The 57,671-nt window shown below is 72.5% G+C and carries 46 protein-coding genes and 3 tRNA genes (1 of these 49 running past the window's edge); 18 read left to right on the top strand and 31 right to left on the bottom strand.

The genetic code is table 11. The annotated features are described in order from the left end of the window. Positions 1–96: 96 nt before the first annotated feature. Positions 97–1,422, bottom strand: coding sequence for an ABC transporter substrate-binding protein (locus ACWCSV_RS15580; RefSeq protein WP_451142406.1), 1,326 nt, complete (start codon positions 1,420–1,422; stop codon positions 97–99). A gap of 721 nt (positions 1,423–2,143) precedes the next feature. Here ACWCSV_RS15580 and aspT (ACWCSV_RS15585) point away from each other — a divergent pair. The 3 genes from aspT (ACWCSV_RS15585) to ACWCSV_RS15595 are packed head-to-tail and all read left to right on the top strand — an operon-like array spanning position 2,144 to position 7,200. Further along, positions 2,144–3,820, top strand: coding sequence for an aspartate-alanine antiporter (gene aspT / locus ACWCSV_RS15585; protein ID WP_451013471.1), 1,677 nt, complete (start codon positions 2,144–2,146; stop codon positions 3,818–3,820). Next, a complete protein-coding gene (gene aspT / locus ACWCSV_RS15590; RefSeq protein WP_451142408.1) occupies positions 3,821–5,524 on the top strand; it encodes an aspartate-alanine antiporter in 1,704 nt (567 codons plus the stop codon). It begins immediately after the preceding gene. 20 nt (positions 5,525–5,544) lie between these two features. Continuing rightward, positions 5,545–7,200 (top strand): bifunctional aspartate transaminase/aspartate 4-decarboxylase, encoded by a 1,656-nt coding sequence (locus tag ACWCSV_RS15595; protein ID WP_451142410.1) that lies wholly within the window; start codon positions 5,545–5,547, stop codon positions 7,198–7,200. Positions 7,201–7,207: 7 nt separating this feature from the next. Here the strand turns inward: ACWCSV_RS15595 and ACWCSV_RS15600 are convergent, their stop codons facing one another. Next, complete coding sequence (locus tag ACWCSV_RS15600) at positions 7,208–7,900, bottom strand: FadR/GntR family transcriptional regulator (protein WP_451142412.1); 693 nt, start codon at positions 7,898–7,900, stop codon at positions 7,208–7,210. A gap of 177 nt (positions 7,901–8,077) precedes the next feature. Between ACWCSV_RS15600 and ACWCSV_RS15605 the strand changes: the two genes are divergently transcribed. Further along, entirely contained in the window at positions 8,078–9,847 is a 1,770-nt protein-coding gene (locus tag ACWCSV_RS15605) for a 2-isopropylmalate synthase (protein WP_451142414.1), read from the top strand. Positions 9,848–9,975: 128 nt separating this feature from the next. Here ACWCSV_RS15605 and ACWCSV_RS15610 read toward each other — a convergent pair whose 3' ends face one another. Both ACWCSV_RS15610 and ACWCSV_RS15615 read right to left on the bottom strand, forming a co-directional pair. Beyond that, positions 9,976–10,920: a spermidine synthase gene (locus ACWCSV_RS15610; RefSeq protein WP_451142416.1), complete on the bottom strand. Its 945-nt coding sequence runs from the start codon at positions 10,918–10,920 to the stop codon at positions 9,976–9,978. A gap of 112 nt (positions 10,921–11,032) precedes the next feature. After that, on the bottom strand, positions 11,033–11,500 hold the full coding sequence (locus tag ACWCSV_RS15615; protein ID WP_451142418.1) for a hypothetical protein: 468 nt from the start codon (positions 11,498–11,500) through the stop codon (positions 11,033–11,035). A 242-nt stretch (positions 11,501–11,742) separates the two neighbouring features. On the opposite strand from ACWCSV_RS15615, the gene ACWCSV_RS15620 reads away from it, so the two are divergent. Next, a complete protein-coding gene (locus tag ACWCSV_RS15620) occupies positions 11,743–13,116 on the top strand; it encodes a tetratricopeptide repeat protein (protein WP_451142420.1) in 1,374 nt (457 codons plus the stop codon). Between the two features lie 41 nt (positions 13,117–13,157). On the opposite strand, the gene ACWCSV_RS15625 is transcribed toward ACWCSV_RS15620, so the two are convergent. Beyond that, a complete protein-coding gene (locus tag ACWCSV_RS15625) occupies positions 13,158–13,754 on the bottom strand; it encodes a histidine phosphatase family protein (RefSeq protein WP_451142422.1) in 597 nt (198 codons plus the stop codon). 411 nt (positions 13,755–14,165) lie between these two features. Between ACWCSV_RS15625 and ACWCSV_RS15630 the strand changes: the two genes are divergently transcribed. From ACWCSV_RS15630 to ACWCSV_RS15645, 4 genes are read left to right on the top strand one after another with little or no spacing between them, the layout of a single operon-like run. Beyond that, positions 14,166–15,128 carry a phosphatase PAP2 family protein gene (locus ACWCSV_RS15630; RefSeq protein ID WP_451142424.1) on the top strand — a complete coding sequence of 321 codons (963 nt, stop codon included), beginning with the start codon at positions 14,166–14,168 and terminating at the stop codon, positions 15,126–15,128. Continuing rightward, on the top strand, positions 15,013–16,251 hold the full coding sequence (locus ACWCSV_RS15635; protein WP_451142426.1) for a hypothetical protein: 1,239 nt from the start codon (positions 15,013–15,015) through the stop codon (positions 16,249–16,251). Before ACWCSV_RS15630 ends, ACWCSV_RS15635 begins: the two co-directional genes overlap by 116 nt. Next, positions 16,242–17,873 (top strand): hypothetical protein, encoded by a 1,632-nt coding sequence (locus ACWCSV_RS15640; RefSeq protein WP_451142428.1) that lies wholly within the window; start codon positions 16,242–16,244, stop codon positions 17,871–17,873. Before ACWCSV_RS15635 ends, ACWCSV_RS15640 begins: the two co-directional genes overlap by 10 nt. Positions 17,874–17,884: 11 nt before the next feature. Further along, positions 17,885–19,237: an AAA domain-containing protein gene (locus ACWCSV_RS15645; RefSeq protein ID WP_451142656.1), complete on the top strand. Its 1,353-nt coding sequence runs from the start codon at positions 17,885–17,887 to the stop codon at positions 19,235–19,237. 25 nt (positions 19,238–19,262) lie between these two features. On the opposite strand, the gene ACWCSV_RS15650 is transcribed toward ACWCSV_RS15645, so the two are convergent. Next, the gene (locus tag ACWCSV_RS15650; RefSeq protein WP_451142430.1) at positions 19,263–19,481 is read right to left on the bottom strand and encodes a hypothetical protein; all 219 of its coding nucleotides are present in this window, start codon (positions 19,479–19,481) and stop codon (positions 19,263–19,265) included. A 470-nt stretch (positions 19,482–19,951) separates the two neighbouring features. Here ACWCSV_RS15650 and ACWCSV_RS15655 point away from each other — a divergent pair, with 470 nt between their 5' ends. The 3 genes from ACWCSV_RS15655 to ACWCSV_RS15665 all read left to right on the top strand — a co-directional run bounded on the left by ACWCSV_RS15655 (position 19,952) and on the right by ACWCSV_RS15665 (position 21,317). Next, positions 19,952–20,293: a hypothetical protein gene (locus tag ACWCSV_RS15655; RefSeq protein ID WP_390962117.1), complete on the top strand. Its 342-nt coding sequence runs from the start codon at positions 19,952–19,954 to the stop codon at positions 20,291–20,293. A gap of 279 nt (positions 20,294–20,572) precedes the next feature. After that, a complete protein-coding gene (locus ACWCSV_RS15660; protein WP_451142432.1) occupies positions 20,573–21,253 on the top strand; it encodes a hypothetical protein in 681 nt (226 codons plus the stop codon). Further along, a tRNA-Lys gene (locus tag ACWCSV_RS15665) sits at positions 21,244–21,317 on the top strand. The genes ACWCSV_RS15660 and ACWCSV_RS15665 overlap by 10 nt, the downstream gene beginning before the upstream one ends. 133 nt (positions 21,318–21,450) lie before the next feature. On the opposite strand, the gene ACWCSV_RS15670 is transcribed toward ACWCSV_RS15665, so the two are convergent. After that, positions 21,451–22,692 carry a M6 family metalloprotease domain-containing protein gene (locus ACWCSV_RS15670; RefSeq protein WP_451142434.1) on the bottom strand — a complete coding sequence of 414 codons (1,242 nt, stop codon included), beginning with the start codon at positions 22,690–22,692 and terminating at the stop codon, positions 21,451–21,453. A 529-nt stretch (positions 22,693–23,221) separates the two neighbouring features. Here ACWCSV_RS15670 and ACWCSV_RS15675 point away from each other — a divergent pair. Further along, positions 23,222–25,075: a putative bifunctional diguanylate cyclase/phosphodiesterase gene (locus ACWCSV_RS15675; RefSeq protein ID WP_451142436.1), complete on the top strand. Its 1,854-nt coding sequence runs from the start codon at positions 23,222–23,224 to the stop codon at positions 25,073–25,075. Between the two features lie 24 nt (positions 25,076–25,099). Here ACWCSV_RS15675 and ACWCSV_RS15680 read toward each other — a convergent pair whose 3' ends face one another. Further along, positions 25,100–26,242 carry an LLM class flavin-dependent oxidoreductase gene (locus ACWCSV_RS15680; RefSeq protein WP_451142438.1) on the bottom strand — a complete coding sequence of 381 codons (1,143 nt, stop codon included), beginning with the start codon at positions 26,240–26,242 and terminating at the stop codon, positions 25,100–25,102. Between the two features lie 131 nt (positions 26,243–26,373). Further along, positions 26,374–27,138: a maleate cis-trans isomerase family protein gene (locus ACWCSV_RS15685; RefSeq protein ID WP_451142440.1), complete on the bottom strand. Its 765-nt coding sequence runs from the start codon at positions 27,136–27,138 to the stop codon at positions 26,374–26,376. Positions 27,139–27,642: 504 nt separating this feature from the next. Here ACWCSV_RS15685 and ACWCSV_RS15690 point away from each other — a divergent pair. Beyond that, positions 27,643–28,401, top strand: coding sequence for an IclR family transcriptional regulator (locus tag ACWCSV_RS15690; RefSeq protein ID WP_451142442.1), 759 nt, complete (start codon positions 27,643–27,645; stop codon positions 28,399–28,401). Positions 28,402–28,464: 63 nt separating this feature from the next. Here the strand turns inward: ACWCSV_RS15690 and ACWCSV_RS15695 are convergent, their stop codons facing one another. The 6 genes from ACWCSV_RS15695 to ACWCSV_RS15720 all read right to left on the bottom strand — a co-directional run bounded on the left by ACWCSV_RS15695 (position 28,465) and on the right by ACWCSV_RS15720 (position 37,754). After that, complete coding sequence (locus tag ACWCSV_RS15695) at positions 28,465–30,141, bottom strand: glycoside hydrolase family 13 protein (RefSeq protein ID WP_451142444.1); 1,677 nt, start codon at positions 30,139–30,141, stop codon at positions 28,465–28,467. A 74-nt stretch (positions 30,142–30,215) separates the two neighbouring features. Next, positions 30,216–33,152: a CBM35 domain-containing protein gene (locus ACWCSV_RS15700; RefSeq protein WP_451142446.1), complete on the bottom strand. Its 2,937-nt coding sequence runs from the start codon at positions 33,150–33,152 to the stop codon at positions 30,216–30,218. An 83-nt stretch (positions 33,153–33,235) separates the two neighbouring features. Then, positions 33,236–34,123 (bottom strand): carbohydrate ABC transporter permease, encoded by an 888-nt coding sequence (locus ACWCSV_RS15705; protein WP_451142448.1) that lies wholly within the window; start codon positions 34,121–34,123, stop codon positions 33,236–33,238. 11 nt (positions 34,124–34,134) lie between these two features. Then, positions 34,135–35,181 carry a carbohydrate ABC transporter permease gene (locus ACWCSV_RS15710; RefSeq protein ID WP_451142450.1) on the bottom strand — a complete coding sequence of 349 codons (1,047 nt, stop codon included), beginning with the start codon at positions 35,179–35,181 and terminating at the stop codon, positions 34,135–34,137. 2 nt (positions 35,182–35,183) lie between these two features. After that, on the bottom strand, positions 35,184–36,554 hold the full coding sequence (locus ACWCSV_RS15715; protein WP_451142452.1) for an extracellular solute-binding protein: 1,371 nt from the start codon (positions 36,552–36,554) through the stop codon (positions 35,184–35,186). A gap of 192 nt (positions 36,555–36,746) precedes the next feature. Further along, positions 36,747–37,754 (bottom strand): LacI family DNA-binding transcriptional regulator, encoded by a 1,008-nt coding sequence (locus tag ACWCSV_RS15720; RefSeq protein ID WP_451142658.1) that lies wholly within the window; start codon positions 37,752–37,754, stop codon positions 36,747–36,749. A gap of 260 nt (positions 37,755–38,014) precedes the next feature. Here ACWCSV_RS15720 and ACWCSV_RS15725 point away from each other — a divergent pair. Further along, positions 38,015–38,088: transfer RNA gene (locus ACWCSV_RS15725), tRNA-Lys, on the top strand. A 243-nt stretch (positions 38,089–38,331) separates the two neighbouring features. On the opposite strand, the gene ACWCSV_RS15730 is transcribed toward ACWCSV_RS15725, so the two are convergent. The 3 genes from ACWCSV_RS15730 to ACWCSV_RS15740 form a co-directional block, all read right to left on the bottom strand. Continuing rightward, positions 38,332–38,922: a lytic polysaccharide monooxygenase auxiliary activity family 9 protein gene (locus tag ACWCSV_RS15730; protein WP_451142454.1), complete on the bottom strand. Its 591-nt coding sequence runs from the start codon at positions 38,920–38,922 to the stop codon at positions 38,332–38,334. Positions 38,923–39,095: 173 nt separating this feature from the next. Then, positions 39,096–40,628, bottom strand: coding sequence for an SPFH domain-containing protein (locus tag ACWCSV_RS15735; RefSeq protein WP_451142456.1), 1,533 nt, complete (start codon positions 40,626–40,628; stop codon positions 39,096–39,098). A 167-nt stretch (positions 40,629–40,795) separates the two neighbouring features. Further along, entirely contained in the window at positions 40,796–42,094 is a 1,299-nt protein-coding gene (locus ACWCSV_RS15740) for a peptidoglycan-binding protein (RefSeq protein ID WP_451142458.1), read from the bottom strand. A gap of 188 nt (positions 42,095–42,282) precedes the next feature. Between ACWCSV_RS15740 and ACWCSV_RS15745 the strand changes: the two genes are divergently transcribed. Next, positions 42,283–42,356: transfer RNA gene (locus ACWCSV_RS15745), tRNA-Lys, on the top strand. A gap of 413 nt (positions 42,357–42,769) precedes the next feature. Here ACWCSV_RS15745 and ACWCSV_RS15750 read toward each other — a convergent pair. The 13 genes from ACWCSV_RS15750 to ACWCSV_RS15810 form a co-directional block, all read right to left on the bottom strand. Further along, positions 42,770–43,441 (bottom strand): class F sortase, encoded by a 672-nt coding sequence (locus tag ACWCSV_RS15750; protein ID WP_451142460.1) that lies wholly within the window; start codon positions 43,439–43,441, stop codon positions 42,770–42,772. 1 nt (position 43,442) lies between these two features. Beyond that, entirely contained in the window at positions 43,443–43,991 is a 549-nt protein-coding gene (locus ACWCSV_RS15755) for a hypothetical protein (RefSeq protein WP_451142462.1), read from the bottom strand. A 116-nt stretch (positions 43,992–44,107) separates the two neighbouring features. Next, complete coding sequence (locus ACWCSV_RS15760) at positions 44,108–44,887, bottom strand: HAD-IIA family hydrolase (RefSeq protein ID WP_451142464.1); 780 nt, start codon at positions 44,885–44,887, stop codon at positions 44,108–44,110. Between the two features lie 126 nt (positions 44,888–45,013). After that, positions 45,014–46,507: an alkaline phosphatase family protein gene (locus tag ACWCSV_RS15765; protein WP_451142466.1), complete on the bottom strand. Its 1,494-nt coding sequence runs from the start codon at positions 46,505–46,507 to the stop codon at positions 45,014–45,016. A 174-nt stretch (positions 46,508–46,681) separates the two neighbouring features. Then, complete coding sequence (locus ACWCSV_RS15770) at positions 46,682–47,746, bottom strand: 2-aminoethylphosphonate ABC transporter substrate-binding protein (protein ID WP_451142468.1); 1,065 nt, start codon at positions 47,744–47,746, stop codon at positions 46,682–46,684. Between the two features lie 65 nt (positions 47,747–47,811). Then, a complete protein-coding gene (locus tag ACWCSV_RS15775) occupies positions 47,812–48,609 on the bottom strand; it encodes an ABC transporter permease (protein ID WP_451142470.1) in 798 nt (265 codons plus the stop codon). After that, positions 48,596–49,519: a 2-aminoethylphosphonate ABC transporter permease subunit gene (locus tag ACWCSV_RS15780; RefSeq protein ID WP_451142472.1), complete on the bottom strand. Its 924-nt coding sequence runs from the start codon at positions 49,517–49,519 to the stop codon at positions 48,596–48,598. The genes ACWCSV_RS15775 and ACWCSV_RS15780 overlap by 14 nt, the downstream gene beginning before the upstream one ends. After that, positions 49,512–50,681 carry an ABC transporter ATP-binding protein gene (locus ACWCSV_RS15785; protein WP_451142474.1) on the bottom strand — a complete coding sequence of 390 codons (1,170 nt, stop codon included), beginning with the start codon at positions 50,679–50,681 and terminating at the stop codon, positions 49,512–49,514. Before ACWCSV_RS15785 ends, ACWCSV_RS15780 begins: the two co-directional genes overlap by 8 nt. Then, positions 50,678–51,370: a phosphonatase-like hydrolase gene (locus ACWCSV_RS15790; protein ID WP_451142476.1), complete on the bottom strand. Its 693-nt coding sequence runs from the start codon at positions 51,368–51,370 to the stop codon at positions 50,678–50,680. Before ACWCSV_RS15790 ends, ACWCSV_RS15785 begins: the two co-directional genes overlap by 4 nt. Positions 51,371–51,386: 16 nt before the next feature. Beyond that, on the bottom strand, positions 51,387–52,511 hold the full coding sequence (locus ACWCSV_RS15795; protein WP_451142478.1) for a TIGR03364 family FAD-dependent oxidoreductase: 1,125 nt from the start codon (positions 52,509–52,511) through the stop codon (positions 51,387–51,389). A 162-nt stretch (positions 52,512–52,673) separates the two neighbouring features. Next, positions 52,674–53,438 carry a GntR family transcriptional regulator gene (locus ACWCSV_RS15800; RefSeq protein ID WP_451142480.1) on the bottom strand — a complete coding sequence of 255 codons (765 nt, stop codon included), beginning with the start codon at positions 53,436–53,438 and terminating at the stop codon, positions 52,674–52,676. A 76-nt stretch (positions 53,439–53,514) separates the two neighbouring features. After that, on the bottom strand, positions 53,515–54,795 hold the full coding sequence (locus ACWCSV_RS15805; protein ID WP_451142482.1) for a peptidase: 1,281 nt from the start codon (positions 54,793–54,795) through the stop codon (positions 53,515–53,517). 216 nt (positions 54,796–55,011) lie between these two features. After that, positions 55,012–56,157, bottom strand: a complete 1,146-nt coding sequence (locus ACWCSV_RS15810) for an ROK family transcriptional regulator (RefSeq protein ID WP_451142484.1) — start codon at positions 56,155–56,157, stop codon at positions 55,012–55,014. Positions 56,158–56,213: 56 nt separating this feature from the next. Between ACWCSV_RS15810 and ACWCSV_RS15815 the strand changes: the two genes are divergently transcribed. Continuing rightward, positions 56,214–57,359 carry a Gfo/Idh/MocA family oxidoreductase gene (locus ACWCSV_RS15815; RefSeq protein ID WP_451142486.1) on the top strand — a complete coding sequence of 382 codons (1,146 nt, stop codon included), beginning with the start codon at positions 56,214–56,216 and terminating at the stop codon, positions 57,357–57,359. Further along, on the top strand, positions 57,356–57,671 hold the 5' portion of the coding sequence (locus ACWCSV_RS15820; protein ID WP_451142488.1) for a heme-degrading domain-containing protein. The gene runs 170 nt beyond the window's last position; only the first 316 of its 486 coding nucleotides appear in the window; its start codon is at positions 57,356–57,358; its stop codon lies off the right edge, out of view. Before ACWCSV_RS15815 ends, ACWCSV_RS15820 begins: the two co-directional genes overlap by 4 nt.

The following is a 57,671-nucleotide window of genomic DNA, read 5'->3' on the forward strand; positions in this document are numbered from 1 at the left end:
ACACGGTACATTGACGTAACGCTTGTTATGTAAATGGGGGTGCTCATGTTCTGGCTGTCGCTGCGGCGGCCTGTGGGCCTCCCGCACCGCCGGGGATCAGCCGATCACCTTGTCGACCGACTCGACGGCCGTCTTCCAGGCCTTGTCGGGGTCGGTGCCGCGCTGCTCCATGTTGTTGATCTCGGTGGAGATGGTGTCCTTGATGGTCGCGTCCTTCGGGCCGAGGACGGCCTCGGGGATGGTCTTGGCCTCACCGGCGTAGATCTCACCGATGGGGGCGTCGTTGAAGTACGGCAGCTTCGCGTCCTTCACACCCGGGAGGTCGTAGGCGCCCGTGTTGGACGGGAAGGAACCGATCGCCTTGAAGACGGCGGCCTGCTGCTCGGGGGCGGTCAGCCAGGCGACGAGCTTGGTGGCCTCGTCGACGTGCTTGCCGGAGCTCGGAACACCGAGGAAGGAGCCACCCCAGTTGGCGGCGGTGCCGCCCGGCGCGCTGGTGATGTCCCACTTGCCCTTGTTGGCGTCACCGGCGTTGACCGAGATCTGACCGGCCATCCACGCCGGGCAGGCGACGGTGGCGATGGTGCCCTTGCGGAGCGCGGCGGCCCACGGGTCACCGAACTGCGGGACACCCTGGGTCAGCTTCTTGGCGGCTGCCTCGGCGGCCAGGTTCCAGCCCTGCTGGACGGCGGGGCTGTCCTTGTAGATCGCCTTGCCGTCCTCGTCGTAGTACTGCTTCGCGCTGGAGCTGACGACGGCGTTGAACATCGCGCTGGCGGAGTCCATGAAGAAGGTGCCCGCGGGCGCCTTCGCCTTGAACTTCTCACCCAGCTTGAGGTAGTCCTCCCAGCCACCCTTGACCAGAGCGGCGACCTCGGTGCGGTCGGTCGGCAGACCGGCCTTCTTGAAGAGGTCGGTGTTGTAGCAGAGCGACATCGGACCGATGTCCGTGCCGGCGCCGATGAGCGCACCGCTGGAGGTCGTGGCCTGCTTGGCCTTCCACGAGACGAAGTCGGTCGCGTCGATGACCTTGCTCAGGTCCGCGAACTGGTCCGCCTTGGTGTCGACCAGCTCCTTGATGCGGCCGACCTCCAGACCCTGGACGTCCGCCAGGCCGCTGCCCGAGTTCAGCTGCTGGAGCAGCTTCGGGTAGTAGACCTTCTCCTCGGCCGTCGTGTCTTCCTTGACCGTGATGTTCGGGTGGAGCTTGTGGTACTCGGCGAAGAGCCCGGCTTCCTTGTACCCGAACTGGCCGTAGTCGGCGACGGTCAGGGTGATGTTGCCGTTGGCGTCGGTGCTGCCGCCCTCGTCGTCCGACGAGTCGCTGCAGCCCGCCAGCAGCAGGGCGGTGGCCGTCAGGCCAGTGGTGGCCACAATCGCGGCTCTACGGCGTCGACCTGCGACGTTGCGGGTGATGCGCATTCCACTACTCCTATTTCCAGGGTGTGACTGGCGGTTGGCTCACTGCGGGACCCAGGCGCCGTGAGTGCCGCGCCAGGTGATGCTGGGGGGAAGCACGGGCAGTGCCGATCGCACATAAAAACGGGTGTGCGATGTGGGAGCGCTCCCATGCGCCGATGACGGAAGGTTGCTGCCTCAAGGGGGTGGGTGTCAAGACTTGAAGACGCTTCCGTTGCGCGAGCGTGTCCGGCAAGTCACGAGACCGTGTCCCGCACAGGGCTTGCCAATTGGCGAACACTGGGGGCCGTTGACGGGCCATCATGGAATCGCCGCAGGTGAGGGGCCATTCGCAAGGAAGAGGAGGCTCCACCGCTCAGAACGCGCCATCCCTCATCCGGTCTTACCCCGTGGCTGGTTCTTTACCCGGCACGCCAGAAACCGGCCCGCCGAAAAGTGAACAAGGATCCCGCCCGAAACGATCTCCGCCGTCGACTGTGGCGCGATCGTGTTCTTTCCTCGAAGACCGGCCGGAGGGCCGCGGCCACCCGAAGCGGCCGGGAAGCTTCCACGCCGTGACGCCCCCGCCGGTTCCGGGAGAACGCCCCGGCCACCGGACGAACCGCCGAGTTCACACATCCGCCCCGCCGCGCGGCACTTCGATGTGCCGCCCTCCCCCACCGCTGCTAGCTTCGCCCCTATGTCACATTCATGCGCTTTCGTCACTGTCGGGACCTGAGGCGGCGTGGGTGTCATCCGGGACCACCCCGAACTCGCCCTGTTCCTCTGCCTCGCCGTCGGCTACCTGGTGGGCAAGGCACGCGTCGGCCCCATCACCCTCGGCGGCATCTGCGGCACCCTGATCGTCTCGCTGCTCCTCGGCACCCAGCACGTCAGCGTGAACGACGACGTCAAGACGATCTTCTTCGCGCTCTTCATCTTCTCGCTGGGCTACATGGCGGGGCCGCAGTTCTTCGCCAATCTCAACCGCCGCAGCCTGCGCTTCTTCGCGCTCTGCCTGATCGAACTCGTCTGCGTCCTCGGTATCGCGTACGGGCTGGCCCAGGCCTTCGACCTGGACGTGGGCACCGCCGCCGGCATCCTCGCCGGAGCCGCCACGGAGTCGGCGGTCGTCGGTACGGCCACCGAGTCCATCGGCAAGCTCAGCGGGCTCACCGCCGACCAGATCAGCCAGTACCAAGGGCACGTCGCCACCGCCTACACGGTCTGCTACCTCTTCGGTCTGATCACCATCGTGCTGCTGACCAGCCAGATCATGCCGATGCTGCTGCGCATCAACCTGGCGGACGCCTCCCGCGAGCTGTGGGAACGGATGCGCGGCGGCTCCGCCGGGCTGGAGTCCGACGAACGGGAGGCGCTGCCCGGCACGGTCGGCCGGACGTACCTGGTGACGATCGCCGACGGGCGCACCGTGGGCGGTCTGGAACAGGCGCTCGGCGGCCGGGTCACGGTGGAGGGCGTCAAGCGGGGCAGCAAGCTCCTCTCCCCCTCCCCCGATCTCGAACTCACCCTGAGCGACCTGGTCCAGGTGGTGGGGCGCCGGGCGGCCATCATCGAGGCGGGGCGCGAGATCGGGCCCGAGACGCCCGCCATCCCGGGCCTCGACACCCCCCTGGCCACCAGCCAGGTCGCCGTGACCGAGAAGGCGACGCACGGCTCGACCATCGACGCGATGGAGCGGGCGCACCCCGAATTCCGCAAGGACGGGGTCTACATCACCGATGTCGTCCGCAACGACCAGCGTCTTCCCGCCACCGGGGACACCACTCTCTACCGGGGCGACGTGCTGACCCTGGTGGGCGCGCGCAACGGCCTGGCCCGACTGGTCGGGAAGATCGGTGCGGTGGTCAAGAACGACGCCACCGACTTCATCTACCTGGGGCTCGGCATCGTGGCCGGTTCACTGCTCGGTCAGGTCGTGGTCTACGCCGGGGACATCCCGCTGTCGCTCGGCACCGGAGGCGGCTGTCTGATCTCGGGGCTGCTCTTCGGCTGGTTCCGCTCCCGCAAGCAGACCTTCGGCGCGTTCCCCCCGCAGGCGGCGGCGACCCTGAAGGACATGGGGCTCGCCGTCTTCATCGCGTGCACCGGGCTGGCTGCCGGTCCGCAGGCCTGGCCCCTGCTGAAGCAGTACGGAGCCCTGCTGCCGTTCGCGGGCATCGCGATGGTGCTGGTGCCGGCGACTCTCTCGCTGATCGTCGGCCGCAGGCTGCTGAAGATCGAGAAGCCGCTGCTGATCGGTGCCATCGCCGGACAGCAGTGCTCGACGCCCGCGATCACCGCGGTCACCCAGGTGGCGCAGAGCTCGGTGCCGTTGCTGGGCTACACGATCACGTACACGCTCTCCAACTTCCTGCTGCCGCTGACCGGTCCGATCCTCGTGGGAATCCTGGGGGCCTGAATGATCGACTTCCTGAACCGGAACGTCTTCCAGCCCCATCCGGAGCTCCTGGTCTTCCTGGTGGTCGCGATCGGCTTCCTGCTCGGGAAGATCCGCTACCGCACCATCGCCCTGGGTGTGGTGACGGGCTGCCTGGTGGCCGGGCTGGTGCTCGGCGCGCAGTTCAAGATCCAGATCGACGACACGGTGAAGAACCTGTTCTTCATCATGTTCCTGTTCGCCCTCGGCTACCGGGTCGGCCCGCAGTTCTTCCGCGGTCTGCGCAAGGACGGCCTGCCGCAGGTGCTCAACGCGATCGTGGTGTGCGTGTCCGGTCTCCTGATCTCCTGGCTCTTCGCCGGGCTGCTGGGGTACGGCCCCGGGCTCGGCGCCGGGCTGATGAGCGGCGCCCTCACCCAGTCCGCGGCCATCGGCGTCGCGCAGGACGCGATCGGCTCCCTGCCGGGGCTCTCGTCCGCCCAGGTGAAGTCCGAGGAGAACCTGGTCGCCGTCGGGTACGCGGTGACGTACCCGCTCGGCACCATCCTCTGCGCGATGCTGCTGGCCAATGTGCTACCCCGGCTCTACCGCCGCGATCTGGCGAAGGAGAGCGCCGTCCTCGCCGCCGAGCTGGACGCTCCGGACGAGAATCCGGACGAGGGCGAGGGCTACTACGAGGTGGTGCTGCGCGCGTACCGGGTGGAGCGCCCCGACCTCGTGGGCCGGACCATCGAGGACGTCGAACGGCAGCAGCAGGGCATCGGACGCCGGATCTACCTCACCGCCGTCCGCCGCGACGGCGCCGTGCTGGAGCAGTCGCAGACGCTGGCCCTGGAGCGGGGCGACACCGTCGCCGTCAGCGCGCTCCGCCACGACCTGGTCGACTTCGACGCCCGTACCCACATCGGCCCGGAGGCGGACGACGTGGAGCTGCTCGGCTACCGCACCGAGACGCTGCACGTCGTCGCGTCGGAGAAGGCGCAGCTCGGCCGCACGATCGAGGAACTGCGCCGGGAGCCCTTCATGGTGGGGGTGTACGTCGACCGTCTCTACCGGGCGGGGGCGGAGTTCCCCTACCGGCTGTCCACCCGGGTGGAGCGGGGCGACACCCTGGTCCTGACGGGTCCGGAGCGGCTGGTGGGGCCTGCGGGTAAGTCCCTCGGCAAGCCGGTGCCGACCAGCTTCGCCACGGACATGGTCTGGGTGGGGCTCGGCATCTTCCTCGGCGGCTGCCTGGGCATCCCGGCCCTGACCGCCGGCGGGGTGCCGATCTCGCTGTCGACCTCGGGCGGCGGGCTCATCATGGGGCTGGTCTTCGGCTGGATCCGCGGCAAGTACCCGACGTACGGGAACGTTCCGCCGGGCGCCCAGTGGTTCATGGACACCCTGGGCCTGTGCGTGTTCGTCGCGGTGGTCGGCATCAACGCCGGTCCGAGCTTCACCAGCGGCCTCTCCGACGCCGGCTGGGGCCTGCTGCTCCTCGGTGCGGTGGCCACCGTGGTGCCGCTGATCGTGGGCTTCCTCTTCGGGCACTACGTCCAGCGCATCCAGTTCCCGGTGCTGATGGGCGTACTGGCCGGGGGTCAGACCACGACGGCGGCGATCGGCGCGATCAACGAGACGTCCAAGTCCCAGATCCCCACACTCGGTTACACGATCCCCTACGCCGTCGGCAACGTGCTGCTGACCGTGTGGGGCGCAGTGATCGTCCTCCTCAACCACTGAACCCGGAAAGGGACACCGCCATGCCCAGGACCAGCTTCAGCCGGGAAGAGATCCGGTCGTTCGCCCAGCTCAGCCCGTTCGAGCTGAAGGACAAGTTCATCAGCATCGCCCAGACGGCCCAGAGCGACGAGCCGGGCCAGAAGGGCCGGACGACGCGCGCGATGCTCAACGCGGGCCGGGGCAACCCGAACTGGGTGGCGACCGGGCCCCGTGAGGCGTACCACGCGCTCGGCTACTTCGCGCTCTCGGAGTGCAAGCGCGTCTGGACGGCGGACAATCTCGGCGGGATGCCCGAGGAGAAGGGGTGTGCCGAGCGCTTCGCGTCCTTCGCGCGGGCTCATCCGGACCTGCCGGGGATGGAGCTGCTGCAGGCGTCGTTCGACCTCGCGGTGAAGCGCTTCGGCTTTGAACCGGACGCGTTCGTGCACGAGATGGCGGACTCGTCGATCGGGGACAACTACCCGGTGCCGGACCGCATCCTGCACCACACCGAGAGGATCGTGCGGGCGTACGTGGCGGACGAGATGTTCGACCACCGGCCGCCCGAGAACCAGGATCTGAGCCTGTTCGCCACCGAGGGCGGTACGGCGGCGATGTGCTACATCTTCGACTCGCTGATGAAGAACGGCATTCTCGCGAAGGGTGACCGGATCGCCCTGATGGTTCCGGTGTTCACTCCGTACCTGGAGATTCCGGAGCTCGACACGTACGAGTTCGACGTGGTGCGGGTGGAGGCGAGCCTCTTCACCGAGACGGGCGTGCGGCAGTGGCGGTATCCGGAGGAGGAGGTCGCCAAGCTGGCCGACCCCTCCGTCAAGCTGGTCTGCTGCGTCAACCCGAGCAACCCGCCCTCGCTGGCCCTCTCCCAGCGGGTCGCCGACCAGATCGTGTCGATCGTGGCGGACACGAACCCGGGTCTGATCGTGGTGACCGACGACGTCTACGGGACGTTCGTGGAGGGCTTCCGCTCGCTCGCCGCCGATCTCCCGCGCAACACGCTGCTGGTGTACTCGTACTCCAAGCATTACGGCGCGACGGGCTGGCGGCTCGGGGTGATCGGACTGCACGACGACAACGTGATCGACGAGATGCTCGCGGCGCATTCCCCGGAGTGGAAGGAGCGGCTCGACCGGCGGTACGGAACGCTCTCGCTCGAACCGGGGAAGATCCGGTTCATCGACCGGCTGGTGGCGGACTCCCGGCAGGTGGCGCTGAACCACACGGCCGGGCTCTCGCTGCCCCAGCAGGTGATGATGGTGCTGTTCTCCCTCTTCGACATGCTGGACGAGGGCCAGGCGTACAAGCGGCGCATCCGGGCCATCGTCCAGCAGCGGCTCGAACTCCTGCTGGAGGGCGTGCACATGAAGGTCTCGGAGGACCCGAAGCGCGCGGCGTACTACATCGAGCTGGATCTGCTCGCGGAGGCCGAGCGGGTGCGCGGCAAGGCGTTCGCCGACTTCCTGGAGCAGAACTACGAGCCGGTGGACCCGCTGTTCCGTCTCGCCGAGCAGACCGGCGTGGTGCTGCTCAACGGGGGCGGTTTCGACGGTCCCGAGTGGTCGGTACGCGTCTCGCTCGCCAACCTGGACGATCTGGACTACCTCCGGATCGGCCACCATCTGCGCGTGATCTTCGACGAGTACGCGCAGGAGTGGCAGGAGAGCACGGGGAGCTGAGTCCCGCTCACGCGCCCCGCAACAGGGCGAGGGTGGCCTCCAGGTCGGTCCTGGTCAGCCGCTCGGCCGCCGCCCCGTCCCCCTCGACGACCGCGCGGACGAGTGCGGCGTGGGTGTCCTCGCCGTGGCCCGGGTGCTCGGCGCGCAGGTCGAGCAGGTCGACCAGGTCGATGAGGCCCTGCCTCAGCGCGGGGGCGAACTCGCCGAAGAGGTCGGTGAGTACGGGGTTGTGGGCGGCGGCGACCACCGCGCGGTGAAGGGCGATGTCGGCGTCGACGAACTCCGCGTCGCCCCAGCCGCTCGCGGCCCGGCGGGCGGCCATGGCCGCGTCCAGGGCGGTGACGTCGTCCTCGGTGCGGCGTTCGGCGGCGAGCCGGGCGGCCTGCACCTCGATCAGCATGCGGACTTCGTAGATGTCGGTGACCGCCGCCCGGCGCAGCCGTGCGGGCCAGTCCTCGTGCGGGCGGTCGGCGACGACGAAGATGCCGGCGCCCTGGCGGGACTGGAGCATCCCGGTCGCGGCGAGGGTGCGGACCGCCTCGCGGACGGTGGAGCGGCCGACGCCGAGGGACTTGGCGAGGGTGGTCTCGCCGGGGATCTTCGTGCCGACCGGCCAGGCGCCCCCGGTGATCTGCTCCCGCAGATGGGCGGTCGCCTGGTCGACGAGGGGGCTGGGACGGAGTGGGCCGAGGGAGGACACGCGCTTCACCTGTCGGGTTGTCTGAAGACTTTGAATGTGGCTACTGTACCGCCATGACGCTCAGCGGTCTCCTTCTTCTCGGCTGCCGCGGCGGGGCCTGAAGCGACCGGCACCCCGCCGCGGGGCGCCGCGCCGTGCCGGTCGCATCCGGCGACACGAGAAGGAACACCCGTCCTCATGCCTACGACGCACAGCTTCCCCACCCTCCGGACGCCGCGCGGCCCGGTGCCCGCCGGCTCCCCCGCGTGGAACCCGCAGCGCGCCAGCGACATGCCCTCGCACCGCTACCGCTCCGCCTTCGACCGGGTGCACATCCCCTCCCTGAACGACCGCGGCTGGCCGGACGCGCGGATCGAGAAGGCGCCCCTGTGGGTGCCCGTGGACCTGCGCGACGGCAACCAGGCACTGGCCGAGCCGATGGACACCCCGCGCAAGCGCCGGATGTTCGACCTGCTGGTCACCATGGGGTTCAAGGAGATCGAGATCGGCTACCCGTCCGCCAGCCGGACGGACTTCGACTTCGTGCGCCACCTGGTGGAGAGCGACGCGATCCCCGGCGACGTGACCCCCGTCGTCTTCACCCCGGCGAAGCCGGACCTGATCGCGCGGACCTTCGAGTCGGTGGCCGGGATGCCCCGCGCGGTGGTTCACCTCTACATCCCGACCGCCCCCGTCTGGCGCGACGTCGTCCTCGGCCGGGACCGCGCGCAGGTGTGGGCGACCGTGCGGGAGGCGGCGGAGCTGATGGACCGGCTGGCCGGGCGGCACCCCGCGACGGACATCAGGTTCGAGTTCTCCCCCGAGGTCTTCGTACTGACCGAACCGGATTTCGTCCTGGAGGTCTGCAACGGGCTGACGGCCCTCTGGGACGCGTCCCCGGACCGGCCGGTGATCCACAACCTGCCCGCCACGGTGGAGATCGCGACGCCCAACGTCTACGCCGACCAGATCGAGTACATGCACCGGGCCCTGGACCGCCGGGAGTCGGTGATCCTCTCCGTCCACCCGCACCACGACCGGGGCACCGGGGTGGCCTGCGCCGAACTCGCCGTACTGGCGGGCGCGCAGCGCGTGGAGGGCTGCCTCTTCGGCAACGGCGAGCGCACCGGCAACGTCGACCTGGTGAACCTGGCACTGAACCTGCACGCCCAGGGGGTCGACCCGATGGTGGACTTCTCGGACATCGACGAGATCCGCCGCACGGTCGAGCACTGCAACCGGCTCACGGTGCCGCCGCGCCACCCGTACGCGGGCGACCTCGTGTACACCGCCTTCTCCGGCACCCACCAGGACGCCATCAGCAAGGGGTTCGCGCACCACGAGCGCACCGCATCGCCGGCCTGGGACGTGCCGTACCTCCCGATCGACCCGGCGGACGTGGGGCGCGGTTACGAGGCGGTCATCCGGGTCAACAGCCAGTCCGGCAAGGGCGGGATCGCCCACCTGCTGCGGAGCTCCTACGGCGTGGACCTGCCCGCCCGGATGCGGCCCGACTTCTCCCGTACGGTGCAGCGCTCGACCGACGACAGCGGCCTGGAGGCGACCCCGAAGGACCTGTGGGAACTGTTCACCGCGACGTACCTGACGCCGGGCCAGGACGGGCCGGTGGCGCTGGAGGCATGGACCGCCGACGTCACCGCCGACGGGGAGCACCGGTTCGCGTGCACCCTGCGCACCGAGGGGTGCGGCGGGGACGTGACGGGCGACTACGAGGGCACCGGCAACGGCCCGCTGTCCGCGTTCGTCCGGGCACTGGCGGGCGCCGGCCACGAGGTGGAGATCCTGGACTTCACCCAGCACGCGACGACCGGCGGGCAGGACAGCCCGGCGATGGCGTACGCGGAGTGCCGGGTCGGCGGCCGGGTGGTCTGGGGCGCGGGCCGGGACACCTCGGTGCTGACCGCCTCGGTGCTGGCGGTGCTCTCGGCGGTGAACCGGGCGGGGTGAGACGGGGGTTCGGCCCGGCCGGACGGTCCGACCCGGGGATCGGGCCCGGGACCGGGCCGGGTGAGCCGGGGTTCGGCCCGGGCCGGGCGGCCGTGGTTCCGCGGCCGCCCGGCCCCGGGCCTCCGCCCTCAGTCGAACGCGTTCGGCGGCGGTGCCGGGGAGGCCTTCGCGTCCGCGTCGGTGACGACCGCGGCGCCGCCGGTGAAGTCGGCCAGCGCGCGGCCGTGTTCGACGCGGCCGGGGTGCGGGTCGGTGGCGACGCGGCGGGTGAGTTCGGCGACGGCGAGGGGGCGGTCGGAGGCGACGAGCACGGCGTTGCCGAAGCGGCGGCCCCGCCAGACCGTGGGGTCGGCGGCGAGCGCCAGTTCGGGGAAGTGCGCGGCGGCGGTGGCGATCTGGCCGCGCAGGTGGGCGAGCGGCGGCCCGTCCGCGAGGTTGGCGACGTAACTCCCGCCCGGCTTCAGCGCCCGTCGCACCTCGGCGAGGAATTCGGTGGTCGTCAGGTGGGCGGGGGTACGGGCTCCGCCGAACACGTCGGCGACGACGAGATCGGCCCAGCCGTCGGGTATCTTGCCGAGCCCGGCGCGGGCGTCCAGGGCGCGGACGCGGACCCGGGCCTGCGGGTCGAACGGCAGCTCCTGGCGTACGAACGCGACGAGCGCCGCGTCGATCTCGACGATCTGCTGGGTGGAGCGGGGCCGCGTGGCGGCGGTGTAGCGGGCGAGGGTGAAGGCCCCGCCGCCCAGGTGCAGGACGTGCAGCGGGGTCCCCGGGGGTGCGGCGAGGTCGATGGCGTGGCCGATCCTGCGCTGGTACTCGAAGGAGAGGTACGCCGGGTCGTCGAGGTCCACGTGGGACTGCGGGGCGCCGTCGAGCAGCAGGGTCCAGGCGTTCCGGCGCTCCTTGTCGGGGGCGAGTTCGGCCCGGCCGCCGTCGACGGTCGCGGTGCGGACCTCCCGCCCGCGCCCCGCCCGTTCGGGCCGCCCCGGCCGGTCCGCCCGGTCGCTCCGGTCCGCCCGTTCGGCCCGCTTGCCGGGTCTGGCGCTTCCCGCCGACGCTCCTCGACGTGCCACGTCCGTCCGCCCTCACCGCCCCCGTCCGGCCGGTTCCCGCGTCCTGGTCGCGCGGGCCGGCTGGGGCGAGGAGAACACCGGGGACAACCCCGCCCACCTGGACATTATGGGCTCAGCGGCAGTTGTCGGCCGCTTCGATCATGCGGGCCGCCTGGTCGAGCGCGGCCCGCAGCGCGGCGGGGTCGGTGACCGGGGCGTCCTCGGCGGGCGGGAGCAGCCAGCCGGTTCCGGAGACGGGCGGCTCGTCGGGGAGGCGGAGCCCTCGGCCCTCGGTGCTCGTACACGCGCTGCCCGGGACGTCCCAGCCCTCGGCGGTGCCCGGGGGCACCAGGAACCCGACGGTGTCGCCGGCCCCGTCGTGGAGCACCGGTCCCACCACGACCGGGCCGGTGCCCCGGCGCAGGATGTCGACGGCCTCCAGCCCCTGCCGGGCGGGGACGGTGACGAGGTCGCACAGGTGCGCGGCGCACCCCTCGATCGGGTCCGATGTCGCGTGCGGCGGAACGGCCGGCTGCGCCCCCGCGTCCTTCGAGGTGGCCGCTGTGGTCCATGGGCCGGTCTCCGTGCCGAGGTGAAGCATGGGAACCCCTCCTGTCGTCGCCGAACGGAGCCACGCCCCGTCTCCGCATGGACCAACGCGCCGACGGCGTCAAGGGCTACGGTGCCAAGCCGCCGCAAAGGGTGGCAGTTCATGGCGGATCGCGGTCGACTTGCCCCTGTTTGTCGGGAAACACTGTGTGAACCGCCCGTCACACCAGGTACGTTCTTGCTCCGCCGGGACACCTGAGGCATGCGCCCGGCTGCACCAGAGAGGGCCACGCCATGGTGTCGTCACGGGCCGTTCCCAACCTCGTCTTCCGCCAGTTGCGCGGACAGCGCTCGGCGGGAGAGTTCGCGGCGGCCGTCCGCAGGGCCGCCCGTGAGATCGGCGAGCAGGTCGCCTGCGACGCCCGCTACATCGGGCGCGTGGAGTCCGGCGAGATCCGGTGCCCGAACTACGCGTACGAACGGGTCTTCCTGCACATGTTCCCCGGCACCACCCTGGGGGACCTGGGCTTCCCGGACCGGGAGAGCGTGCGCGGACGTTCGGCGCGCACGCGTGGTCCGGCGGTCTGGAGATCCCTGTCCGGGGATCTTGGTCCGGCCCTCTCCGTACCCAGCGACATCGAGGAGAGCGACGTGCTGCGTCGCGTGTTCATGACGAGCGGCACCACCAGTGTGGCGACCGCGTCGATCGGGCTCGGCGCCCACCGGGCCGCCGGTACACCGATCGTGCTGCCCGCCCAGCGGCGGGCCGGTGAGGCCGAGGTGCGTTCCGTGGAGGAGGCGGTGCGCGAGATCCGCATCCTCGACGACCAGCACGGCGGCGACGGGCTCTACCGGCGTGCCGCCCAGCCGCTGCGGGCCGCGTACGCCCTGCTCGACTCCGGTACGCCCACCCGCCGCGCCACCGCCGACCGGCTGCACTCCGGAGCCGGTGAGCTGGCCCTGTCGGTGGGCTGGCTGGCCCACGACTCGGGGCGGTTCGACGACGCGCGCTCGTACTACGCGGAGGCGCTGGCCACCGCCCGGGTGGCGGGGGACGACGCGCTGGAGGCGCACGCCTTCTGCAACACGTCGTTCCTGGCCCGGGACGCCGGACGGCCGAGGGAGGCGGTCCGGGCGGCGGAGGCCGGGCAGCGGGCGGCCCGTTCGGTCGGCTCGCACCGGCTGCTGGCCCTGCTCTCCCTGCGCGAGGCGGGCGGCCGGGCGGGGCTCGGGGACCGTACGGGATGCGACCGGGCGATCGCGCGGGCGCGGGCCGCATTCGACCGGGGGCCCGCCGAGCGGGACCCGGAGTGGATGAGCTTCTTCCGCGAGGCGGAGATGCACCTGCTGGAGGCGCAGTGCTGGTCGGCGCTGGGCGTCTGGCCCCGCGCGACCCGCCACGGCCGCCGGGCCACCGCGCTCCAGGACCCGCACTTCACCCGGAACCTCGCGCTCTACCGCGCGCAACTGGCGGGCGACCTGGCGCGGGCCGGGGCGGCGGACGAGGCGGTCCGCTCGGCGCACCAGGTGCTGGACCTGCTGGACCGGGTCCGGTCCAGCAGGATCAGCGCGATGCTGACGGGGACGGTACGCGTCCTGGCCGCCGACCCCGGCGCGGCGGCGGTGGCGGGGCTGCTGGAGCGGCACCGGGCCGCGCGGCGGGGCTGAACACCCCGTCCTCCTCGGCGCCGGCGGCCCGGTGGCGCCGCTCAGCGCTCCAGGTGGCCGGTGTCGTTCCACCGCTCGACGGCGGGCATTCCGTAGGCCCAGCCCAGCACGGACAGCGAGGTCGGTTCCAGCCGGACGCGGGCGCCGAACATCAGGTCCTCGCCCAGCCAGCGCGCGGCGATCGACCGCAGGATGTGGCCGTGGGCGAAGACGAGGACATCGCGTCCGCCGGAGCGCACCCGCTCGACGACCCCGTCCGCGCGGGCCGTCATGTCGGCGGTGGACTCCCCGCCGGGAACCCCGTCGCGCCAGATCAGCCAGTCGGGCCGGTCCGCCTTGATCTGCGCCGGGGTGAGGCCCTCGTAGTCGCCGTAGTCCCACTCCATCAGCGCGTCCCAGGTCTCCGCGCGGTCCCCGAAGCCGGCCAGTTCGCAGGTCTCGGCGGCCCGGACCAGTGGGCTGGTGCGGATGTCCGTGTCCGGCAGCCCGGACCATGGGGCCCGGTGCAGCCGCTCGCCCAGCAGCTTGGCGCCCTCCCGCCCGGAGTCGAGCAGCGGGATGTCGGTCCTGCCGGTGTGATTGCCCTGGACCGACCACTGGGTCTGGCCGTGCCGGGCGAGCAGGATGCGCGGTGCCATGTGCGGGCTCTCCCTGAGAACTGGGGGACGGCGGTGGCGCTCCGGGACGACGGTGTCCGGGCGCTCGGGACGTGTCCGGCGGACACGTCCGGGGAGGGACGCGCTCCGGCCCCAGGGGTGTGTCGTCGAAGTGCCCCGGGGCGGTGCGTCCGTCCCTCTCCATCATCGCGCATCATGACCTACGGGCATGAGGGCCGTACTGCCGGGCACCCGTCCCCCACCGGAAGTACTCCGGCGTGAGGTGAACCGAGCAACCTCACGGCCCGTCCTCACGTCCCCCTCTGCGCAGACCCCGGCCGGGGCGGGCCGGCGCAGGGGCGCGAAAGGGACCCCCCGGGGGAAATCACGACGGACGACCGCCGTACGGTTGAACGCCCGCCGTCGGACGCTTGAACAGGGGAGAGCCACCGGATGCCGCACGCCACACCCGCACGCGCCTCCGGCCGCCCCCGTTGGTGGACGGAGCTGCCGCTCATAGCGGTGGTGTACGGGCTCTACTCGGCCGGCCGGCTGCTCGCGCGCGGGAACATATCGACCGCCGTCGACCACGGGCTCCAGATACTCCGGCTGGAAAAAACGCTTCACCTGAACATCGAGCACCCGCTCAACCGGCTGCTGACCACGCACTCCTCGGTGGGGATACCCGCCGACTTCGCGTACGCCTCCCTGCACTACCTCGTCACTCCGGCGCTGCTGCTGTGGATGTACCGGCGGCGCACCGGCGCCTACCGCGCGGCCCGCACCTGGCTGCTGACCTCCACCCTGATCGGCCTGGTCGGCTTCACGCTGATGCCGACCTGCCCGCCCCGCCTCCTCGACGCCGCGCACGGATTCGTCGACACCATGGCGCAGTACAGCTCCTACGGGTGGTGGGGCACCGAGGCGAGCGCCCCGCGCGGACTCGGCGGCATGACCAACCAGTACGCGGCGATGCCGAGCCTGCACGTGGGGTGGGCCCTGTGGTGCGGGGTGCTGCTGTGGCGGTACGGACGTCATCCGCTGCTCCGCGTGCTCGGCGTCCTCTACCCGCTGACCATCGTCTTCGTGGTGATGGGCACCGCCAACCACTACTTCCTGGACGCTCTGGCGGGTGCCGCGGTGATGGGCGCGGGCGCGTTGCTGACCCGCCCGGTGATGCGGGCCGCCGCCCCCGTCCCGGCCCGGCTGCGGGCGTTCGTCTCCCGCCGGTACCCGTCGGGAGGCCGAGTTCCGGCGACGCCGTCCCCGATTGTCAGTAGCGGATGCGAGACTTCGGCGGGTGAGCGAATCCCCGGCCGGCGGACCCCCTCCGCACATTCCAGCGACGCGCCCCGCGCCTCCGGCGAACCCGGCCGGACCGGCGCCGGTGACAGCGCTCCGGCAGCGGCTCGCTGAGCTGCGCGGACCGACGGTCGTCCCGCACCCACTGGACGCCCGCGCGCTGGCCGCCCTCGCCGCCAACCCCGGCTGCAAGCGGCGGGCACTGCTCGACGGCGCCGGGGTCGACAAGACCGGGCTGGCCACCGCGCTCGGCTCCCCCTCGGGCTTCGGCCAGTCCCAGTTCGCGTTCATGCGGGGCAACGCCTTCGAGGCGCGGGTCAAGGCGGACGGCGGCACCGAGCTGCTGCGCCTGCTGCACGAGAGCCTCGGCGGCAGTGGCGAGCCGCCGGCGGGCGCCCGGGTCCCCGATCTGACGGCGGCCGGTCCCGAGGGCCGGACGGCCCGGACCGCGCTGGCCCTGCGCGAGGCGACCGCGGCCGGCGGCTGGAGTCTGCTGGACCACCCGATGCTGGCGCTGGAGGTGGCGGGCTCGCCCGCCTATCTGGAACCGGACGCCGTGGTGGTGCATCCCGACGGCCGGTGGACGGTCATCGAGATCAAGTCGTTCCCGGTGGTCGACGGTTCGGCCGACGCGGCGAAGGTCGGTGCCGCCGCCCGGCAGTCGGCGGTCTACGTGCTGGCCCTGGAGGCGGTCGCGGCCCGCACCGAGGGCGCCGAGGTGGCGCACGACGTCCTCCTCGTCTGCCCCAAGGACTTCTCCAACCTGCCGGCCGGCTCCGTCGTGGACGTGCGCAAGCAGCGTGCGGTGACGCGGCGCCAGCTGACCCGGCTCACCCGCATCGAGGAGATCGCGGCCCTGCTCCCCGAGGGCGCGAGCTTCGATCCGGGGTGCTCGGCCGAGGAGCTGACCGCCGCAGTGGAGGCGGTTCCGGCGGCGTACGCCCCCGAGTGCCTGGCCGCCTGCGAGCTCGCGTTCCACTGCCGGGCGAAGTCCCGGGCCCGGGGCGACGTGCGGACGCTGGGGCGCGGGGTGAGCGGTGAGCTCGGCGGGCTGACCACCGTCCGCGCGGTGCTGGACGCGGCGGCGGGCAAGGAGGGCGACCCGGCGGACCCGGCCGTCGCCGCGCTGCGCCGGGCGGCGGCGCTGCGCGCCGAGGCGCTGGAGGGCACGGCGGCCCTGCCCGGCCGGGGTCCGGCGGGCACGGCGGACCGGGAGGGCACGGCGGCATGTCACTGATCAGCACCCTGGCGCGGCTGGAGGCGGTGGACAGCGGGCGGGCCCAGCCACTGGCGACCGTACGCCACCGGCATCTGGCCGACCGGCCGCTCGTCCTGGTGCCGCTGACCACGTCCGGTGAGGCGGGTGCCCCACTGGGGGCGCTGGTGGGGACGGACCGGGAGGCACCGAGGCTGCTGGCGGTGGCGCAGCCTCGCGACCGTGATCTGCGGTTCGCGTTCCTGGCGGAGCTGGCCGAACTGGTGCTCCCGCACATCGAGGCGTACGCGGACGTGGTGGAGCCGTCCGAGCGGAGCGAGACCGACCCGGAGACCGGCAGGAAGGTCAAGGTCGAGGTCGAGCTGTGCGTGGACGCGGCGCAGGTGATCGTGCCGAGCCGGGCCGGGATCGACCTGGTGCGGCTGCTGGGGCGGTCGATGCGGTTCCGGCGCACCGCGGAGGACGATCCGGACACCCCGTATCCGGCTCCGGCCCGGGTGCCGCTGCTCGGCCGCTGGCTGACGCACTACGCGGAGCGGGCCCGGGTGCCGGGTTCCTCGCTGCTGCTGGCCACCACCGATCTGCTGAACCGTCATTGGGCGACGGGTCAGAGCAGTGTGGAGGACCAGCACCTGGGCGCGCTGCTCGCCTGGATCGACCCGCCGGACGGCGGGTCGGGCGCCGAGGCGGCGCTCCGGGCCGAGCTGGAGCGGGACCGGGACGGCCAGTTGGTCTGCCCGCCCGCGGGTCCGGCCACGGACCCGGCGTTCGACAACCGGCTGCTGGCGCCCGCGATCGAGCGGTACGACCGTGCCCGCACCGCGCTGGCGGCGGTCGAGGACGGGCTGGAGGCGGACGTGCGGCTCGGGGAGCTGCACGCCGCCGAGCGGGAGGTCCGTTCACTGCTGGCCGGGGTGCTGTTGCCGACCTGGGACGCGGTGTGGCGGGGGCTCGACCGGCTGCGGGAGCTGCCGGAGGGGGCGAGGGCCGAGGAACGCTGGACCGGTGACCGCTGGTCGTTCACCGGCCACCGGGACAAGGTGCGTTCGGGCGAGCCGCCGCAGCCGCGCCGGGACGACGCGGTGACGGCGGCCCGGAAGCTGTCCTCCCGGGAGACGGCGCAGGCACGGCTGGACGCCCAGGAGGCGCTGGACGATCCGCTGGTGCTGGCCGGCCGTCGGCTGAACGGCGAGGCGTTCGTCGGCGAGGTGACCGGGGTGGAGATGGCGTACACCGAGTCGAAGCGCCCCTCCCCGCGCCCGCTGGTCACGGTCCGCACGGCCGAGCGCCCGCAGCTGGGCGAGCGGACGAAGGTGTACCGCTCGCTGGACGGCAAGCCGCAGTCGGCGGAGTTCGTCCGGTACGCGGGCCCCGGCACGGGCCCCGACGGCACCGGACTCCCCGGGGACGGGTCGGAGGTGCTGCTGGTGCTGCGGGTCCTGGACCGGATGGGGCGCGGCAGGGAGCCGGCCCCCGGATCGCTGCCCGAGCCGGGTGACCGCACGGTGTGGACGCTCTTCGAGCACGACCAGCGCGGCGGCCCGGCGCTGCCGGACGCGGAGGAGACCCCGTGGACCCACGGCGGCCCGCCGGGTGCGGCCGCCGAACTGCCCGACGCCGTGACCCCGGAGGATGTGCTGTGACCGACGTACGGATGGCCGGGAAGTCCGCCGGGACGGGGGTGTTCGACCCGGGCGCGGCGGCGGGACACGCCACCGGCGCGATCCTCCACGACACCCTGCACGGCGATGCCCGGGGTGTCGTGGTCAACTCACCGCCGGGCGCGGGCAAGTCCACCCTGGTGGTCCGCGCCGCGCTGGAACTCGCCGCGGCCGGGCGCCCCTTGATGGTGATCGCGCAGACCAACGCACAGGTCGACGACCTGGTGGTGCGCCTGGCGGAGAAGGAGCCCGAGCTGCCGGTGGGGCGGCTGCACAGCAGCGACTCCGACCCGTACGACAAAGTGCTGGACCGTCTGGAGAACGTCCGGAAATCCGCGAAGGCGGCGGATCTGGCCGGGCTCGACGTGGTCCTCTCGACGGCCGCGAAGTGGGCACACGTGAAGAACGTGGAGCCGTGGGAGCACGCCATCGTCGACGAGGCGTACCAGATGCGCTCGGACGCGCTGCTCGCCGTGGCCGGTCTCTTCCGGCGGGCGCTCTTCGTGGGCGACCCGGGCCAGTTGGACCCGTTCTCGATCGTCGGTGCGGACCAGTGGGCGGGGCTGAGCCACGACCCGTCGGCGAGCGCCGTCTCCGCCCTGCTGGCGCACAACCCTCGGCTGCCGCAGCACCGGCTGCCGGTCTCCTGGCGGCTGCCCGCCTCGGCCGCGCCCCTGGTGTCGGACGCCTTCTACCCGTACACCCCGTTCCGCAGCGGTACGGACCACGGCGACCGGACGCTGGCGTTCACGCGGGCGTCGGACGGCTCGGGGCCCGACCGGGTGCTGGACGTGGCGGCGGAGTCGGGCTGGGGACTGCTGGAGCTGCCCGCCCGCCACACCCCGCGCACCGACCCGGAGGCGGTGCACGCGGTGGCGCTGGTGGTCCGCAGGCTGCTGGACCGGGGCACCACCGCGACCAGCGAGCGCGCGGCGGACCCGGTGCCGGTGACGGCGGACCGGATCGCCGTCGGCACCGCCCACCGCGACCAGGCGGCGGCGGTGCGCGCCGCCCTCGCCGGGCTGGGGGTCACGGGCGTCGCGGTGGACACCGCGAACCGGCTCCAGGGACGGGAGTTCGACGTCACGGTGGTGCTGCACCCGCTCTCCGGACGGCCCGACGCCACCGCCTTCCACCTGGAGACGGGCCGGCTCTGCGTGCTGGCCTCCCGCCACCGGCACGCCTGCGTCGTGGTGTGCCGGGCGGGGGTCGCGGACCTGCTGGACGAACACCCGTCTACGGAACCGGTGCAACTCGGCGTGGAGGTGAAGTTCCCGGACGGGTGGGAGGCGATGCAGTCCACCTGGGAGCACTGGTCGAACCACCGGGTGTCCTGGGGAGGTTAGGCGGTACGTGCGGCTGGGGCCGAGGTCACTCCGCCCCGGCCGGTTCGCCCGCGCGGCGCCCGGCCCGGTGTCGCTGGACTGCGCAGGCGAGTTGCCAGGCGGAGAAGGCCGGCACCAGCGCCCAGAGCGCGACGAACCACCCCGAAACATGTCCGCCGCGATACGACCACGCCATGACGCTGAAGCCCGTGAGGCCCATCAGGAAGTTCCACGGCGATACCGCCGGCCGAAATCTTTTGATCATGCACGGATGGTGGTGAGCCCAGCCGTCTCGTGTCCACCGTGGTCCGGTGAACTCTCGCCGCCAATTCGCCGCGCCCGCGCTCCCGTTCGCCCCCGCAGCTCTGCCGGGTCCAGCGCTGCGGGACGTCACCTCCGCAGACCGCGTCGACACCCCCGTCCCCGCGGGCAGGTCCGGGCAGGTCCGGGCACCCGCCGTCGTACGGGCTTCCGGACAGTGTTTTCCGGCCGGTCGGCCCGGACAGACTTGTTCGGGGCCACCGTGGCGCACTCCACGCGGACCGGCCCCGGGGTCACGGCTCCTTCCGGGCGCACCGGTATGCCCGCGGCCTGGGAATCGTTCGGTGCACCGGACACGTTCGCCACCACGGACGGGCCGGCGACGGCAGGGGCCCACGGCCCGGGACACCGGACTTGCGCCGGGTTGGACAATGGAGGGTGGCCGTCCGGCCTTCCCGAAGGAGGAAAACGCACATGGCACAAGCCGACCGGAACGCGCAGCCGAGGCTGCGCCCCGCTCCGTTGCTCTTCGAACCCGCGGAGGCGGCGGCCGACCCCGACCACTTCTTCAACCTGGAGTCGATGGACGATCCGGCCGAGCTGCTGACCCGCGCGACCGAGCTGACGCACGCGTTCCGGGCCGCCACGGACCGGAGCATCGAGTTCCAGGCCGTTGCCGCCGCCCAGCTCGCCGACCCCCGCCGCTTCGACCGGCTGACGCCCGCCGATGTCGCGGAGCGCGCGGAGTGGACCGAGGACTACGCGGAGAAGATGATCGAGTTCGGCCGTTCCCTGCTGAAGGCACCCCGGCCCTGAGTGCCGGGCCCGCGCCCCTCCCCTGAGTCCCGGGCCCGCACTACGGCCCGGAGAGCCGCGCGGCACCCGGGGCACCCGGGGCACACGCGGCACCGGCGCCACACGCGTCACGCGTGGCATACGGCACGGAGAAGTCCCCCGGCTCCCGCCCCCGGCACGGTCACTCCGGGTGCAGCTTCTGGCATATGCCCGCGGGCAAGATACCCGGCAAGGTGACGTCCTGTCCTGGATTCGACGACTCTCGGCGTCAGTCCCGTCACGCCCGGTAGACCTGTCTCCATGACCGCATGGCTGGAAGACGAAACGTCCCTGCAGACCCGTGAACCGCGCTCCGGCGTCGGCACCCTCCCTCCGCTGCGGAGTCAGGCCTCGCACCAGCCTGCCGAGGTCACCTCCTCCGGGGCCGTCTGGCTCGCGAGTGCCACGGCGAACCCGCGCACCACGCTCGCCCGCTGGCAGGCGAGCCCCGCCTCGCCGGGGGTTCTGCCCTGCGGCACCGCGTTCGACGTGGTGAGCGTCCCCGCCCTGTTCGGGAGACGGATGCTGGAGCGGCTCTGGGCGGAGGGGCCCGGCTCCGGCCCGGTCGCCACCCACCGCGGCCGGACCCTGCTCTTCGCGGCACCCGGCACCGCCCAGCGGCTGCCCTCGCTGCTGGCCTGGGAGGAGTGGGGCACCGGCGGCGCCGGCCCGGCGCCCGGCTCGCGCACCCTGCCCCCGGTGCTCTGCCACGGCACCGGCGACGCGGTGACCGTACCGCCGCTGACCTGCGACCCCACCGCTCCGGGGCCGCAGTGGGTGGTCGCCCCCGACACCCGCACCCCCTGGCTGCCCGGCCCCGACGTGCTGCGCTGGGCCTGTGTGCGGGCCGCCCGGAGCGCCGTCCCGCCGGTGTCCGATTACTCGATTTTTCCTCCGGCGGATCTGGATGCTAATGTCTACGACGTCAGCAGGCGCCGCTAGCTCAGTTGGTTAGAGCAGCTGACTCTTAATCAGCGGGTCCGGGGTTCGAGTCCCTGGCGGCGCACCGACGGAAGAAGCCCCTCGCGTAAGCGGGGGGCTTCTTCGTGTCCGGAGGAGGACGGGGCCGGACGCCCTCGGCGCCCGCCTCCGTTCCCGGGCCGGCACCTCGGGGCCCGCCTCTGTTCCCGGGCCGGGGCTCAGGTGCCGGTGGTGATCCGTACCGTCCAGGAGCCGGACGGCGTTCTGTCGGCGACCTCGACGCGGATCCGCTCCCCCGGCACGCTGTACGTCTCCCCGACCGAGAGCGGGGCGTCCGCGAGCGGCGGGTAGACCGAGCGGTCCCAGCAGGCTTCCGTGTCCGGGTGGGTGTCCAGCACCTCCACCGGGCCCCCTCCGGACGCCGTGGCGCTCCGCACCCGGTAGATCAGCACGCCCTCGGTGCAGGTCGCCCGGTCGTTCCCGGTGGCGCCGCGGGCCTCGACGGCGAGCGCGCTGTCCTCGCCGGTCCTGACGACGGCGAGCCGGGTGCCCATGGTGCCGCCGGGGACGGGGGCGGCGGCGACCGGTTCCAGGGTCACGTCCTCACTGCCCTGGACGCAGACGACCTGCCGGTCGCCGAGCCAGCCGAGCTTCCACTTGTGCCAGCCGAAGAGGTCGGGTGCCAGCCCGAACTGGCTGCCCATGACGTCCCAGTCGCCGACGTACGTGTCCCAGTCGCCCTTGCCGTCCGTGGGGCGGTGGTAGAGGTCGGCGAGGTCGAAGACGTGTCCGGTCTCGTGGGCGAGGACGTTGCGGTCGGGCGGGTGCTGCTCGAAGACGGTGACGACCCGCTTGATGTCCTTGCCGTCGGCGGTGATCGGCCGGTCGAAGTTGACGACCTTGGTGGCGTCGGAGTCGACGCCGGGCGCGTCCGGGTCGGCGACCAGGTAGACGATGTCGTACGCGGAGAAGTCGGTCTCCGGGTCGGCGGCCCGGATCGCGTCGTGCAGGTAGGAGGTCCGGCGGCCGGAGTCCCAGTCCCGCTCTATGCCGTACCAGGTGGACGGGTGCGGCATCCGCACCCAGCGCTTCTGCGGGTGCGCGCCCAGGGTGAAGGCGCCGTAGCTGGCCTTCTCGAAGAAGGCGGTCGTGGAGGGGAAGTAGTCGGCGGTGAGCACGTCCGGCGTGACGACCGGGTCGGCGTCGGGGAAGGACAGGAAGATCATGACCGCGTCGAGGTGCCGGGCGGGGCGGGGGTAGGCGCCGTTCCAGCTGTCGAGCCCCAGCGAGTGGTGGGCCGGGGTCCGGGGCAGTGCGCACGGTTTCACGCCCGCGTAGGCGGCGGCCGCGGGACCGGCGACGAGCGACATGGCGGCCAGCGCCATGAGCGCGGTCAGCGCCGCCGCAACTCCGCGCGGACTCGGCTTCTCCACCCCCCCGGGTCCGTGCTGACGCGGCACATCTACCTCCGGGTGGGATGCGGAACACCTCGCTCCACCCTGTGCCCGATCACCGCACCCCGCCCGCTGGGCTGCCCCACACGGGTCAGGGCCCGCCCGGCCCGCCGGAGCAGCCCGCCCGGACCCACCGCGGGAGTCCGCCTCCCCCGCTGCGGCAGCACGCCCGGCGCCTCTTCTCCGACGCACCACGATCACGTAACGTCACATACGGTCATCCACTCCTCGGAATCCGACAGTGAGGCGTCGCCGGGGAACACAGGCGTACAGAAGGGAACAGTGGCGGGCAAAGCGGGAGACCGCGAGGAGCGATGCCGGAACCTGGCGGAGGACGGCCGTCGGACGCGTACGCGCCGGCCCGGGCCGGACCGGCGGGCGGCGGCGAGCGGGCCGGGCTGGAAGCGCCGACACCCCACCCTCTATGCTTCCTCACGTTTTCCCGCGTGGTTCGCGCTCCCCGGCCCGGTGCGCCCCACCCGGTGGCCCGTCCGGCCACACCTGTTCACGACAATCTGCACAGCGGGAGCGAGCGGTGAGCGGAACCTCCGAAGGGCACAGGCCTCCGGCAGGCACATCCCCCGGCGCATCCCCGGCGGCGGACACGGAGCGTCACCACCCGGAGACCGAGCTGCTCGCCTACCGGTCCGCCTTCCGCAGCGCCACGTTCGCCATGGCCGTGGTGGACGGCGCCGGGGTGGTCGTCCACGCCAACGAGGCGCTCGCCCGGATGACCGGGACACCCGCCGCCGAACTCGCCGGACAGCCGGTCGCCGCTTTCGTCGGCCTCACTCCCGACGACCACGCCTGGCGGGCCTACCGCGAGGTGCTGCGCGGACGGCGCTCCCGCTTCCGCTGCACCCGCCGGCTCAAGCACCGGGACGGCCGGCCGCTCTGGGCCGAGATCACCGTCGTACCGGTGGCCGACCCCGCGGCGGGCGGCCCCGGCCGGGCGCTGCTGACGGTGGCCGACATCAGCGACCGGCACGAGCTCCAGCAGCGGCTGCGCCACCTCCAGATGCACGACGCGGTGACCCGGCTGCCCAACCGGACCCTCTTCTTCGAGCGGCTCTCGGCGGCGCTGGAGCTGTCGCCGTTCCAGGACAGCTCGCTGCTGCCGCGCCCCGGCCGGATCGGGCTCTGCTACCTGGACCTGGACGGCTTCAAGGCCGTCAACGACACCCTGGGGCACCGGGCCGGCGACCGGCTGCTCGCCGCCGTGGCCGGACGGCTGAGCGATGTCGCCGGGCGCGACCCGTACCACCGCGACGGCAGCCACTTCGTGGCGCGGCTCGGGGGCGACGAGTTCGCCGTGCTGGTCGAGGAGTCGCAGGGCACCCAGCAGTTGCTGGACCTGGCGGACGCGCTGCTCACGGCGGTCCAGCAGCCCTTCGACCTGGCGGGGCAGCGGCTCTCGGTCTCGGCCTCGATCGGGGTGGTGGAGCGCGCCTCGGCCGGTACCTCCCCCACCGGGCTGATGCAGGCCGCCGACACCACGCTCTACTGGGCGAAGGCGGACGGCAAGGCCCGCTGGACCCTCTTCGACTCCGAGCGCAACGCCCACCGGATGACACGGCAGGCGCTCTCGTCGACGCTGCGGCCGGCCGTCGACCGAGGCGAGTTCGCCCTGGAGTACCAGCCGCTGGTCGGCATGGCCGACGGGGTGGTGCGGGGCGTCGAGGCGCTGGTGCGGTGGAACCACCCGCAGTTCGGGGTGCTCGGACCGAACCGCTTCGTCGCCATCGCCGAGGAGGACGGTTCGATCGTGCGACTGGGCCGCTGGGTGCTGCGTACGGCCTGCCGCCAGGCCCGACGCTGGCAACTGGACCATCCGGACGGGCCCGCGCTGTTCGTCAGCGTCAACGTCGCCGTGCGGCAGGTGTGGGACACCGACCTGGCCGCGGAGGTCCGGGACGTCCTCGCCGAGACCGGCCTCGACCCCGGGCTGCTGCAACTGGAGCTGACGGAGTCCGCCGTCATGGGCTCGGCGGGCCGCCCGCTGCGGGCGCTCCAGGCGCTGAGCGACATGGGCGTACGGATCGCCATCGACGACTTCGGCACCGGCTACTCCAACCTCGCCTACCTCAGCCGGCTCCCCGTCTCCGTGCTGAAGCTGGACGGCTCCTTCGTGCGCGGCTTCCGGTACGACGACGGCGGCAGGCACCCGAGCCCGGCCGACGAGACCATCGTGGAGGCGCTGGTGGAGCTTGCGCACCGGCTGGGGCTGACGGTGACGGCGGAGTGCGTGGAGACGGCGGAGCAGGCCGAGCGGCTGCGCCGGATCGGCTGCGACACCGGGCAGGGCTGGCTGTACTCGCGGGCGGTCGCGCCGGAGCGGATCGCCGAACTGATCGAGGCGGGCGGGGTGGCCGCGTCCGGGGCCCCTTGATCACGGGCCCCGGACGGCCCTCGGCTACAGCGTGGGCAGGCCGTACGCGTCGGCGATGAGCTCGTAGCTGCGCAGCCGGGCCTCGCCGCCGTGCGCGTTGGCGGTGATCATCAGCTCGTCGGCGCCGGTCCGCTTGGCCAGGTCGTCCAGGCCCGCGCGGACCTGCTCGGACGTGCCGTACACGATGTTGCCGAGCCACTCGTCCACGAAGTCGCGCTCCAGCGGGCCGAAGGTGTGCGCCTCGGCCTCCTCCGGGGTGGGCACCAGGCCCGGGCGGCCGGTGCGCAGCCGCAGCATGCTGAGCGCCCCGGTGAGCACCTGGCGGCGTGCCTCGGCCTCGGTCTCGGCGGCGAGCGCGGCGGCGCCGATCAGGGCGTACGGGGCGTCGAGCACGGCGGACGGCCGGAAGGACTCCCGGTAGAGGTCCAGGGCCGGAATGGTGTTCCGGGCCGAGAAGTGGTGCGCGAAGGCGAAGGGCAGCCCGAGCATGCCGGCCAGCCGGGCGGAGAAGCCGGAGGAGCCGAGGAGCCAGATCGGCGGGCGGGCCGGGGACTGCACCCCGCCGTCGGAGGTGGCCTGCACGGGCCCGGGGACGGCGTGGATACGGGAGTAGGGGTGACCGTCCGGGAAGTCGTCGTCCAGGAAGCGGGTCAGCTCGGCGAGCTGCTGCGGGAAGTCGTCGGCGCCCTCGCCCAGCCGCTCGGTCCGGCGCAGCGCGGCGGCCGTGGCGCCGTCCGTACCGGGGGCGCGGCCGAGGCCGAGGTCGACCCGGCCGGGGGCCATCGCCTCCAGGGTGCCGAACTGCTCGGCGATGACGAGAGGGGCGTGGTTGGGCAGCATCACGCCGCCCGAACCGAGCCGGATGCGGTCGGTGTGGGCGGCGAGGTGGGCCAGGATGACGGCCGGGGAGGACGAGGCGACACCGGGCATGGAGTGGTGCTCGGCGACCCAGAAGCGGTGGAATCCGCGCCGCTCGGCCAGCTTCGCGATGTCCACGCTGGTGCGGAGCGCCTCGCTCGCGGTGCGGCCCTTGCCCACCGTCACCAGGTCGAGCACGGACAGGGGCACGGGGGCGTTGCCGCCCGCCGTGCCCCTGACGGTGTCCGTCCGGCCTCCGGCGGCTCCGTCGCCGTCGTTCCGGATCTCGTCGCCTCGGTTCTCGTCCACGTGTCGCTCTCCCGGTGCCACTGGTCATACGTATGCGTATCGAACCCGTGCAACAGGAGGGCGGCTCCGCTTATTCCGCCGCGAGGGGTGCGGAGGCCGGCTCCGGCATGCCGGAGCCGGCGCACCGTGCGTCACTCCCGTACTTCGAGTCCGCGTGGTTCGACGGTGCCGAGCGGGGGCTCCCGGGTGGCGAAGAGGGCGCCGAGCCCGGGGGCCCAGATGTGGCGGTCGGTGAGCCGCAGCCCTTCCCAGACGGTGACCGGGTTGGCCGCGAGGACCGGCTTGCCGAGGAGTCGTTCCAGCTCGGGGACGTACGCCGCGGTGTGCAGGGCGGTGTCGGGGAGCAGGACCGCCTCCGCGTCGGGGTGGTCTCCGGCGATGGCCAGCTCGCGGACGAGGTCCAGGTCCCAGCGGGCCACCTCGGCGCCGGTGATGATCCCGCTGCCCCGGGTGGCGACCACCTCGATACCGGCGGCCGTCAGGAAGTCGCCGAACAGCGCGGCGATGTCCTCCGGGTAGGTCGCGGCGACCGCGACCCGCCGGACCCCGAGCTCCCGCACCGCGTGCACGAAGGCGAAGGACGTGCTGGACGCGGGGAGTCCCGCGGAGCGCGCCAGCGCGGAGATCTGCGCCTGGGCGCCGTCCTTGCCGAGGGCGAAACTGCCGCCCGTGCAGGCCCACACCAGCGAGTCCGCGCCGGCCAGCCGGAGCTCCTCCACGCCCGCGTCGAGCCGCTCGGCGGAGCCCAGTTCGCGCAGGGCCTCGACGCGGCGGACGTCGTCGCCGATCCCGGTGCGGAACAGGGGCAGTCTGATGTCGCTGTCCAGCGTGATCTCGATCCGCGGGAAGTCGTCCTCGGCGCATTCGCCCGGGTAGAGAAGTCCGACGGTCGTCATGTCCACCCTTCCTGTTTCGCCCGGACCCATGGGTCCGGGACAGGGGCGGGGCGGGCCGCTCGCGGACGGTGCGACCGGCTCGCGGTCGTCCCTGTCTCTTCGCTCTCTTCGTCTTCCTCTCCCTCCAGTGTTCCCGACATCCGCCGTCGCACCCACAGGGACGGCCGGAGCCTGTCCCGAATCGCGGGGCCGGAGGAGGGAACCCGGCCGTGCCGCTGCGAAGTCGGCGCTGATGTTCGACGAGGAACTGGTGGTCGAATCCGTGCGGCCGAGAAAATCTTTGGTTTCCCACAGGAATTCCCCCGGCATGTGAACGCCCGCGCACCGGCCGTGACCTGGCATTTGCCAGGAGTGGCCGTGCCTCTGGCATATGCCATACGGGTGCACCCCAGACCAGGGACGGCCCAGAAGGGACAAGAAGTGGTCAACAGCCCTGCCACGGACACTTCTTGGCCACTATCGTGGACGCACGGCTTTGCGGTCGGACCTTGGGCAGGGGGCACCGTGACATTGCGACCGGAACCAACGGCGCCGTTCCACGCGGTGCAGCACGCCTTCCGCGTGCTCGAAACGGTCTCCCACCACGGCGACGGCGTGACCGAAACGCAGCTCGTGCGGGAGACCGGACTGCCGTCCGCCCGTCTCACCTCCCTGCTGCTGACGCTGCGCCGCGAGGGGTACGTCGAGCAGATCGCGGACGGCGCGTACGTCCTCGGCGCCTCGCTGCTCCTCCTCGGCTCGGGCCCCACCCGGCGTCTCGCCCTGGAGGAACGGCTCCAGAAGATCCTGGCGCAGCTGCGCGACACGGTCGGCGCGGCGGTCTACATGAGCCGGTACGTCGACGGCGAGGTCACCGTGGTCCAGGTGCTGGACGGCCCCCTGACCCCGGCGGTCAGCGAGTGGGTGGACTTCCGCTCGGCGGCGCATGCCAGCGCGGTCGGCAAGTGCCTGCTGGCCCAGCTGGACCAGGACGCCCGGCGCGACCACATCGCGCGCCACCGCACGGCGCGGCTCACCTCCCGGACCATCACGGACGAGAAGGTGCTGCTGGCCACCCTCGACCACCACCCCGCGACAGTCCCGATGCTGGACCTCCAGGAGTACGCGGTGGGTACGGTCTGCGCGGCGGTCCCGCTGACGGCGGGCGACTCGGCGGGCTGCCTGGCCCTGTCGCTCCCGGTCGGCGACACCTACCGGCTGCGCGAGGCCGCCGAGCTCCTGAACCAGCAGGCCGCACCGGTCCTGCTGTCACTGGCGCTCTGACCTGCCGGACACGCGTGAGGGGGCGGACCGGCCGGACCGGTCCGCCCCCTCACGCGTACGGGCTCAGCGGCTGATCCACACCGTGGTGTCCTGCGGCACGGCGCCGTCCGCCAGCTCGCCGCTGGCCAGCAGTACGGTCGTGCCGGCGGGCAGCCCGTACGGGCGCTCCCCCAGGTTGACCACACAGCGGAAGCCCTCGCCCCGGTCGAAGACCAGCACGTCGGGCCCGGCGTCCACCCAGGTCAGCGACTCCGGCAACTCGACCAGCAGCTCCCGGCGGAGCGCCAGACCCGCGCGGTAGAGCGTGAGGACGGAGTCGGGGTCGGCCTCCTGGGCCGCCACACTGAGCGCGGACCAGTCGGCCGGCTGCGGCAGCCACGGGGCAGCCGCACCACCGGCCCCGGCGCCCGCGGCCTCCGGACCCCCGGGCCGCGCGTCACCCGCCTCCGCGTCACCTGCCGCGAAGCCCAGCGAGGTGCCGGTCGCCTTCCAGGGCAGCGGGACGCGGCAGCCGTCGCGGCCCCGGTCGGTGCCGCCGGAGCGGACGAAGGTGGGGTCCTGGAGGAGCGCGTCGGGCAGGTCCTGCACCTCGGGCAGGCCGAGTTCGTCGCCCTGGTAGACGTACACCCCGCCGGGGAGGGCCAGGGTGAGGAGGGCGGCGGCGCGGCCCCTGCGGCGGCCGAGGACCGGGTCGCTGGGGTCGAGGAGCCGCTTGTCACCCATGTCGAAGGAGGTGTCCTCGCGGCCGTAGCGGGTGACGTGGCGGATGGTGTCGTGGTTGGAGAGCACCCAGGTGGGCGGGGCGCCGACCGGGGCGTGGGCGGCGAAGGTGGCGTCGATGACCCCGCGCAGGGCCGCCGGCTCCCAGGCGCAGCAGAGGAAGTCGAAGTTGAACGCGGAGTGCAGTTCGTCGGGGCGCAGGTAGCGGGCGAACTGCTCCGGGCTGGGGAGCCAGACCTCGCCGACGAAGACGCGTTCGCCCTCGTAGGTGTCGAGGAGCTTCCGCCAGGAGCGGTAGATGTCGTGGACGGGTGCGCAGTCCTGGTACGGGAGGTCGGTGATGTCCGGGTCGGGGCCGACGTCGGGCAGTCCGGGCTTCTTCGCCAGTCCGTGCGCCACGTCGATGCGGAAGCCGTCGACGCCCCGGTCGAGCCAGAAGCGGAGGACGTCCTCGAACTCCTCCCGGACTTCGGGGTGTTCCCAGTTAAGGTCGGGCTGCTCGGGGGCGAACATGTGGAGGTACCAGGGTCCGGGCGCGCCGTCCGCCTCGGTGATCCGGGTCCAGGCGGGTCCGCCGAAGTAGGAGTTCCAGTCGTTGGGCGGGAGTGCGCCGCCGGGGCCCTTGCCGGGGACGAACCAGAAGCGCTCGCGTTCCGGGGAGCCGGGTCCGGCGGCGAGTGCCTGCTGGAACCAGACGTGCTGGTCGGAGCAGTGGTTGGGCACCAGGTCGACGAGGACCCGCAGCCCGTGCTCGTGGGCCTCGGTGATCAGCTGTTCGGCTTCGGCGAGGGTGCCGAAGAGGGGGTCGATGTCGCGGTAGTCGGCGACGTCGTAGCCCGCGTCCGCCATGGGCGAGGTGTACCAGGGGTTGAACCACAGCGCGTCCACGCCGAGTTCGCGCAGGTACGGCAGGCGGGCGCGGACTCCGGCGAGGTCGCCGGTGCCGTCGCCGTCGCCGTCGGCGAAGCTGCGTACGTAGATCTGGTAGATGGCGGCGTGCCGCCACCAGGGGGTGGTCACTCTGAGACTCCTTGCTGTGGGGATACGGGGTGGTGCGGGCCCGCGGTCAGGCGCGGGCCCGCACCGGTCGGGTGTCACCAGCCGTTGTTGCCGGAGCCCTTGTTGACCGTGAAGCCGCCCGCCAGGGAGAGTCCGCCGGCGGCGGCTCCGGTGACGGTGGTGCCGGAGAAGGTCCCGGAACCCGCGGAGTTGATCTCTATGCCGTACGAACCGGCCGTGGTGATGGCCAGGTTGGCGACGGTGAGGGACTGGACGTTCTTCTGCCAGGAGACGAGGAGGCCGCTGTAGGTGCTGTCGAGGACGGTGTTGTCCTGGAGCAGGATCGGTGCGGTGATGTCGGAGGAGTCGGCGTAGATCCACAGGGCGCCGAGCCTGCTCGCCCAGTTAGGTTCGTAACCGCCGGTCCGGGTCAGGGTGTTGCGCAGGACGACGGTGGTGCCGCTGAACGGCACGGGGGCGAACCTGCTGCTGATCGCGATGCCGGAGGAGCCGGTGACGGTGTCGGCGAGGAGGTTGTCCTCGACCCGGTTGGCGTTGCCGCCGTAGATGCCGACGGCGTTGGCGAGCAGCGGGAGCTGGACGGTGTCGAAGCGGAAGGCGCTGGTGCTGACGGCCTGCGCCTCGGAGAACATGGCGAGCCCGTCGTCGCCGGTGTTGCGGACGCTGCTGTGCGAGACCTCGCTGCCGGTGGTCCCCTTGTGCAGGTTGACGCCGTCGGCGAAGGTGTCGCGGATGCGGAGCCCGGCGGCGTACAGCCCGGTGGTGGGCGCGTCGATCCAGAGGCCGACCTTGGTGTGCTCGATCCAGAGGTTCGTCAGGCTGGACCCGGTGCCGAAGTCGCCCTCGACGGCGGCGTCGAAGTTGGCGTCGTCGCGGTAGCGGACGTCCCCGGCGATCGTCAGGTCCTGGACGTTGCTGGTGCCGCCGCGTCCGAAGAGGCCGCCCTTGCCGTTCTTGCCGCGCAGCACGGTGTACCACTGGCCGGCGCCCCGGAGGTCGGCCCCGGCGAGGTCGACGTGGCCGGAGATGTCGTACGTACCGGCGGGCAGCCAGAGCCCCTTGCCCTGCGACGTGGCATTGGTGACAGCCGCGTTGAGGGCTGCGGTGTCGTCGGTGGAGTCGTCCGGGGTGACGCCGAGGGTGGTGGCGGAGACGAATCCGGTGGACGGCATGGCGAGGGCGGCCGGGACGGCCTCGGTCTCGACGAGGTCCAGGGTGTAGGAGGCGGCGGTGTCGCCCGCGTCCTTCTGGAACTTCAGCACGGTGCCGGCGGCGAGGTGGCCGGTGAGGGTGCGGGTCTCGTCGAAGAAGTGGTGCGCGGACCCCTGGGAGGGGGTGTTGGTGTACGGGTACGCGCCGTACACCCAGCTGTACGTGGAACTGAGGCCGAGGTCGCGGACCTGGGTGCCGTTGGCGTACACGCTGAGGGTGGCGCTGGTGCCGGTGCCGTCCGCGCTGTCCGGTACCGAGTAGCGCAGGGTCAGCGCGTCGGCGGGCTGGGTGAGGGTGAACTGTACGTACTCGCCGGTCTGGTCGAGCACCACGGCCCGGCGGCCGGAGGCCTCGGAGGCCACCGTGAGGTAGGTGCGGTCGGGGCCGGTGGTGGAGGCATTGGTGGTGCCGGCCTCCGCCTCGTACGCCGTGTACGGGAGGGTCGCGCCGCGCACCGCGTTCGGGGTGGAGCCGGTGACGGTGATCCCGTCGAGCTGGAGGCTGCCGTTGTCGCCGGAGGCGGTCCGCAGCGTCAGGTGGTTGAGCGAGGCGCGCAGCGGCACGTCGGTGCTCGCGGTCGCCCAGGCGCCGTTGGTGGCGGTCAGGGTGAGGACACGGACCTTGGTGCCGTTGGCGAGCAGGGTGACGGTGGCGGCGGTGGCGTTCGGGGTGCGGTAGCGCAGCACCAGCGGGTAGGTGGCGGCGGAGGGGGCGTTGACCGCGAGGACCGCGCGGGCTCCGGTGGTGGTGAACCCGGTGAGGTAGCCGGTGCCCTCGTAGCCGCTGACGGCGGCGGCCGTCGCCGCCCCGCCGGAGACGAACGCGGTCTCGGCCTGGTGGGTGAGGGTGACCGGACCGGTCTCGGTGGGGGTGGTGGCGGTGAGGCTGTCGAGGTTGACGTTGCCGCTGTCGGCGGTGGTGAACGTGAAGGCGACGGTGTTGGTGCCCTTGGCATAGGTCACCTGCTCGTCGTGGGTGGACCAGGTGTCCCAGTTCGCGGTGGGGGCGAGACTCGCCTGCCGGACCTTCGCCCCGTTCACGTACAGGCTCAGCGTCATCGCGGCGCCGGTCCCGTTGGCGTACCGCAGCGAGACCGAGCCGTTCCCGGCGAGGCCGGAGGGTACGGAGAAGGTGACGGAGGCGGCGCCCTTGTTGGCGTCGGTGAACCCGCCGACGAACCCGGTACCGGTGTAGCCGGAGTGCTCGGTGGAGACCGCCGCGCCTCCCGAGAGCTGCGCCGATTCGGCCTCCAGACCGGAGGAGCCGGTGCCGGTGCCCGTCCCGGTGCCTGTGGTGGCGGTGAGGCTGTCGAGGTTGACGTTGCCGCTGTCGGCGGTGGTGAACCTGAGGGCGACGGTGTTCGTGCCCTGTGCGTACGTCACCTGCTCGTCGCGGGTGGACCAGGTGTCCCAGTTCGCGGTCGGGGCCAGGCTCACCTGCCGGACCTTCGCCCCGTTCACGTACAGGCTCAGCGTCATCGCGGCGCCGGTCCCGTTGGCGTACCGCAGCGAGACCGAGCCGGCTCCGGCTGCGGCGGACTGGACGGAGAAGGTGACGGAGGCGGCGCCCTTGTTGGCGTCGGTGAACCCGCCGACGAACCCGGTACCGGTGTAGCCGGAGTGCTCGGTGGAGACCGCCGCACCGCCCGTGAGCTGGGCCGACTCGGCCTCCAGTGCGGTGGTGGCGGCCCCGGCGGTGGTCGCGGTCGTGGCGCCGAGCAGCAGGGCGCCGAGCATGGACAGGAGCAGGGGGACGACGAGACGTACGGCGCGGGGGCGCCGGCGTGGTGCAGGAGACACGGCGATGTGCCCTTCCTGTGGGTGGGGTCCCTGGACGTGCGGGGGTACGGGGGTGCTCGCGAAAGGGCCCGGCAGCGCGCGGGTCAGCCCTTGAGGCTGCCCGCGGTGAGGCCCGCGATGATGTGCCGCTGGAAGAGCAGGAAGAGGACCAGCAGGGGGATGCTGGCCATGACCATTCCGGCGAGCAGCTGGTTGGCGGGCATGAACTCGGCCAGCCGGTTGAGCGCGACCGTGATGGGCTGCTTCGCCTCGTCGGGGAGGACGAGCATCGGCCAGAGGAAGTCCTTCCAGACGCCGACGACCGCGAAGATCGAGACGACGGCGAGGACCGGCCGGGAGAGCGGCAGCACCACGGAGACCAGGACCCTGAGCGTGCCGGCGCCGTCGATCCGTGCGGAGTCGAGGAGTTCGGCGGGTATCTGGTCGAAGAAGCGCTTGAGCAGAAAGATGTTGAAGGCGTTGGCCGCCGCCGGGAGCCAGATGGCGAACGGGGTGTTGATCAGGTTGACGTGCAGGACCGGTACGTCGACGACGGTGAGGTACGTCGGCACCAGCAGCGCGGACACGGGCAGCATCAGGGTCGCCAGCATCATGCCGAGGATCACGTTGCCGAGGAGCGGGCGCAGCTTGGAGAGCGCGTACGCGGCGGTCACGTCGATGAGCAGCTGGGTCAGCCAGGCGCCCACTGCGAGCACGAAGGTGTTGAGGAAGAAGTGGCCGAGCCCGACGTTGGTCCAGGCGTCGGTATAGCTCTCCGGGTGGAAGCTCTCCGGTACGAGCGTCGGGGTGGGGGCGGCGAGTTCGCTCGACGACTTCAGCGCGCCCGACGCCATCCAGTACAGCGGGAAGACGAAGGCGAGGGTGAAGCCGATCAGGGTGGCGGTCAGCACGAAGCGGTGGAGGAACCTGCCGACGCGCCGGTTCATCTCGGTGGGCGCGATCAGGGTGCGGGTGGGTGTTTCGGCGGCCATGACTCTTCCTCTCAGCCCTTGCTCCGGGTCAGGCGCAGATACACGCCGGCGAAGATGCCGAGCACCACGAAGAGCACGGTGCTCATGGCGCTGGCCAGGCCGAAGTCGTTGTAGACGAAGGCGTAGCGGTAGAGCAGCAGCAGGACGGTGACGGTGGCGTCGTCGGGTCCGCCGCCGGTCAGGACGAACGGCTCCACGAAGACCTGCATGGTGCCGATGACCTGGAGCAGCAGGGTGATCATCAGGATGAACCGCATCTGCGGGATCGTGACGTGCCACAGCCGCCGCCGGATCGACGCCCCGTCGAGTTCCGCCGCCTCGTACAGCTCGCCGGGGATGCCGCCCAGCGCCGCGAGGTAGATCAGGGTGGTGGTGCCCATGTTGGCCCAGGTGGAGACGAGGACCAGGGAGACCATCGCGAGGTTCTCCGACTCCAGCCACTGCTGGGCGGGGAGGTGGAAGACGTCGAGCACGTTGTTGAAGAGGCCCGGTCCCGGATCGTAGAACCACCGCCAGAGCAGCATGGTGACGACCGAGGGCAGCATGACCGGCAGGTAGACGGTCATCCGCAGGTACGCCTTGCCGCGCCGCAGTTCGTTGAGGACGACGGCGGTCGCGAACGGGGCGGCGAAGCCGAAGACCAGGGCGAGCAGCGTGAACCAGCCGGTGTTCTTCCAGGCGGTGAGGAAGAGCGGGTCCTCGAAGAGCCGGCGGAAGTTGTCCAGCCCGACCCACTCGGCGGGCTGGGCGAAGGTGACCTGCTGGAAGCCGAGCAGGATGCCGCGGACGATCGGGTACCAGGAGAAGAGCGCGAAGCAGATCAGTCCGGCGGCGAGGAAGAGGTACGCGACGAGGTTCTCGCGCACCTTCTGCCGCAGCCGGCCGGTCGCCGCCCCGCCCCGGGCGGACGGGCCCGCGGGCGGTGCTTCGGGCCCGTCGGGCGAGGTCTTCGCGGCGGGCCGGGGCGCCCCGGCGGGTGCCGGGGCTCCGTCCCGTACCGGGGTCCGGTCGCGGGCGGCGGCGCGCGCCGGGGAGGTGGGGAGCGGTCGGCCGGCCATGATCACTTCACCGTTGCGAGGATGGAGTCGGCGCGCTTCGCGGCGTCCGCCAGCAGCCGGCCGAGGTCGGCGTCCTCCTTGGTCAGCACGGACTGCATGACCCCGTCGAGGACCGTGTAGAGCTGCTGCGCGTTCGGCGGCTCGACCTTGACGGCGACGTCGTCGCTGCGGTCGACGAACGGCTGGTAGTTGGCCTGCGGGACGTTGGCGTACTTCGCGTGGATCGCGTCGTTCTTCGCCTGCGCCGCACCGTCGAAGAGGTTGGGCTGCGGGAGGCCGATCGGCACGTCGAGGCCGGAGAACTTCTTGACGTTCTCCTCCTCGCGGTCCGGGTTGAGGTACTTCCACTGGATCCACTGGAGCCCGGCCCTGATCTTCTCCGGGGAGGCCTTCGGGTTGAACATGAAGCCGTCGCCGCCGCCGAGGGTCGCGGTGCCGGGGAGGGCTGCCAGGCCGTAGTCGTCGTACTTGCTCTCGAACTGCTTGACGATGGTGGGGATGTTGTCCGGACCGGCCATGTACATCCCGAGCTTGCCGGAGCCCATCATCTTCTGGACGTCGGCGATCTCCAGCAGCTGGCGGGTGCCCATGGACTTGTCGGTCCAGCGCATGTCGTGCAGGGCCTGGAGCGCCTTGCGGCCCGCGTCGCTGTCGAACGCGGCCTTCCACTTCCCGTTCTGCTGGGTCGCCACGTCTCCGCCCATGGAGTAGATCCACGAGGTGAGGTGCCAGCCGCCCTGGTTGTTCTTGCTGTAGTCGGCGTATCCGACGGTGCCGTCGCCGAGCGCGCTGATCCTCCGCGCGGCGGTGCGCACCTCCTCCCAGGTGGTCGGCGGCTTGTCGGGGTCGAGTCCGGCCTTCTTGAAGAGGGCGCGGTTGTAGACGAGGCCGAGGGAGTAGTTGCCGGTGGGCAGGCCGTAGATCTTGCCGTCGGCACCCTTGAAGACGTCCTGGAGGGCGGGGCGCACCTGGTCCAGGTACGGGACGTCCTTGAGGTACTTCGTGATGTCGGCGGCCTGGCGGCGCTGGATGAGCCCGGCGGGGTCGGTGAAGTAGACGTAGTACACGTCCTCCAGCTGGCCGCCGGCGAGCTTGGCCGCGAAGGTCTTCGGGTCCATCTGGCCCTCGCGGGCATCGATCTTGATCTTGGGGTGAGCGGCCTCGAACTGCTTGACCAGCTCCTCGAAGTCCTTGCGGTCCTCGGGCTGCGTCTTGGCCGGCATCCCGTTCACGCTGACCGTGACCACGCCGTTCTCGTCGACGCCGGACGAGGAACCGGAGGAACCGCCGCAGCCCGTGAGGGCCAGGCCCAGGGCGAGCGCGGTCGCCGAACCGAGAAGTTGACGCCTGCTGACGCCGGCCATGCCATTCATGCGAATCGCCTTCCTGATGGGTGCCCCCGGGCTGCGGGACCCGATGCACGTGAACAGCGCTGAAGGTAGAAGCCCGTTACGCAAGAAGTCAATGCATCTGCGCAAGAAGGTAATCAGCGAGGCTTGCACCGGTAACACGGAGCCGTCCGGCGGCGCCCGTCCACGGACCTCCACGGACCTCCGCGGGACGCCTCAGCGGGGGCGGCCCGCCGTCGAGCCGCGCACGATCAGCTCGGTGTCGAACATCAGGAGGTCGTTCGCATCCGCACGCCCCTCGATCTGACCCACCAGCGCGGCGACGGCCGCCGCCGCCATGGCCTGAACCGGCTGCCGCGCGGTGGTCAGCGGAGGGTCGGTCGCCACCATGTACGGGGAATCGTCGAAGCCGACCACCGACAGGTCCTCCGGCACCCGCAGCCCCTGCCGCCGCGCCCCGCGGATGACTCCGAGGGCCAGTGCGTCGCTCGCGCAAACGACCCCGGTGACCCCTTCGGCCAGCAGCCGGGGCAGCGCGGTGGCCCCGCCCTCCATGGTGAACAGGGCGTGCGCGACCAGCCGCCGCCACTCCTCCGGCGCGATGCCCAGGCGACTGCAGAAGGCCGCGAAACCGGCGAGTTTCCGGGCGGAGGGGACGTGCCCGCCGGGCCCCAGGACCATGCCGATCCGCTCGTGCCCGAGCGCGGCGAGGTGGGCGAGCGCCTGCTCGGCGGCGAGCGCGTCGTCCACTCGCACCTGGGCCACGCCGGAGTTCTCGTCCGCCGCGTTGACCAGCACCATCGGCACCCCGCGCTCCCGCAGCACCCGGCCGTGCTCCGGCCCCGCGTCGGCGTAACTGGCGCCCACGAAGACGATCCCGCCGATGTTCTGCCGCAGCAGCATCTCGATGTAGTGCGCCTCCGAGACCCCGTCCTGGCTGTGCGTACAGAGCACGGGGATGAGCCCCCGCCGGTCCAGCAGCACGCACAGGGCCTCGGAGAACGCGGAGAAGACCGGGTTCTGCAGGTCGGGGACGACGAGCCCGATCAGCGCCGCCCGCTCCCCGCGCATCCCCACCGGCCGCTCGATGCCGCACACGTCCAGGGCGGCCAGCACCGCCTCGCGGGTGGGGGCGGACACGCCCGTACGTCCGTTGAGGACGCGGCCGACCGTGGCCGTACTGACGCCCGCGTACGCGGCGACTTCGGAGATCCTTCGATTCATCACGGGGTCAGCGTGACAAGAATGAGCGCAAAAAGAAAGATCACTTACGTAAGAAACTTACTTTGGCTGACGCAGGCCCCCTGGAACGGCGCGTTCCTGCCGGCACAGGGCGCGCCGGGCGCTGCGGACAGGGGACGGAGGCGCGACAGGAGGCGCGGCAGGAGGCGCACTACGGTCCGCGCCGCGGGTGCCCCCTCCCCGCGTCGACGGGGGGTGTCATCAGCACCCCTCCGGACCAGGTATTATTTTCGAGTCAGCAGGCGCCGCTAGCTCAGTTGGTTAGAGCAGCTGACTCTTAATCAGCGGGTCCGGGGTTCGAGTCCCTGGCGGCGCACGACACGACAGTGGGGCGGTCTCCGGCACCGGAGACCGCCCCACTGCGTTCTGCTGTCCTACGGATGTTCCGTGGGCTCGGCCGTCCCGCCCGAACGGCCGCGCTTCATCTGCGGGTCGTCACGTCCGGCCGTCGCCGGCCGCACTCCCCGCCTCGCTCACGCCGGCACCTCTCGGACCGGCGCTTCTCGCATCCGTGCCGGTACGGGGGCCGTCGAGCAGCCGTCCGCCTCCGGCGCCGGGATCAGAACTTCACGTCCGAGCAGGAGTAGAACGCGTTCGCGGTGTCCGCGATCGTCCACACCGCCAGGATGAGGTGGTGGCCGGTCTTCCCGCTGGGGATGGTGCCGGTCTGGGTCAGCGTGGCCGGCGGCTGCTGGTTGTTGTACGGCACCGTCAGGAACGGCTGCGAGTCCAGCGAGGCCCGGGTGAGCGGCTTCGTCGGGTCCCAGCCCTGCTTGGTGATGTAGTACCGGAAGTCCGTCGTGGCGTGACGGGCGGTGAACTGCCAGCGGAAGTTGAACGACTGGCCGCCGGTGACCTGCGTGGTGGGCCAGTTGCCGCCGCGCGGGTCGTCGAGCTGCGCGAACTCGCCGTGGTTGGCGGAGCAGATCGCCCCGTCCGCCGGACCCGCGGCCGGGAAGCCCTTCGGGCCCTCGACGCTCTGCGGCTCCCACTGGATGTTGCCGCAGTTGGTGACGGTGCCGTTGGCACAGAGCTTCTGGCGGCTGATGGGGTTGTCGGTGTAGCCGTGGCTGCTGGCGCTGCTGGTGGCGAGCGCCGAAGCGCCCAGAATCGCCAGGCCGACCACGGCCGCGCTTGCCCTCTTACGCATGCTTCGCTCCTCAGGGACATGGGGACTTCTCGGTGAGCACTGCTCGTGAAGCGCGCGGTCGTGCGGTCTAGACCAACTCCCACAGTATTGACGTGTCGTGAACAAGTCCAGACCACTGCGTGGCGCCGTTCCGTTTCGCTATCCTGCGCCGCCGCACGCACCCCCCGGATCCCTCAGATCCCATCGACCCCACCTCGTCCCGTGTAGAAGGCCACCGTCAAGTCCCTGACCAGGGACTTGCGTTCGTAGTCGTCGAGCGCGACGAGCCCGCGCGTGGTGAGCCGGTTGACCGTGTCGTCGACCGCGTCCACCACGGAGGTCAGCACGCTGTCCCGGTGCCTCGCGTCGAGCGCCGCGACCCGGCGGCGCTGCATGGCCGCCGCGACCTCGGGGGCGTACTCGATCCCGGTCGGCTGCGCCGAGTACACCTCCACCCCGACCGGCTCGCAGTCCGCCTTCAGCATCCGCGTCAGCGCGTCCCCGACCGCCTCGGCGTTCCGCAGCGTCGGGGCGTCCTCGTGGAAGGCGTCGGCGGGCAGCTGCGAGAGGACCCGGGCCATCGCCGCCTCGACCTGCTCCCGAAGGTACGTCTCGTGGTCCGCGACCCCCAGGACCGCCCGGACGGTGTCCTCGACCCGCCAGACGACGAGGACGGTGACGCGCAGCGCCGTACCGTTCGCGTCCACGGCGGGCATCGGCTCGCTCCGCCAGTGCCGCAGCCGTACGTCGGTGCGGCGGCGCAGCAGGAGCGGGGAGACCCAGACGAGCCCGGTGCGCCGGACGCTCCCCCGGTAGTCACCGAAGAGGGTCAGCACCAGGGCGTACCCGACCCGCCCGCGCCCGAGGCCCCCGAACGCGAAGAGCACCACGGTCACCAGCACCGCGAGCACCGCCCAGAGGCCGATGCCGATGCCCTGGTACGGGCGGGGCCCGATGCCGAGCCGGGTCTGCGCCTGCCCCGGCAGCGCGCCTGCCCACCAGAGGACCACCAGTGCGGCGGCGCAGCCGGCGGCCCCGGTGAGCACGGCGACCCAGCCGGGCAGCGCCGGACCGGGGCGCTCGCGCAGCCGGGGGTCGGCGACGGGAGCGGGCCGGGTCGGCGGCCGCACCTGGGGCGAGCGCGGTACGGGAGGACGCCGCGCCCCGGCACCGGACCGGTCGGCCGGCAGCGCGTGCCGGGCGACGGCGACGGGCAGCGAGGCCACACCGGCGGCGCGGTGCGGGTCGCCGGCCCCGGCACGCGGGAGGAACCCGGTCCGGTCGTCGGGGTCGCGGGGCTCGTCGCGGAAGAGCAGGTGCACCGGGATGGACGCGGTGGCCTCGTTGGCGATGACGGACCGGCGGCGGCCGGCGCCCCGCCGGAAGTCCTCCCGGAAGCCGTCGGCCGGAGCGGGCACCTCACCGACGGGCACCTCACCGACCGGCACCTCGCCGGCGGGCAGGCCGTCCCCCGGCTCCTCGCCCGCGTCCGCCCCGACCCCGGGCAACCCGCCCGCCGGAACCGAGACCGTGGCCGAGACGGTGCGCATCGAGGCGGGCTCCGTCTCACCGTGCGCGAGTTCCAGCACCACGTCCACGCAGGGCCCCTCGCCGCCCGGGCCGTCCTCCGTGCGCGGATCGCCGTCCCCGGCGCGGCCCGGGACCGGGTCCAGGTCCGGTCCCCGGCCCGCTCCCGCGTCCGTACCGTCTCCCGCTCCCGCTCCCACTCCCGCTCTCGCTGCCCGGCCCGCCCCCGCGCGGTCTTCCTCGTCTCCGTACACGCCCCACCGTTCCCTTCCGCGCTCCGGCGGTCCCGGAGCTGTCCATCCGCCGATCCGCCGGGCGGCCCTCGGGCCCCTCGGGCTCCTTCGGGCCCGCGGGCCCGTCGGTTCCCTCAGGAGAAGAGCCGCCGCCAGGTGTCCGGCCCCGGGTAGCCGTCCGCGACGCGGCCGCGCCAGCCCTGGGCACGCTGGAACGCCTCCACGTTGCGCCGGTCCGCCTCGGTCCAGCGGCGGCCGGGCCCCGACGCGTAGTGCCTGCCGAACCCCTTCCTCACCAACTGCTTGCCGAGCCGCTCGACATGGGCGTTCGACTGACCCGGCTTGAAATAGCCCCGTCCGGGGAACGCCGGAACCGTCTTCGGCGCGCCTCCCGCCCCGGTGGCCGGGATGCTCTTCCCGGTTCCGTTGACGAGCCGGCGCCAGGTGTCCGGGCCGGGCAGACCGTCCGCGTTCGCGCCCTTCCACCCCTGCGCCCGCTGGAACGCCCGGGTCGCGCGCCGGTCGGCCTCGCTCCAGGCGGGTCCGGGGCCCTGGGTGTAGAAACGTTTCCCGCCCCGCGCCACCAGCATTTCGCCGAGCCGCGTGACGTGGGCGTTGCGGGCTCCCGGCCCGAACTCGGTGGCGCCGGGGAAGCCCGCCGAGGAACCGCCGCGGGAGCCCGCGGCGAGCCCTTTGTAGCGGTAGGCCACGTACTTGCCGGAGTTGCTCCAGTACGCGAGGGGCGTGGTCTTCTTGCGGGTGGCCGGGGGCGTCTGCTCGTACGCCATGTACTGGGTGCGGGCGCTGTTGGTCCAGCCGGCGAAGATCGTGACGTGCGACCCCTTGTTGGGGTCGGCCGGGTTGTGGAAGAGCAGGATGTCGCCCGGCTCCAGCTGCGCGCGCGGGATGCGCGTGCCGTACGAGGAGAGGCTGCCGGTCCACTCGTTGCCGCCCAGGTCCCAGGCCATCGAGACGTAGCCCGAGCAGTCCTGGCGGTATCCGTCCGACCAGAACTTCTCCATGTCGTACGGAACCTTCGCGGCCACCCAGGCCTTGGCGCGGGCGATGATCTCGCTGCGGGTGGTGGTCCGCAGGGCCAGGGGCTCCGTCGCGGTGGGCGGTCCCGGGGCCCGGCCGCCCATGAGCGGTCCGGCCTGCCCCTGCGGGGTGCCGGGCCCGGAGCCGGTCGCGTCGTCGGCGCGGACGGGCCCGGCGGCGTGGCCCGCCGGGGTCGCGGCCTCGGCGGCACCGGCGGAGAGGACCACCCCGGCGGCCGTGGCCAGCACCAGCGCGCGGCGCGCCCCGTGCGCGGCGGGATGGCCTCCCATGCGGGGCGGCAGGGTCCGGGCCGCCGCCGTACGGCGCTGGAGGGCGCAGCCGGCGCAGCCGCAGTCGGCCGCGGGTTCGTACTCCGTGAAGACCGGGACGGTCATGTCGGTTCCCCTCCGGACTCGTCAAGAATTTTTTGGGCACTCCGCAACGGGCGCCACTGTCTCAACTCAGATGACAAATCGCATTTTGACGGATCAAAGAGAAAAAACGACCATGCGACAGGGCGTGGCGCCACGGGAAATGGTCAGGAGCATGCTGCGGAATCCGGTAATGTTCTCCAGGTCAGCAGGCGCCGCTAGCTCAGTTGGTTAGAGCAGCTGACTCTTAATCAGCGGGTCCGGGGTTCGAGTCCCTGGCGGCGCACGCAGAGTCAAGGCCCTCTCACTTCAGGTGAGGGGGCCTTGTTCGTTCCCGGCTCCCGCCGGGGCGTCCGCCCCTGCCCCGCGCACACCGCGAGGCTCGCTTCCACCTCTCCGTATCTCTTCGCACCTCCGCGCGACATCCGTCGCGTCCCCGCATGGCCGCGGGCGCGCCGGACGGGGTCGTGCGGCCTGCGCGCGCCACCCCGAACCGGTGACTCTCCGAAAACAAACCGTCACGGAGCGCCTAGGTTGATTCTCCCCGCACGGAGGCCCCGGAACACCTCACGGCCCGGGGCGGCCCGCCGCTCCGCGCGGCGCGGGGCGGCGCGCACGGCGGCGGGCCCGGCCGGTGGCGGCTCCGGGAGGGGCGCGGCCACCGGCCGGGGCCGGGCGGGCGAGGCGGCCGGGGGCAGGTCAGGTCCCGGAGTCCCCGCCCGTGAGGTAGGCGGAGACCACGACGTTGGCGGTGTAGGCGTGTGCCGCCCGGTCGTACGTACCGCCGCAGGTGATCAGCCGGAGTTCGGCCCGGCCGTCCTGGCGGGGCCCGTACGCCTTCTTCGCGTCGAAGCGTTCCCGGGTGAAGACCTGCACGTCGTCGACGGTGAACTCGGCGATCGTGCCGTCGGCCCGGGTCACCCGTATCTCCGCGCCGGGCCGGGTCGCGCTCAGTCCGTAGAAGACGGCGGGCTCGGTCTCCGTGTCGACGTGGCCGACCATGAGTGCCGCCCCGGCGGTGCCGGGTTCGGCTCCGCCGTCGTACCAGCCGACGGTTCCCGGGGTCTCGAACGGGGGCGGGTCGACGGCTCCCTCGCCGTCGAGGCCGCGCCCGACGACGGGGGCGTCGATGCCGACGGACGGGATCTCGACCTCGCGGGGCGGCGAACCGTCCAGCGGGTCGTGCGCCGGGGGCAGTGGCGCCCCGAGCGGGCGGCCGACCGCCGCGACGTCGCCGGTGGTCGGTGCGGAGCTGCCGCCGGGTCCTCCGGCGCCTTCGCGGCCCCAGAGCCAGAGGCCGAGCAGGAGCACGGCCCAGACCACTCCGGTGAACAGCCGCCCGGTACCTGCCGGGCGGGCGGGGGCGGACACGTCAGTCCGCGGCCGGACGGCGGCGGCGTGCGCCGCGGAAGGCGACGGCAGCCGCGGCGACGGCGGCGAGGGCCAGTCCGGCCACCGTCTGCGGGAGGCCGGGACCGCCGGAGTTCCCGCCCTGCTCGGCGAGGACGGCGGTACCGCCGCCGCCGGCCCGCACGGGGGCGACCGGGGCCGGCCGGGCGTGGTGCACCACGGTGAGGCTGCCGGAGGCCCGGCCGCCCCCGCCGCCCCTGCCCTCGCAGCGCAGGGTGACGTCGTACCGGCCGGCCTCGGCGTCGGACCGGACGCGGGCCTCGGCGCTGAGGCCCTTCCCCTCCGCGGGGGTGAACCGTACGGAGGAGACGAAGGCATCGGACGTGCCGAGGCCCTCCTCGCCCTTGCCGCAGGCGCCGGACCGGAGCGCGACCCTGCCGCCGGGGGCGATGGTGGACGGGGTCACTCTGAGGGTGCCGTCGTCGTTGGGAACGGCCGAAGCTGCGGGCGCGGAGACGGATATCGCCGCGACCGCCGCAGTAGCACAGATGGTGAGGGGCAGTGAACGCATCGTGAACCTCCTGCTGAAAGGTTCACCCGTACGCGCGCTTCCCGCATCCGCTGTCGCCCGGTCGGGGGACAGCGGATGCGTCGGACCGGTACCGGACCGGCCGTACCGGACCGGCCTCAGACCAGGTCGACGAGGTCCGCGATGGAGTCGACCACGTTGGACGGGCGGAACGGGTAGCGGTCGATGTCGGCGGTGGAGGTGAGCCCGGTGAGCACCAGGAACGTCTCCATCCCGGCCTCCAGCCCGGCCAGCACGTCGGTGTCCATCCGGTCGCCGATCATGGCGCTGGTCTCGGAGTGGGCGCCGATGGCGTTGAGCCCGGTCCGCATCATCAGCGGGTTGGGCTTGCCCGCGAAGTACGGCTCCTTGCCGGTGGCCTTGGTGATCAGGGCCGCGACGGACCCGGTGGCCGGCAGCGGGCCCTCGGCGGACGGGCCGGTCTCGTCCGGGTTGGTGCAGATGAAGCGGGCGCCCGCGTTGATCAGCCGGATCGCCTTGGTCAGCGCCTCGAAGCTGTACGTACGGGTCTCGCCGAGCACCACGTAGTCGGGGTCGTGGTCGGTGAGGACGTACCCGATGTCGTGCAGCGCGGTGGTGAGACCCGCCTCCCCGATGACGTACGCCGTGCCGCCCGGACGCTGGTCGTCCAGGAACTGGGCGGTCGCCAGCGCGGAGGTCCAGATGTTCTCGACGGGGACGGCCAGGCCCATGCGGCTGAGCCGGGCGTGCAGGTCGCGGGCGGTGTAGATGGAGTTGTTGGTGAGGACGAGGAAGGGCTTCCCGGACTCCCGCAGCCGCTTGATGAACGCGTCCGCGCCGGGAATGGGGGTGCCCTCGTGGATGAGGACCCCGTCCATGTCGGTCAACCAGGACTCGATCGGCTTGCGCTCTGCCATCACACGGACTCCTGCCGTACGCACGGTGCACACGAGGTGCGGGACGCCGGCGGCACCGCGGTGTGCAGCGCCGACGCCCCCGAGTTTAGGCCGGATACGCCTCCTGTCGATCAGTCCCGCACGCGGTCAGGAAGCGGTGAGGGAGACGGCGTCGACCGTCCAGAACCAGTTGTTCCCCCCGGTGTAGCGGAAACGGATCCGGGCGGTGGCGGCTCCGGGCGGGACCTGGAGGGTGATCTCCTCGGTACGCGAGGAGGCATCGGCGCCGTAGCTCTTCACGAGGACGGGGGCGCCACCGTCGTACGAGACGAGGACGTCCCCCTTCTGCGGGCTCTCCTGCCGGTAGTACGTGGTGTAGCGCAGCACGGCGGTGGCGCCGCCGCGGACCGCCCAGGCGGGGCTGATCAGGGTGGAGTCGAAGGTGCCGGTGTAACCGCGGTCGACCCACTCGTCTCCGTCGGCGACGGCGAAGACGTTCCGGGCGCGGATGTTGTTCTCACGCCCCTGGCCGCGTTCGGCCGCTGTCCAGAACTCGTCGGTGGTGAAGCTCCAGCCGCGCCACTCGGTCACACCGCCGGTGCCCATCGCGCTGTTGTCGATGCTCCAGCCGTTGGGCGGGTTGTGGGTGAATCCCGTGACGGCGGCGCCGATGCCGCTCTCGTCGACCCGGGTCTGCAACTGCGGGCGCAGGGCGTCGAAGGCGTCCGGTACGGGCTGCTGGAGCGGGCGCCCGTCGAGGCCCCAGGCAGGATCGACGGCGACGCCGAGGTGGGCGAGGGCGGAGACCGCGACATCGGGCATCCTGATGTCGTTCCGTACGGAGCCTGCGGTGATGCCGGCCCCGGCGGCGATCAGGAAGGTCTGCCGCTCGGCGGCGCTGTTGCCGCCGTGTCCCCCCGCGTCGGTGTGGCCGTGGTCGGCGGTCACCATGATCAGCCAGTCCTCGGCGGCGTACGTCGGACGGGCGGCGACGGCGGCGACGATCCGGCCGACCTGCGCGTCGGCGTCGTGGACCGCGGTGAGGTACTGGGTGCTGGCGGCGCCGTACCCGTGGCCCGCGTGATCGATGTTGTCGAGGTGGACGAAGACAGCGTCCCGGTTGCCGTCGCGGAGTTCGGCAACCGCGCGGCTGGTGGTGCCGGTGTCGTACTCGGCTGCGGGGGTGGAGACCCTGGTGTCGACCTTCGCGGAGAAGATCGTAGTGGTGACGGGCGCCCAGGACGCGACGGCGTAGGTGGAGAGAGCAGGCTTCGCCGTTTCGACGCGGGTGAGGAAGTCGGGGTAGCGGCTGAAGGCCGCGCCGGTGAAGGCGTTGTCCTTGACCAAGTGCTTGTCGGGCCAGACGCCGGTGATGATCGTCGACCATCCGGGGCCGGACAGCGTCGGCGCCAGCGGGTCGGCGTACAGGGAACTGGGTGCGGTGAGGCCACCCGTCATGAGCGCGTCGAGGTTGGGCGCGTCGGCGTCCTTGATGCGGCCCAGGAGCGCGCCGTCCAGGCCGATGACGAGGACCTTGGGCGTACGGGCGGCGGCCCGTGCTCCGGACGCGGCGAGCGGCCCGGCGGCCAGAGCCGCGGTGGCGGCGAGGAGCAGGGAACGGCGGGAGGGACCTGCGGACATGGGAAGCCTCCGTGATCAGGCGGGATGGGATCGACTGGGACTGCGGGGTGGTGACACGACGCCCGGCAGGGCGGATCGGTGCTCCCCGGCCCGGGAGCACCGATGGTCCAGACTTGTTATCTTTTCGTTACGCCGCTTCGGTGGTGCGCGGCAGCACTGGGAGATCCACGCGGCTCAGCTGCCGGTGGCCGCCTTCCAGGCATCCACGTAGTCGTCGAGGTGGGCGCCGATGTCGGCCCAGTCCGGTTCGAAGATCTCGACGCCCTTCATCAGCGCCGCGAGCTCGGTCGCGTGGGCGTCGGTGGCCACGACGTCCTTGCGCGCCGCGAAGCCCCCGCCCACGGAACTGACCTGCTGCTGGGCCTGTGCGGAGAGCATGAAGTCGAGGAGCTTCCTGCCGTTCTCCGTGTGCGGCGCCCCGCTGACCAGACCGGCGGCGTAGGGAAGCGCGAACGTGGTCCGCGAGCCCGTGCCCTCGGCCGGGAACCAGATCCCCAGGTTCGGCATGTCCTTCGACTGGGCGTAGTTCATCTGGACGTCGCCGTTGGCGACGAGGAGCTCTCCCTTGTCCACCTTGGGGGCGAGCTTCCCGGTGGAGGCGGACGGGCCCACGTTGTTGGCCTGGAGCTTCTTCAGGTAGGCCATCGCCGGTTCGACGCCGCCGAAGTCGTGCATCGCCTTGATGAGCACGGCGGTGCCGTCGCCCGCTACGCCCGGGGTGGAGTACTGGATCTTCTCCTTGTACGCGCCGTCGAGCAGGTCCTGCCAGCTCTTGGGGGCGGCGGCCAGCTCCTTCTTGTTGTAGACGAACCCGAAGTAGTTGTTGACGACGGAGGTCCAGGTGCCGTCGGCGGCCTTGTCCGCCTGGCCGACCTGATCCGAGCCGGCCGGCCGGTATGCCGTCAGCAGACCCTTCCCGCCGGCTTGCTGGATGAAGGGCGGGAGGGTGACGAGGACGTCGGCCTGGGTGTTCGTCTTCTCGCGGAGCGTCCGCTGCACCATCTCGCCCGACCCTCCTTCCACGTACTCGACCTTGATGCCGGTCTTCTTCTCGAAGTCGGCGAAGACGGTGTCGTACCAGCCGTCGCCGTTCTCGCCCTTGAGGCCGTCGGCACTGTAGACGGTGACGGTCTTCTCGTCGGACGCGGCGGAGGACCCGCCGCAGGCGCAGAGGGCGGCGGCGAGGGCCAGGCAGCCGGCGACGGCGACCAGGGGCTTGAGCGGGGAGTTCTCGGCCATGGGTGTGCTTCTCCTGGGAGTCGTTCGGTGGAGGCGGGGAGCGTGTACGGGAGCGGGGTGGCGAGTCATCGGTAGGAGGCCCGGGTCCGGACGCGGGAGACGCCCAGGAGCACGAGGAGCGTCGTCCCCATCAGGACGACGGCGATCGCCGCGCCGGTGAAGAGGGACCCTCGGTCGGTGGCTGCGAAGATCTGCACCGGCAGGGGGGTCCAGTCGGGCGGGTAGAGCATGACGGTCGCGCTCAGCTCGCCCATGGAGAGGGCGAAGCAGAGGCCCGCGGCGGAGGTGAGGGAGGGCAGCAGCAGAGGGAGCCTGATCCTCCACAGGACGTACGCCGGGCGGCCCCCGAGCCCCGCCGCCGCCTGCTCGTACACCGGGTCGAGGCGGGCGATCGCCGCCGACACGGACTGGTACGCGAACGCGGTGACGAGCACGGTATGGGCGAGGATCACGATCCAGCGCGTGCCGTTGAGGAGGACCGGCGGGCGGCTGAAGGCGACCAGCACCGACAGCCCGACCACGACGGAGGGCACGGCGACGGGCAGGACGAAGAGGGCGTCCAGCACGCGCCGGCCGCGGCTGCGGAGGGCGGACGCGGCGAGCGCGGCCCAGCCTCCGACGACCAGGGCGAGCAGGCTCGCCACGAGCGCGGTGATCAGGCTCGTGCTCAGCGCCCGGAGGGAATCCCCGTCGGTGGCCGCGGTGTAGTGGGCGGCCGTGGGGCCCGAGGGGAAGGCGCCGGACCAGTTCGTGGCGAACGACGCGGCGATGACGACCAGCAGGGGAACCGCGAAGAGCGGCAGGAAGAGGGCGGCGAAGAGGGCGCGGGCGACCCAGCGGCCGGAGCGGCTATGCACCAACACGGCGGCTCACCGCCCGGTACAGGCTGTAGAGGCCGACGGAGATCACGATGTTGACGACCGCGACGACGCAGGCGGCTGGATAGTCGGACTCCAGGATCGCCTTGGCGTAGACGAGCATCGGCAGTGTCGTGACGCCCTTGGCCCCGGTGAACAGCACGATCCCGAACTCGTTGAGGCACATCACCAGGACCAGGCTGCCGCCCGAGGCGAGGGCCGGAAGCGCCTCGGGCAGGATCACCCGGCGAACGATCCTGGCGGGGCCCGCTCCGAGCGAAGCCGCCACCTCCAGTTGGGAGGTGTCGACCTGGGAGAAGGCTGCCAGGAGCGGGCGCATCACGAAGGGGGTGAAGTACGTGATCTCCGCCAGGAGCACCCCCCAGGGTGTGGTGAGGAAGTGGAAGGGGCCGTCGGCGGCGCCGGTGACGCCGGTCCAGAGGCCGTTGGCCACCCCCACGGTGCCGTAGACGAACAGCAGGGCCAGGGTGATGAGGAAGGACGGGAAGGACAGGAAGACATCCACGAACCGGGCGACCGCCCTTCCTCCGGGGAACGGCACGAAGGAGATGACCAGGGCCAGGAAGAAGCCCAGCAGGAGACAGCCGGCCGTGGATCCGAGAGCGAGCCGGACGGTGGTGGCGAGCGCCGAGCGGAAGGCGGCGGAGGCAAGGACCTCGGTGTACGGGGCGAGGGAGATCCCGCCCTCCTCCGGGGTCACGGACTGCCGCACGACCAGGGCCAGCGGGTAGAGGAACGCGAGGACGAGAGCCGCTACGGGCGGAAGCGCCCAGAGGGGGCCGGGAATCCGGCGGGTGGCCCGGGGGACCGCGACCGCGGGCGGGACCGGGCTTCCCTGCCCCGGAGCCGACGCGTGCGGGAGGTCGGTGCCGGCGGTCACGGAGGCGCTAGACATGGGCCTCTCCGCCCGCGGATGTAGTGACCGGGAGGAGCGGCGCCACCTCGGCGGGCGAACGCGGTGCGGCGAAGGAGCTGCTGGGCGCGACGGCCTCGCCCAGTGCCGCGGCCGGAAGGAGCACCGCGTCCTCGGGGGCGAAGTGCAGGGTGATCCTGTCTCCGAGGGCCGGCGTGTCGCGCAGTTCGCGCACCTCGGCGGCGATGCGGTGCCCGGCACTCTCCACGGAGATCCGGTGGGTGGAACCGCGCCACTGGACCTCGCGGATCGTGCCGGTGAGGGCGTTGGGACCGGGGCCGAGGCCGACGAGGTGGGGCCGCACGCAGAGGGTGGCCACCGCTCCGGCAGCCGCCCCGGCGGTCGCTACGGAGAGACTTCGTCCGGCCAGGTCCACGGTGCCGGGCTCGGTCCCGACGGTGACCGGGAGCAGGTTGGCGCTGCCGACGAAGGAGGCGGTGAACTCGGTGCGGGGGCGGCGGTACAGCTCCTGCGGGGTGCCGCACTCCTGCAGGCGGGCCCGGTCCATGACGGCGATCCGGTCGGCCAGGGTGAGTGCCTCCACCTGGTCGTGGGTGACGTAGAGGATCGAGACGTGCGGCAGATCGCGATGGAGCCGGGCGAGCTCCGACATCATGTCGTTCCGGAGCCGGGCGTCGAGCGCGGACAGCGGTTCGTCGAGCAGCAGGACGTACGGGCGGATGGCCAGGGCCCGGGCGATCGCGACCCTTTGCTGCTGACCGCCGGACAACTCGCGTGGATGGCGGTCGGCGTACGCCGTCATACCTACGAGATCCAGGGCCTCGGTGACCCGCTCCGCGATCTCGGACCTGGCGGTCCGCCGGGCCCTGAGGCCGAACGCCACGTTGTCCCGGACGCGCATGTGCGGGAAGAGGGCGTAGCTCTGGACCACCATGCCGATCCCCCGGCGGTGCGGGGGCAGCTCGGTCACGTCCCGGCCGCCGAGGTGGACCCTGCCGGTGGTGGGGCGTACGAACCCGGCGACGGCCCGCAGCGCTGTGGTCTTCCCGGAGCCCGAGGGGCCAAGGAGGGCCATGACCTCGCCGGGTTCGACGGTGAGGTCGAGCCGGTCGAGGACGACGTTCTGCCCGTAGGCGACGGTGACCTGGTCGAAACGGATGCCGGAGGCGGCCGTGCCGCTCATGACTCCGCCCGGGCGAGCAGCTCCGGCAGCCCGGCGACGGAGTCGAGCACGTGGGTGGCCCCGTGGCGTTCGAGCGGAACCCTGCCGTGTGCTCCGGTGAGGACTCCCGCGACGATCCCGGCGCTGGCGCGCACGCCGCTGAGCATGTCGTAGGAGGTGTCCCCGGCCACGACGATCCGCCGTACGTCGTCCACGGCACCGGTGCGGAGGAAGGCCGCGAGCACCATGTCGGGGTGGGGGCGGCCCCGGCCGCCCGCGTCGGCCGGGCAGAGGGTGAGCGGGACGAGGTCGCGCCAGCCCAGTGCTTCGAGGATGGCGTCCTGAGTGGTGCGGGCGAAGCCGGTGGTCAGGACGACGGCACGGCCCTGCTCGGTGAGCTCCTCGATGGTCTCCCGGGCGCCGGGCAGAGGGGTGACGCGGCCCTCTGCGACGAGCGCGGCGTACGCCTCCTCGAAGGCGCCGTTGGCGGCCCGGGCCTTCGCCTCGTCGCCGAAGAGGTGCCGGAAGACGGAGATCTTGGATTCGCCCATCGTGGCGCGTACGTAGGCGAGCTGGGTCTGGTGCTCCGGCGATCCCGGTCGCACACCGAGGAACTGGGCGGCGGTGGAGAACGCCCGCTCGACGAGTCCGCCGTCGGCGACGGTGGTTCCCGCCATGTCCAGGACGATCAGGTTCAGCTTGTCGTTCACGGTCGGCATCCCTCTCTCACCATCCGAGTTCGTCGGCGGTCGTTTCCGCGACGGCGGGCGCGCAGGTCATGCCACGTCCGCCAGGGCCGGTGACCAGCCAGACGCCCTCACGCACTTGTTGGCGGTGGACTACGCGGCCGGGTTCGGTGCACTGGGCGTAGACCCCGGCCCATCGGCGGCGGACGCGCGGCAGCGGCCGGCCGAGGAAGGACTCGACGACCGCGACGAGGTGCTCGTACGGCTCCTCGACGGTGTCGAAACCAAAGGGGTGCTCGTACTCGTGGGTGTCGCCGATGGTGAGACCGCCGTCGTGGCGCTGCACCATGAGGAGCTGCATGCGGTGTGCGGCGGCGACGGGCTCCTGGGGCTGCCCGGCTTCGAGGGCGTCGAGGGCGCTGCCCGTGTAGGCCGGGTAGTAGCGGAAACTGTCGGCGTCGGCGACGGACGTGGTGAGCGGCTCGCCCAGCGGGTCCGTCTGCATCATCTGCAGGCGTACACGGCGCACCGGCAGGTCGGGGCCCGCCAGTTCCCGCACCAGGCCACCGAGCCAGGCACCGGTGGCGAGGACGACGGCGTCGCCGGTGTGGACGTCACCGTGGTCGTCCCGCACCGAGGCGGTGCCGACGACCTCGCGCACCTCCCTGCCGCCGAGCCATGTGTACCGGCCGGACGCCAGCAGCGCGCGCTTGAGAGCGAGTTGGGCGGTACGTGGCTCGACCGCGGCGTCCCGTTCGCACCACAGCGCGGCGGTGAAGGCCCCGCGCAGCGCCGGGTTGACCGTACGCGCCTCCTCGGCGGTGAGGAGCTTGTAGCCGCGGGCTGCCGCGTCGGAGCGGGCGACGGCCGCTTCCGCGACAGCGATCTCCCGTGGGGTGCGGAGCGGGGTGAGCGAACCGCAGGGGCGGAAGCCCAGGTCCGGGACCTGCTCCCCGACGGACTCCCAGAGCTCCCGGGCACGCAGGGCGGTCTCCAGCTCCTCACCCCCGGCCCTGCCGCTCACCCATATCTGCCCGAAGTTGCGGAGCGAGGCCCCGCGGGCTTCGCGCTCGCGCTCGATCTGTACGACCTCGTGGCCGCGACTGACTGCGTGCCAGGCGTGCATGGTTCCCACCACGCCGGCTCCTACGACGATGACTCTCACGCCGGCCACGCTCCTCGGGAAGAGTGGCCCGGGCGGGTCCGTCCGGCGACCGCGGGATGAACCCGACATCACATTTGGACCAGACCCGTTATCATTTCGTTATCAAGCAATGCGGCCTCCCGGTCCGCCGGACCCGATCCGGCCGCCCCGTCCTGGACCGGCTCAGTCCTGCCGGTCCAGGCGCGTGGTGAAGGAGAACCTGTCCCCCCGGTAGAGCGTCCGCACCCGCTCCAGGGGCCGACCGTCGGCGTCCCGGGAGAGCCGGTGCAGCAGGAGCATGGGAAGCGCGGGCGGGGTGCCGATCAGCAGAGCCTCGCGCGGGGTCGCGAGGACGGTCTCGATCCGTTCGTCGGCGCTGCCGAAGGAGATGCCGAGCCGGTCGGCGAGGTAGGCGTAGAAGGATGAATCCGGGTCGAACTCCGTGTCCAGCCCGGGCGTCCGGGCGGCGGTGATGTACGTGCTCTCCAGCCCGACCCGCTCGTCGTCGGCGAGGAGCACCCGCTCCATGTGCCAGACGGGTTCTCCGCGCGGCACCGCGATCTCCGCGGCGAGGGCGGCGGGGCAGGGGAACCGTTCGAGCCCGATGAGGTGGCGGCCGGGGCGGCGCCCCTGCCGGCGGACGCCCTCCGTGTAGCTGGCCAGCGACAGCGGCTGTTCGAGCTTGGGGCCGGCCACGACGGTGCCCCGCCCCTGACGGCGCAGCCGGCCCTCCAGCAGCAGTTCGCGCAACGCCTGGCGCACGGTCTCGCGTGACACCTCGTGGCGCAGGGCGAGTTCGCGTTCCGTGGGCAGGAGGCCGCCTTCACCCAGTTCGTCGAGGAGAAGGGAGATGCGGGCCTTGACCGCGTAGTACTTCGGGATGCGGCCGTGCTCCGGGATGCCGGAGCGGATCGGTGCGCCAGGTGCCTGGTCGTTCGGGTAGTTCACCGCCCGATGGTGGCAGACGGACATGAACACGGATCCCGCGCGGGCACCTGCCAGGGCCCCGCACGGCCCCGTCGGCTCAGCCTCTGCCGCGCCGCATCCGGCGGGCCAGCAGCAGCGCGGCCGTACCGGCGAGCAGCAGCGCGGCGGCCACCGCGCCGGTACGCGGGGCCGCCGCACGGCCGGGGCGGCCGGTCCGGGCGAGCTCGGGCAGCGGGTTCCCGGCGGCATCGCGCAGCAGGCCGCTGCCGCCCGGGGGCGCGGTGGAGGGGGTGGTACGGGGGACCGCTGCCGGGGGCGATGTACCGGTACGTGTTCCGGGGGTGGCGGCGTTGGCGCCACCCGGTCCGGTTCCCGCGCCGGTACCGCCGTCCGTTGCGGCACCGCCGTCCGTACCGGTCGCGCCGCCTCCTCCGGCCCCTTCCCCACTCTCCGCGTCCGCGTCCCCGCCCCCATCCCCTTCCGTGGCCCCCGCCTCCGCTCCGGTACCGGGCTCGTCGCCCGCGTCCGCCCCGGTGCCGGACTCGTCGCCCGCGTCCGCGTCCGCTCCGGCGAGGAACTCGTCGGAGGCGGACTCGTCGGAGAACACCAGGTCGGCGCCGCCTTCCATGTCCCCCTCGACGATGGAGAACGGATAGTCCTCCGACTCCCCCACCCAGTCCCCGTCCGGAGCCACCACGGAGCCGTCCGCGACCGAGCCTTCCGCGACCGCGTCTCCGGGGGATGCGGCCGGGCGGCGCTGCACGATGGCGGCGTTGGCCACGACCTTGCCGGGCCGGGTGTCGGAGGTGAAGGCCATCCGGACGCGGACGGTGACCGTGCGTCCGGCGGGGACGGTGAAGCCCTCGAAGTCGTCGCCCCCTTCGCCGCTGCCGAAGACCCCGATCTGCTCGTTCCGGTCGGTGGTCTCCCAGCTGACCCGGTGTTCGGGACCCGCCTCCGTCCCGGCGCGCTCCGCGTACGCGAGCTGGATCTGGTCCGGCGTCAACTGCCGGTCCTGGTCGGTCAGGACGAGCACGGGATGGAGGGCACGGCAGGACTTGGCGGTGGTGTTGACGAGGTCCAGGTACCAGATCCCGTACCCCCCGCCGGACGCATAGGTGTCCGGGCCGCCGTGGATACGGGTGTCGATGGGGAAGTCCTTGGCCTCCGGATCACCGCAGGCGGGCGGCTGCTCCGCGAGGACGGTGGCGGTGGCGGAGTGCTCCGCCACCGAGGTCGGCGGGCCGCCGAGCAGCACGCCCGGCACGGCGATCCCGGCCGCCAGGCCGAGCGAGGTGAGCGCGCGTCCGTCGCGCAGTCGCGCGGGAGATAGCGGTCGCGCGGGAAGTCGTAGTCGTGCGGGAGGTTTGGGGGGCATGGGAGGCACCCTTCGCGGCTCGCGAACGAACGGCCGGCGCGGAGGAACCACCGGCGTGTCGTGACCGGTGCGCGGGAGTCACCGGCGTGTCGGCGGAGACGCTGCCACGCATACGTACGAACATCGCACCGACATGCCGGAGACCACCCGCCCGGCGGCACCCCGTCACTCCACCGCCCCGGCTCCGTCCGCCACTCCACCGCCGCCGGCCGTCCGCTACTCGGCCGTCCGCCCGAAGAGCGGGCCGAGGACCAGTTGGGCGGCGCCCTCGGCGACCGGGCGGTCGCCGCCGCCCGCGACCGCGACCGGTACGGGCGTCCCGACGCCTTCGCGCCGGGCGCGCTCCTCGATCACGGCGCGCACACCGCGTACGTAGGCGTCCTCGTGCGCCGCGACCGTACGCCCGCCCAGCACCACCCGGTCGATGTCGAGCAGCGCGACGAGGTTGGCGGCCCCTGCGCCCAGCACCCGGGCCGCCTCGGCGACATCGCCCCGGTCCACCGCCGCCAGGCAGAGGGCCTCGACGCAGCCGCGCCCGCCGCAGCCGCACGGCGGACCGTCCAGCTGGAGGGTCTGGTGGCCGAACTCGCCCGCGCCGGTGCGCGGGCCCCGGTGCAGGGCCCCGCCGAGGACGAGCCCGGCGCCCAGGCCCGTACCGAGGTGGAGGTAGGCGAAGTCGCCCGCGCCCGGGTCGCGCAGGGCGAGGCCGAGGGCGGCGGCGTTGGTGTCCTTGTCCACGGAGACCGGCAGGCCGGTGCGTGCGGCGAGGGCCTCGCGGAGCGGGAACCCGTCCCACTGCGGGAAGCCGGTGACCCGGTGCAGCACCCCGTCGCGGTGGTCGAGCGGACCGGGGAGGGCCACGCCCACCCCGAGAACGGCGGGGCCGCTCTCCGCGACGCCCGCGCTCACCTCCGCGACCGCGTCCGCCGCGCCCGCGACGACCTGGGCCGCCGGGGCGCCGAGGTCGAGGGGCGCGGTGCGGACGGCGACGGGCGTACCGGCGAGGTCGACGAGGACGGCGGTCAGCTCGTCCCGGTCCAGGTGGAGGCCGACCGCGTACCGGGCGTCCGGGACGAGCCGGAGCACCGTGCGTGGCTTGCCGCCGGTGGAGGCGCGGCGGCCGGCCTCGGCGGCGAGGCCCTCGGCGCGCAGCCGGGCGGTGATCTTGCTGACGGCCTGCGGGGTGAGCCCGGTGCGCTCGGCCAGCTCCAGCCGGCTGATGCCGTCGCCGCCCGCGCCGCGCAGCAGGTCGAGCACGAGGGCGGCGTTGTGGTGGCGCAGGGCCGGGAGGTTGACCCCGGCGCCATTGCGCGCGCCGACGCCCGGGGCGCTGCGGGGATCGCTGGTATCGCTGGTGTTCACCACCCCATTGTGGCTGTCGCTTGCACTTTGGCAACAGCGTTGCTTAAGTGGTGGGCATGACTTCCACCGATCCCCTCCGCGTCGCTCTCGTCGGCTACGGCCTGGCGGGCTCCGTCTTCCACGCCCCGCTGATCGCGGCGACCGAGGGCCTGGTGCTCGACACGGTCGTCACGTCCAACGAGGAGCGCCGGGCGCAGGCCCGCGCCGAGTTCCCCGCCGTCCGCTTCGCCGACTCCCCCGAGGAGCTGTGGGCGCGCGCCGACGAGCTGGACCTCGTCGTGATCGCGACCCCGAACAAGACGCACGTCCCGGTCGCGAAGGCCGCCCTGGCGGCCGGGCTGCCGGTCGTCGTCGACAAGCCGATCGCGGGTACGGCCGCCGAGGCGCGCGAGCTGGCCGCGCTCGCCGAGGAGAGCGGGCTGCTGCTCTCGGTCTTCCAGAACCGCCGCTGGGACAACGACTTCCTGACGATCGCCCGGCTGATGGCCGACGGCGAGCTCGGGGCCGTGCAGCGCTTCGAGTCCCGGTTCGAGCGGTGGCGCCCGCAGCTGAAGGGCGGCTGGCGCGAGTCGGGCGACCCGCAGGAGATCGGCGGGCTCCTCTACGACCTGGGCAGCCACATCGTGGACCAGGCGCTGGTCCTGTTCGGCCCGGCCGTGCAGGTGTACGCCGAGTCCGACGCCCGCCGTCCCGGCGCGGTGACCGACGACGACACCTTCATCGCGATCACCCACGCGAGCGGTGTCCGCTCGCACCTGTACGCCAGCGCCACCACGGCCCAGCTCGGCCCGCGCTTCCGGGTGCTGGGTGGGCAGGCCGGTTACGTGAAGTACGGCCTGGACCCGCAGGAGGCGGCGCTGCGCGAGGGCCGCCGCCCCGGCGTCGGCCAGGAGCCGTGGGGTGAGGAGTCCGAGGGCCTGTGGGGCCGGCTCGGCTCGGGCGAGTCGCCGCTGACCGGCGGCGGTGTACCGGTCCGTACGCTGCCCGGCGACTACCCCGCGTACTACGCGGGTGTCGCCGCCGCCTTGCGCGGCACCGGTGAGAACCCGGTCACCGCCCTGGAGGCCGCCGCCGCCCTGGACGTGCTGGAGGCGGCCCGCCGCTCCGCGCAGGAGGGCGTCTCCGTGACCCTCGTCCCGCAGCCGGGCGCCCACCCCGCCCGGTCCACCGGGACGCCGGCCGCGAAGGAGGCCCAGGCATGAGCAGCCGCCCCGACGCGCCGACCGTCTCCGAACTGCTCGCCCAGGAACGCCGGCTGACCCTGCCGCGCTTCGGGTACGAGGACGCGTACGCCCTCGGCACCCTGCTGGTCCGGCTGGCGCGCGAGCGCAACGCCCCGGTCGCCATCGACATCCGGCGCGGCCCGCAGCAGCTGTTCCACGTCGCACTCCCGGGCTCCAGCGCCGACAACGACGGCTGGATCGACCGCAAGCGCAAGGTCGTGGAGCGGTACGGCGAGAGCTCCTACCTCGTGGGCACCCGCTTCCGCGCGAAGGGCACCACCTTCGAGGACT

It is taken from the genome of Streptomyces sp. NPDC001770, from assembly GCF_053596135.1.

Coding starts and splice junctions, on each gene's coding strand:
- ACWCSV_RS15640 (WP_451142428.1), top strand. CDS start 16,242: ATGTCACTGATCAGCACCCTGGCGCGGCTGGAGGCGGTGGACAGCGGG.
- ACWCSV_RS15715 (WP_451142452.1), bottom strand. CDS start 36,554: ATGAATGGCATGGCCGGCGTCAGCAGGCGTCAACTTCTCGGTTCGGCG.
- ACWCSV_RS15620 (WP_451142420.1), top strand. CDS start 11,743: ATGGTGTCGTCACGGGCCGTTCCCAACCTCGTCTTCCGCCAGTTGCGC.
- ACWCSV_RS15615 (WP_451142418.1), bottom strand. CDS start 11,500: ATGCTTCACCTCGGCACGGAGACCGGCCCATGGACCACAGCGGCCACC.
- ACWCSV_RS15650 (WP_451142430.1), bottom strand. CDS start 19,481: ATGATCAAAAGATTTCGGCCGGCGGTATCGCCGTGGAACTTCCTGATG.
- ACWCSV_RS15605 (WP_451142414.1), top strand. CDS start 8,078: ATGCCTACGACGCACAGCTTCCCCACCCTCCGGACGCCGCGCGGCCCG.
- ACWCSV_RS15770 (WP_451142468.1), bottom strand. CDS start 47,746: ATGGCCGAGAACTCCCCGCTCAAGCCCCTGGTCGCCGTCGCCGGCTGC.
- ACWCSV_RS15645 (WP_451142656.1), top strand. CDS start 17,885: ATGGCCGGGAAGTCCGCCGGGACGGGGGTGTTCGACCCGGGCGCGGCG.
- ACWCSV_RS15595 (WP_451142410.1), top strand. CDS start 5,545: ATGCCCAGGACCAGCTTCAGCCGGGAAGAGATCCGGTCGTTCGCCCAG.
- ACWCSV_RS15705 (WP_451142448.1), bottom strand. CDS start 34,123: ATGGCCGCCGAAACACCCACCCGCACCCTGATCGCGCCCACCGAGATG.
- ACWCSV_RS15710 (WP_451142450.1), bottom strand. CDS start 35,181: ATGGCCGGCCGACCGCTCCCCACCTCCCCGGCGCGCGCCGCCGCCCGC.
- ACWCSV_RS15630 (WP_451142424.1), top strand. CDS start 14,166: ATGCCGCACGCCACACCCGCACGCGCCTCCGGCCGCCCCCGTTGGTGG.
- ACWCSV_RS15760 (WP_451142464.1), bottom strand. CDS start 44,887: ATGGCAGAGCGCAAGCCGATCGAGTCCTGGTTGACCGACATGGACGGG.
- ACWCSV_RS15780 (WP_451142472.1), bottom strand. CDS start 49,519: ATGTCTAGCGCCTCCGTGACCGCCGGCACCGACCTCCCGCACGCGTCG.
- aspT (WP_451142408.1), top strand. CDS start 3,821: ATGATCGACTTCCTGAACCGGAACGTCTTCCAGCCCCATCCGGAGCTC.
- ACWCSV_RS15755 (WP_451142462.1), bottom strand. CDS start 43,991: ATGCGTTCACTGCCCCTCACCATCTGTGCTACTGCGGCGGTCGCGGCG.
- ACWCSV_RS15805 (WP_451142482.1), bottom strand. CDS start 54,795: ATGCCCCCCAAACCTCCCGCACGACTACGACTTCCCGCGCGACCGCTA.
- ACWCSV_RS15685 (WP_451142440.1), bottom strand. CDS start 27,138: ATGACGACCGTCGGACTTCTCTACCCGGGCGAATGCGCCGAGGACGAC.
- ACWCSV_RS15740 (WP_451142458.1), bottom strand. CDS start 42,094: ATGACCGTCCCGGTCTTCACGGAGTACGAACCCGCGGCCGACTGCGGC.
- ACWCSV_RS15655 (WP_390962117.1), top strand. CDS start 19,952: ATGGCACAAGCCGACCGGAACGCGCAGCCGAGGCTGCGCCCCGCTCCG.
- ACWCSV_RS15625 (WP_451142422.1), bottom strand. CDS start 13,754: ATGGCACCGCGCATCCTGCTCGCCCGGCACGGCCAGACCCAGTGGTCG.
- ACWCSV_RS15660 (WP_451142432.1), top strand. CDS start 20,573: ATGACCGCATGGCTGGAAGACGAAACGTCCCTGCAGACCCGTGAACCG.
- ACWCSV_RS15785 (WP_451142474.1), bottom strand. CDS start 50,681: ATGAGCGGCACGGCCGCCTCCGGCATCCGTTTCGACCAGGTCACCGTC.
- ACWCSV_RS15765 (WP_451142466.1), bottom strand. CDS start 46,507: ATGTCCGCAGGTCCCTCCCGCCGTTCCCTGCTCCTCGCCGCCACCGCG.
- ACWCSV_RS15815 (WP_451142486.1), top strand. CDS start 56,214: ATGACTTCCACCGATCCCCTCCGCGTCGCTCTCGTCGGCTACGGCCTG.
- ACWCSV_RS15580 (WP_451142406.1), bottom strand. CDS start 1,422: ATGCGCATCACCCGCAACGTCGCAGGTCGACGCCGTAGAGCCGCGATT.
- ACWCSV_RS15730 (WP_451142454.1), bottom strand. CDS start 38,922: ATGCGTAAGAGGGCAAGCGCGGCCGTGGTCGGCCTGGCGATTCTGGGC.
- ACWCSV_RS15720 (WP_451142658.1), bottom strand. CDS start 37,754: ATGAATCGAAGGATCTCCGAAGTCGCCGCGTACGCGGGCGTCAGTACG.